The sequence below is a fragment of the Streptomyces maremycinicus genome (assembly GCF_001184025.1).
In the GTDB taxonomy this organism is placed as follows: domain Bacteria; phylum Actinomycetota; class Actinomycetes; order Streptomycetales; family Streptomycetaceae; genus Streptomyces; species Streptomyces maremycinicus.
In genome coordinates, this window is record NZ_BBYG01000010.1 from 170,507 (window position 1) to 224,525 (window position 54,019).

A 54,019-nucleotide genomic window follows, 5' to 3' on the forward strand; every position below is an offset into this window, starting at 1 on the left:
CGCGGCGCAAGGCGCTCGTGCTGGAGGACGTGGGGGACTACCCGCGCTTCGCGGGCAACCCCGTCGTCGACGAGTACGGCATCCGTTCCTACCTGGGCGCCCCGCTCATCGACACGAGCGGCATGGTGCTGGGCACCGTGTGCGTCGCCGACCTCACGCCCCGGCCCTGGGGGAAGGCCGGCCTGGAGACCATCAAGTCGACGGCCGCCGAGCTCGCCGGTCACCTTCAGCGACGGGAGACCGACGGGTTCCCGGCGCCGTGAGGCACGCCGGTCAGGGGGCCCGCCAGATGTTGTCGAAGGCCGCGTCCTCGATGGACCGCCGCTGCCGTACCGCCTCGAGTTCCGCCACCGCGTCGCCGACCGCGGCCAGGACCGTCACGACCGTGTCATCCGGGAGGTCCGGGAAGCCGTCGGCGGGCTCCTCGCGCAGACCCACGGCGGCGGCCAGCGCGGTGAGGACGGGCTCCTCCGCCGCCCAGCGCCCGGTGGCCCGGTCCCGGGCCGGCGAGTCGAGCGGCGCGGTCCCCGCGGACCGGAACGGGAGCCGCCCGCGGCGCGGCCGCCCCACCAGTCCCTCCGCCTCGAACCGGGCGGAATAGGCGGCGGCCAGCCCGCTGCCGCGACGCCACAGCCAGTCCTCGACCGACTCGTAGGGCGCCGCCCGTACGAGTGACGCCGCCGCCTCCGTCAGGAGATGGTCGTCCGACGCCGTCGCGGGGCCGGGCACGAGGAGATCGCCGTCGAGGGCGACCGCTCCCGTCCCGACGAGATCGATCACCTCGGCGCCCGCGAGGGCGAGCGACAGTTCGCCCTGCCCCACCGGGCGCACGGGCACCACGTCCATCGCGACGAGCATCAGGTCCCGTGCTGTGGTCATCGGACACTCCACGTCAGTCGGCCGGCCTTGCCAGGGTTGCGGTCCAGGGTGGCACGCCCCACCGTGGTGTGCGGGAAGCCGGTCCGGGCGAGCCGAGCCACCCGTGTGAAGCACAGCTGTGGCGGCGCTTAAGAAAAGCTCGATGGACCGGGCCGGGTGAAGTGCGGCAGATTGCTGGGCGAATCCACATGTCTTCCCGGATGCGGGGCCCTTCGGGCTGCTCGCGCCCGGGCCCTCACCACAGGAGCCGTAGCGTGAAGGCGCTGGTCAAGGAGAAGGCGGAGCCCGGGCTGTGGCTCGCGGACGTCCCCGAGCCGGCCGTGGGGCCCGGCGACGTGCTGATCAGGGTGCTGCGCACGGGTATCTGCGGCACCGACCTGCACATCCGGGCCTGGGACGGATGGGCCCAGCAGACGATCAGCACCCCGCTCGTCCTCGGGCACGAGTTCGTCGGCGAGGTCGTCGACACCGGGCGCGACGTCGCCGACATCCAGGCGGGGGACCTCGTCAGCGGCGAGGGGCACCTCGTCTGCGGCAAGTGCCGCAACTGTCTGGCCGGGCGCCGCCATCTGTGCCGGGCCACCGTCGGGCTCGGCGTCGGCCGCGACGGCGCGTTCGCGGAGTACGTCGCGCTGCCCGCGTCCAACGTGTGGGTGCACCGGGTGCCGGTGGACCTCGACATCGCCGCGATCTTCGACCCGTTCGGCAACGCCGTGCACACCGCGCTGTCCTTCCCGCTGGTCGGCGAGGACGTCCTGATCACCGGCGCCGGACCGATCGGGCTGATGGCCGCCGCCGTCGCCCGGCACGCGGGCGCCCGCAACGTCGTCGTCACCGATGTCAGCGAGGAGCGGCTCGAGCTGGCCCGCAAGATCGGGGCGAGTCTCGCGCTGAACGTGTCGCAGGCGTCCATCGCCGACGGACAGCGTGAGCTGGGGCTGCGCGAGGGCTTCGACATCGGTCTGGAGATGTCCGGCCGGCCCGCGGCGCTGCGCGACATGATCACCAACATGACCCACGGCGGCCGGATCGCGATGCTGGGACTGCCCGCCGAGGAGTTCCCCGTCGACTGGGCCCGGATCGTCACCTCGATGATCACCATCAAGGGCATCTACGGCCGTGAGATGTACGAGACCTGGTACGCGATGTCGGTGCTGCTGGAGGGCGGCCTCGACCTCGCCCCCGTGATCACCGGCCGGTACGGCCACCGCGACTTCGAGGCGGCCTTCGCCGACGCGGCGAGCGGCCGGGGCGGCAAGGTCATCCTCGACTGGACCGCGTAGGACACCCGCGATTCCCGCGTTCCTGCGGGGCCTGCGTCCTCGGTGTCCTCTCCTTCCGTGTTCTCCGCGTTTCCGCGTTTCCAAGGAGCTTCCTGATGTTCGACTCCGTGCGCGACGACCTGCGCACCACCCTCGACGAGATCCGCGCCGCCGGGCTGCACAAGCCCGAACGGGTCATCGGCAGCCCGCAGTCGGCCACGGTCGCCGTCACGGCGGGCGGGCGGCCCGGCGAGGTCCTCAACTTCTGCGCCAACAACTACCTCGGCCTGGCCGACCACCCCGAGGTCGTCGCCGCCGCCCACGAGGCCCTCGACCGCTGGGGCTACGGTATGGCGTCGGTGCGCTTCATCTGCGGCACGCAGGAGGTGCACAAGGAGCTGGAGGCCCGTCTCTCGGCCTTCCTCGGCCAGGAGGACACGATCCTGTACTCCTCCTGCTTCGACGCCAACGGCGGGGTCTTCGAGACGCTCCTCGGCCCCGAGGACGCGGTGATCTCCGACGCCCTCAACCACGCCTCGATCATCGACGGCATCCGGCTCTCCAAGGCCCGGCGCTTCCGCTACGCCAACCGTGATCTCGCGGACCTGGAGAAGCAGTTGAAGGACGCCTCCGACGCGCGGCGCCGGCTGGTCGTCACCGACGGCGTCTTCTCCATGGACGGCTATGTCGCCCCCCTCGCCGAGATCTGCGACCTCGCCGAGCGCTACGACGCCATGGTCATGGTCGACGACTCGCACGCGGTCGGCTTCGTCGGTCCCGGCGGCCGGGGCACGCCCGAGCTGCACGGCGTGATGGACCGCGTCGACATCATCACCGGCACCCTGGGCAAGGCGCTGGGCGGCGCGTCCGGCGGCTATGTGGCGGCCCGGGCGGAGATCGTCGCCCTGCTCCGCCAGCGCTCCCGTCCCTACCTCTTCTCCAACACCCTCGCACCGGTCATCGCCGCCGCCTCGCTGAAGGTCCTCGACCTGCTGGAGTCGGCCGACGACCTGCGTGTGCGGCTCGCCGAGAACACCGCGCTGTTCCGCCGCCGGATGACGGACGAGGGTTTCGACATCCTGCCCGGTGACCACGCCATCGCCCCCGTGATGATCGGCGACGCGGCGAAGGCGGGCCGGATGGCCGAGCTGCTCCTGGAACGCGGGGTGTACGTGATCGGCTTCTCGTACCCGGTGGTCCCGCAGGACCGGGCCCGCATCCGGGTCCAGCTGTCCGCCGCGCACTCCACGGCCGACGTCGACCGCGCGGTCGACGCGTTCGTCGCCGCGCGCGCGGAACTGGAGGCGGCTGCCTGAGCCGCGCGGGATCCGGGCGAGGCGGTCCCGTCCCGGGCCGGAGGTGTCCGGTCCCGGTCGGAGGTGCGCCGTCCGGCGCGGAAGTGATCCGGTCCGGGTCGGTAGTGATCCGGTCCTGGGTCGGAAGTGGTCCGGTCCCGGGCCGGAAGCCTTCGAGTCCCGGGACCGGAGGTTTTCCGGGGCGGCCCGGGGCGGTCCGGAGGACGCGGACATATTGCGATAATCGATCCATGATCGAAGCGCGGCGGCTCCACATCCTTCGTGCGGTGGCCGACCACCGCACGGTGACCGCGGCTGCCGCCGCGCTGTACCTCACCCCGTCCGCCGTCTCCCAGCAGCTGACGGCGTTGGAGCAGGAGACCGGCCACCGGCTGGTCGAGCGCGGCGCCAAGGGCGTACGGCTCACCCCGGCCGGCGAGATCCTGCTCGCCCACACCAACGCCGTCCTCGCCCAGCTGGAGCGTGCCGAGGCGGAACTGGCCGCCTACAGCTCCGGTGCGGCCGGCACGGTCACGGTCGCCGCCTTCGCGACGGGGATCGCCCTGGTCGTGGCGCCCGCGCTGGCCCGGCTCGCCGATACGGCCCCGGGGATCCGGATCCGCGTCCAGGACGCCGAGGGCGACGCCAGCCTGCCGATGGTGCTCGACCGGCAGGTCGACGTGGCGGTGGCCGTCGAGTACCGCGGGGCCCCGGCCGCCGACGATCCGAGGCTCGCCCACGTCTCGCTCTACGCCGAGCCCTTCGACGCGGTCGTCCCGGTCGGCCACCGGCTGGCCGACGCCCCCGAGGTGCCGCTCGCCGAACTGGCCAAGGACCCCTGGATCGGCCCCTACCCGGGCAACCCCTGCCATGACGTGGTCGTCCTGGCCTGCGAGAACGCCGGTTTCCAGCCTCGCCTGGAGCATTCCTCGGACGACTTCCGCGCGGTCGTCGCACTGGCCTCGGCCGACGCGGGCGTCGCGCTCGTCCCACGTTCGGCGCTGCGCGGGATGGACCTCACGGGGGTGGTCGTACGGCCCGTCGACGGGGTGGCCCCCACCCGCAGGGTCTTCGCGGCCGTCCGCCGGGGAGCGGAGGCGCATCCACTGATCCGGCCGGTGCTGGAGGCACTCGGCGAGGCCGCCCGGGTGTGAGCCTTCCGTAACCCCGTTGTCTCATTTCCGGGATAGCTTCCCGGATATGGGAAACGGAACACGTGGTGCGGGGACGGCGGCGCCGCCGGACCCCGTCGATGTGCGGATCGCCGGCCGGCTGGCCGCGCTGCGGGCCGAACGCGGTTGGTCGCTGGAGGAGTTGGCGGAACGCAGCGGGGTGAGCCGGTCCACCCTGTCGCGGGCCGAGCGGGCGGAGACCAGTGTGACCGCCGCACTGCTGAACCGTCTCTGCCATGTCTACGGGCGGACCATGTCCCGGCTGCTCGGCGAGGTGGAGGCGGAGCCCGCGCCGCTGGTGCGCGCCGACGAGCAGCTCGTCTGGGAGGACCGGGCCTCCGGATTCGTCCGGCGCTCCGTGTCGCCGCCGCACCCCGCGCTGCGCGGCGAACTGGTCGAGGGGCGGCTCGCGGTGGGCGCCGACATCGCCTACGACCGGCCGCCGGTGACCGGCCTGGAACAGCACATCTGGGTGCTGGAGGGCGCCCTGGAGGTGACGGCCGAGGACACCGGGCACCAGCTCCGTGCCGGGGACTGTCTGCGCCTGCGCGTGTGGGGCCCCACCCAGTTCCGGTGCGTGGGCGACGACGACGTGCGGTACGTGCTGGCGGTGGTGCTGCCATGACCGTCACCCGGCTCGACGCCCCCCGACTGCGCGCCCGCGCGGCGGAGTTGGCCGACCTGCTGATCGACACGGTGGACGACGGCGCCTCGGTCGGCTTTCTCGCCCCGCTCGACCGGGCGGCGGCCGAGGCCTGGTGGAGGGAGCGCGCGGAGGGCGTGGCCGCCGGGCGGCTCGCGGTCTGGACGGCGGCGGACGGGGACCGTGTCGTCGGCACCGTCGGTCTGGCCTTCGCCGACAAGCCCAACAGCCGCCACCGTGCCGAACTCGTCAAGCTGATGGTCCACCGGGACGCCCGCGGGAAGGGCCTCGGCCGCGCCCTCCTGGCCGCCGCCGAGGAGAGCGCCGCGGCGGCCGGTGTCACCCTGCTGCACCTGGACACCGAGACCGACAGCCCCGCCGAGCACCTGTACCGCACCGCCGGGTGGACCAGGGCCGGGGTGATCCCGGACTACGCGGCCGACCCGGCCGGGGTGCTGCGTCCCACCACCCTGTACTACAAGCACGTCGCCGTGGGGTGACTGTCAGTGGCAGCGGCTACGGTGCGGAGCATGCCGGACGCCGAAGACGTACGCCGTATCGCCCTGTCCCTGCCGGACACCACGGAGAAGATCTCCTGGAACATGCCCACCTTCCGGGTCGCGGGGAAGATGTTCGCCACGCTGCCCGAGGAGGAGACCTCCCTCGCCGTGCGCTGCCCCAAGGAGGAGCGCGACGAACTGGTGCTCGCCGAGCCCGGGAAGTTCTGGATCGCCGACCACGAGGCGCAGTTCGCCTGGGTGCGGGCCCGCCTCGCCGCCCTGGAGGACGAGGACGAGCTGCGCGACATCCTCGCCGACTCCTGGCGGCAGGCGGCGCCGCCGCGCCTGCTCGACGCGTACCCGGAACTCGGCGCGGGCCCGGGGGACTGACGGCGGCCGACGGCCCGGGCGCGGGAAACGGGTGCGCGACCATCGACCCGAGTGCGGTATGGTTTCCATGCGTGTTCGGCCAGGGGAAACCCCAGGTCAGACGGGCAACGGGACGTGGCGCAGCTTGGTAGCGCACTTGACTGGGGGTCAAGGGGTCGCAGGTTCAAATCCTGTCGTCCCGACCAGCTTCATCGCAGGTCGGAAGGTCGTTTCCACGAAATCGTGGAAGCGGCCTTCATCGTTTCCCGCCCGGCCACGACCGCTGTGAGCCGCCCGGCCACGACCGCTGTGAGTCGGCGGACCACCTGGCGATTCATCCACCGCGTCCGTCGCCCGCCGTCCTGACCGCCCCGCTCACCGAGGCGGGCGAGCCCCGGCCCGGCGCAGTCCCCGCAGCTCCTCGACCTTCGCCAGCCGGGCGAGACCGAGACAGACCAGGAGCAGCGTGAGGGAACCGGCCGCGAGCGCGGTCGCGGCCTCCGGGGTGCCGCCGCCCAGCGCGGCCGCGCACCAGGCGTCGACCGCCCAGCCCGCACCGGCGCCGAGCCCCGCCGCGCCCAGCAGCCTGCTGTACGTCCGCCGCAGCGCCCCGTCGTCCAGCCGCTCCTTGCCGCCCGCAGCCGTGTGAGTTCGAGGTTGTGGCCGGCGTGTTCGTCGGCGTCGTGACGGCGGCAGCCCCCGTACACCACGAGTGTGCGGGGGCTGCCGCCGCGGGCGGTGCCGGACGAGGGGCGACGGCCGGGTGGTACGGGTATCGGGCTCAGGAGGCGGAGAGGCCGACGTGTGCCAGGGCCTGTCGGAGCAGGAAGCCGTGTCCGCCCGGCATCTCGCTCTGCACCGCGAGCGAGGCGGCCTCCTGCGGGCTGAACCACACCAGGTCCAGCGCGTCCTGGCGGGGACGGCAGTCGCCGGTCACCGGCACGATGTAGGCCAGCGACACCGCGTGCTGACGCGGGTCGTGGTACGGGGTGACGCCCTGCGTGGGGAAGTACTCCGCCACCGTGAACGGCTGGAGCGAGGTCGGCACCCGGGGCAGTGCCACCGGGCCGAGGTCCTTCTCCAGGTGACGCAACAAGGCGTCCCGGACGCGCTCGTGGTGCAGGACCCGGCCGGAGACCAGGGTCCGGCTGACATTGCCGTCCGGCCCCATCCGCAGCAGCAGGCCGACGCTGGTGACTTCGCCGCTGTCGTCGACGCGCACGGGCACGGCCTCGACGTACAGGATCGGCATACGGGCGCGTGCCATCTCGAGCTCGTCGGAGCTCAGCCAACCCGGCGTGGTTTCGGTCAAGTCAGACATTGCTTGATCATACTTTCAGTGTCCGTCGGGAAGCCGGTAGACCCGGCGGGCGTTGTCGGCTCCGGCCCAGCGCGCCAGGCGCAGCGCGTCGGGCAGGCTCAGTTCGTCGGCGTCCACCCGGTCCTGGAGCAGTTCCCCCAGTCCCCTGCGGAACGCCAGCGCGCCGAGCCCGTAGAACTCCGCCACACCATAGGCGTCCGAGCTGTACAGCAGTTTGCGGAACGGTGTGATCTCCAGCGCCTCCTCCAGGACCGCCCGCGCTCGTGGCGGACCCACATGATGCAGGGTGAGCCCCACATCCAGGTAGACCTGCTCGAACACCGCGGCCAGATAGGCGGCCTGCCGCTGGTAGGGCCAGCAGTGCAGCAGCAGGACCGGGACGGTGCCCGCGGTCAGGTGCAGCCAGTCCGTGAGCAGGCTCGGATCCACCCGGTGCAGCCGGATGTCGTTGTCGCCGAAACCGGTGTGCAGCTGGAGCGGGAGCCCCAGGTCGACGGCCGTCCACAGCAGGTGCCGGACCAGTACCGGGTCCGCCAGCCGTCCGCCGGCCGTCAGCCAGCGCCGTGCGGCCCGGGTGACCTCGGCGTCCGGCGGCCGGGCCGGATCGAGGTCGAAACCCGTCCGGTAGGCGGCCACCGACTTGACCGCCACCACTCCCGGCCGCCGTACCGCGTCCAGGGCCGCCGCCCGGAACGCGTCGGAGTACCCGTCGGCCTCGACACCCCGCGTGACCACGGCCTCCGCGACGGCCTCCAGCCGGACGACCTCGTGGGCGACCGCCGGGCCCCCGGCCCCGGCCGCCGCGGCCAGCTCGGCGGGCGTGGTGATCCGGTGCGGGGCGAACCCGGTGTCGACGCAGAACACACCGGTCCGCGCGGCGCCGAGGAAGCGCCGGTTCACCTCCCGCGGGCCCAGTTCGGCGCGCCGGGCCAGATAGGCGTCGGCCGGGGCGTGCCGCTCCAGGTCGAGCAGCGGCGCGCAGTGGCGGCGCACGGCCACCCCGGCGGGCGTGTCGAAGGGCGAGACGCCGGGCCACCGGTCGCCCTCGGTGAGCAACGCCTCGAAGCCCGGCCGGTCCAGGGGGCCGGTGACGACGCCGTGGCAGTGATGGTCCACCAGTTCCAGCTCGGCGAGCGCCTCGTGGACCGGTCCGCCGGCCATGTCAGTACTTCCAGCGGTAGGCCGCGGCCACCCGCTCGTCGTCGAGCCCTTCGACGGCGTCGATCTCGCCCTGCCGTACGGCGCTCACGGCGTCGGCGAGGACCGGGCCGAGCGCGGCCCGCAGCACCTCGTCCCGGCGGAACGCGGCGAGGGCCTCGGCGAGCGAGGACGGCAGCCGGCGCACGCCCCGGGCGGCGGCCTCCCCGGCGCCGAGCCGTGCCGGGTCCCCGGTCGTCTCCTCGGGCAGGACGGCGCCCTCCGCGAGCCCGGCCAGCCCGGCGCCGATCACGCAGCCGAGCGCGAGGTACGGGTTGGCGGCCAGGTCGACCGGCTTGACCTCCAGGTTCGCCTGCTCCGCGCGCCGGCCCGCCGTCCCGCGCACCAGGCGCAGCGCACACTCGCGGGTCTCCAGACCCCAGGCGGTGAACACCCCGGCCCACTGGGACGGCTTGAGGCGCAGATGGCTCGCCGGGCTGGGCGCGGTCACCGCCGTGAGGGCCGGGAGGCGGGCCAGCACCCCGGCCGCGAACGCCTCCGCCTCGGGTGTCAGGCCGTGCCGCCGCGCGCCGCCCGCGTGCAGGTTCGTGCCGTCCCGCCAGGCGGAGAGATGGAGGTGCCCGCCGTTGCCGACCCCTTCCGCGACGACGGCGGGGGAGAAGGACACCCGCAGGCCGTGGCTCCGGGCCAGCGCGCGGATCGTCTGACGGACCAGGACGCTGCGGTCGGCCGCCGCGACCGGGTCGAGCGCGCCCACGGAGATCTCGAACTGCCCCGGCGCGTACTCCGGGTGGATCTGGTCGACGTCCACGCCCTGCGCCGCGCAGGCGGCCAGCAGCTCGGCGGTGTACGCGCTCAGCTCGACCTGCCGGGTCGCGCCGTACGCCGGTCCGGTGGCCGCCGGGACGAACTCGCCCGCGGGAGCCGAGTCCAGGCCGACCGTCCACTCGATCTCGACGGCCGCCTTGAAGGCGAGCCCGTGCTCGCGGGCCGCGTCCGCGACCACGCGGCGCAGAAAGGTGCGGGAGCAGCCGGGGTGCCGCTCCCCGTCCTGGGTGACGCGGTCGACCGGCGCCCAGGCCCACCCGGGCTGCCCGGCCAGCGCCACGAGCCGGTCGAGGTCCGGGTACAGCCTCAGGTCGCCGTCCGGGGAGCCCAGCACGTCGGTCGCGACGATGTGGTCGTTCGCCAGGAACGTGTCGAACACCGGTGACATGCCGACGCCCCAGGCCACCGCCGAGGCCAGCCCGGCCGTGGGGATCGTCTTGACCCGGCCGACGCCCGCCGTGTCGACGTAGGCCAGGACGATCCCGTGCACGCCTCTCGCCGCCAGCTCGCCGCCGAGCGCGCCGGCCCGCTCGACCTCTCCGGGACGCCCGCCGGGGACGGGATCGGCAAGGGTGGTCATACGTCCTCCACGGTCGGTACGTCCGGTGCGTGCCGTACGTCCGTCAGGGTTTCACGGCCACCGCTCCGTACTGCGGCACCACCGCGAGGGAGTCGGCCTCGCCGCGCCAGCGCGAGCAGGACACCAGGCCCGGCTCCAGCAGCTCCAGACCCTCGAAGAACGCGGCGATCTCCTTGCCGCCGCGGGCGGTGATCGGCGGGGTGGCGTTCTCGTTCCAGAACTTCATCGCCGGGATCTGGCCCTCGCCGCCCACCTCGCTGTCGTGGGTGGGGTGCGTGAGCACCAGGAAGCTGCCGGAGGGGACGTCGGCCATGACCTCGCGGACGATGTCCCGGGCCGCCTCGTAGTCCAGGACGAAGTTCAGGATGCCCAGCATCATCACCGCGACCGGGCGGTCGAAGTCCAGGGTGCCCGCCGCGCGTTCGAGGATCTGGGCCGGGTCGTGCACGTCGGCGTCGATGTAGTCGGTGACGCCCTCGGTGGTGCCGGTCAGCAGCGTACGGGCGTGTGCCAGCACGATGGGGTCGTTGTCGACGTACACGATCCGCGACGCGGGCGCGACGCGCTGCGCGATCTCGTGGGTGTTGTCGGCCGTCGGCAGTCCGGTGCCGATGTCGAGGAACTGCCGCACCCCGCGCTCCTCGGCGAGGAACCGCACCGCCTGTCCCAGGAACCAGCGGTCCGCGCGCGCGATCTCCCTGATGAGCGGGAACATCCCGGCGACGTGCTCGCCGACCCGCTGGTCGACCTCGTAGTTGTCCTTGCCGCCGATCCAGTAGTTCCACACCCGCGCGTTGTGCGCGACGCTGGTGTCCAGCCGTGCCGACCCGCTCACCCGAGAGCCCCTTCTCACGTCCTGCCCGTGTCACGGGCCTCCGTCCGCCATTGTGCCGCCGGATGATCACCGTTGTCCCCGGTAGGGTGAAAATCCGGTGATCCCGTACAGGAAGCAGGCCATGCCCTACTCGCACGCCCCCCGCCCGACCGCGTCCGCGTCCCCGGCGGGTCCCGTCGACATCCGGCTGGTCGTCACCGACATGGACGGCACGCTGCTCGACGACGACAAGAAGATCCCCGAGGGGCTGTGGGAGACCCTGGCGCGGCTGCGGGAGCGCGGGGTGCTGTTCACCCCGGCGAGCGGACGCCAGTACGCCACCCTGGCCGCGGAGTTCGCCGAGGTCGCCGACGGCATGGTGTTCATAGCGGAGAACGGCACGTACGTGGTCCGTGACGGGGAGGAGCTGAGCTCCGATCCGCTGGCGCCGGGTGTGGTCGCGCGGGTGATGGAGGCCGTGCGCGGGCTCACCGCCGACGGCGTCGACGTGGGCGCCGTCGTCTGCGGGAAGCGGTCCGCGTACGTCGAGCGGGCCGACGAGGCGTTCCTGGCCGAGGTGCGCCGCTACTACGTGCGGCACCGGGTCGTCGAGGACGTCACCGCCGTCGACGACGACATCATCAAGGTCGCCCTCTTCGACTTCGGGTCCGCCGAGCGGACCACCGCCCCGGCGCTCGCGCCCTTCGCGGGCACCCACCAGGTCGTAGTCTCCGGCGAGCACTGGGTCGACGTCATGAACCGCACCGCGAACAAGGGCGCCGCACTGCGCGCCCTCCAGCGGGAGCTGGGCATCACGCCCGCGCAGACGATGGTGTTCGGCGACTACCTCAACGACCTGGAGATGCTGGACGCCGCCGACTGGTCGTTCGCCATGGCCAACGCGCACCCGGAGGTCGTCCGCCGGGCCCGCCACCTCGCGCCCTCCAACAACGACAACGGGGTGCTGCGCACCGTCACACGCCTGCTGGACCTCTGAGGCCCGAGGCCTGCGGCCCGACGCCTTGAGCTTGGGGTCTGCGGCCTTGAGCCCTGGGTCCGCGGCCTGAGGCCTGAGGTCCGAGGCCGGAAGCGCCGAGGTCCGAGGTCCCGGGCGGGTCCGGCCTCCTCCGGACGGGAAGCCGCGGCCCGGTGGGAAGCCACGGCCACGATCGCGCCCGTCGGCTGCGGCCGGCCGGGCCGCTCTCCTAGGCTGCGCGGTATGACCGAACCGGCCGTCGTCGCCCGCCTCGCCCAGGACGTCACCTCGGGACTCGAACCCGGGCGGCTGGCGGATTTCTACCAGGACCTGCACCGCCACCCCGAGCTGTCCTTCCAGGAGCACCGCACCGCCGCGAAGCTGGCCCTGCGGCTGCGCGCGGCCGGGTTCGAGGTGACGGAGGGGGTGGCCCGCACCGGCGTCGTCGGGGTGCTCGTGAACGGCGACGGGCCGGTGGTGTGGCTGCGCGGCGACATGGACGCGCTGCCCGTGCGGGAGGCGACCGGGCTGCCGTACGCCTCGACCGTCGACGGGCTGATGCACGCCTGCGGCCACGATCTGCACGTCACCTGGCTCGGGGCGGCCGCCGAGTCGCTCGCCGCCGCCCGCGAGGCCTGGTCCGGGACGCTCGTCGTCGTCGGGCAGCCCGCGGAGGAGGCCGGCGGCGGAGCGGCGGCGATGGTCGCGGACGGCGTCCACACCCGATTCCCGCGCCCGGACGTGCTGTTCGGCCAGCACGCGGCACCGGGGCTCGCCGGTTTCTACCCGCACACGCCCGGCCTGACCCTGTCGGCCTCGGACGACGTCGACGTCGTCGTGCACGGGGTCGGCGGCCACGGTTCACGGCCCGAGTCGACGGTCGACCCGGTCGTCACGGCCGCGTACGTCGTGACCAGGCTCCAGACCGTGGTGGCGCGCGAGATCGCGGCCCGCGAGCCGGTGGTCCTGACGGTGGGGAGCTTCCACGCCGGGACGAGCTCCAACATCATCCCGGCCGAGGCGCGGCTCACGCTGAACGTGCGCACCCAGGACACCCGGGTGCGCGAGCGGGTTCTCGCCGCGATCGGACGGGTCGTCGAGGGGGAGTGCGCCGCCGCGGGCTGCCCCGTCCCGCCCGAGATCACGGTCCACCCCGGCTGCCCGAACACCGTCAACGACGCCGCCCTGGACGGGGAGATCGCCGCGGTGCACCGCGAACTCTTCGGTGAGCACACGGTGTTCGACTTCGGGCAGGCACTGGGCAGCGAGGACTTCTCGCTGCTCGCCCCGGCGGGCGTGCCGTACGACTTCTGGTATGTGACGTCGACCCCGGCGCCCCTGTGGGAGGCGGCGCCGGGGGAGGAGCTGCGGGAGAAGTTCGAGGGGGTGCCCGGGAACCACAGCCCGTTGTTCGCGCCGGACCTGTCCGTGCTGGTGCCGGGAGTGCGCACGCTGGTGTCGGCGGCGCTCTCCCGGCTCACCGGCTGAGTCCCGGGCGTCCCGCGCGGTACCTCAGGGCTTGAGCGGATCGTGGCCGATCGTCATCAGACGGTGGCGTCCGCGGGTGTCCCGGGCACTGGGCTCGTTCTCCGCGTCCGCCTGCTCCGCGACCGTGTCCACGACCCGGTACATCACGCGGACGTCGTCGTCGGTCAGGTCGGTCCGCCGTTTCTGGAGGATCGCCAGCACATGCTGCCCGGTGGGGGTCCCCGCCTCCTCGGGCAGCGGCTCGGCGTTCTCGTCGGCGTCGCGCACCCGCAGCCAGGCGGCCAGCTCCTGCGAGGTCATGTTCACCGCGCGATGGAAGTCCTCCCACAGCGCGTCGAGTTCGAGCGCGTCGGTCATGACGGTGCGTCGCTCCTTTCCTGGATCAGCTCTCGCGCGGCTTCTCGATCAGCTCTCGCGCGGCCAGTTCTCCGCCTCGAACATCCACCGCTGCTTCTCCAGCTCGGCGGTGATGCCGATCAGCAGGTCCTGGGTGACCGGATCCGCTTCCTCGGTCGCCGTGATCCGTTCCCGCAGCCGTGCGATCGCCGCGCCCAGCGTCTCCGCGATCAGCTGGACGACGTCCTCGTCGCGCAGCCAGCCGTCCTTCGGCGACGGCAGGGTGAACGCCGACGCGATCGTCTCCGGACGGCCGTCGGGCGGCAGGCCCAGCGCCGCGGCGCGCTCCGCCACCGTGTCCGAGAACGTACGGGCGGTCGAGACGACCTCGTCGAGCTGGAGGTGGATCGAGCGGAACCGGGGTCCGACGATGTTCCAGTGCGCCTGCTTCCCGATCAGGGACAGGCCCAGAAGGTCCACGAGGGTGGTCTGCAACGCGTCGAAGGTGACCTGGCGGGCCGGTTCGGGCAGGGGGCTCTTCACGACAGTCATGCGGTGCTCCTTGTCGTCGCGTCGTGTCTGGCGGTACGGAGCAGTTCCGCGCGTTCCTCCTCGCCGGTCCCGCCCCACACGCCCGAGGTCCGTCCGATCGCGAAGGCGTAGGACAGGCACTCGGAGCACACCGTGCAGCGGGCGCAGACGCGTTTCGCCGCCGCGACGTCGCGCAGGGCGGGTCCGCTCGTGCCCACGGGGAAGAACAACTCGGGGTCCTCGCCCACACAGGCGGCACTGCGCAACCACTCCATGCAGGCGCGGGTGCCCCGGTCACACCACCGCAAACAGCCGCAACCCGTTCCGCCCCGGCGGCCGTCTCAGGTGGCGGGCACACCGTCCAGGAAGCGGATCACGTCCGCGAACACCTCGGCGCGGTTCGTCTCGTGGAAGACCTCGTGCCGGGCTCCCGGGTAGATCCGCTCGGTCGGCGTACCGCCGCTCAGCCGCTCGACGCCGGTCCGGCTGCCGGGCAGCGGGACCAGCCGGTCGTCCTCCCCGTGCAGCCACAGCAGGGGCAGCGGGCCGATGTCGCCGCCCGCGGACACGGTCTCCAGGGTCCGCGCGAACGCCTCCAGCGTCGGCCGCTTCATCGGCCCGTGCCAGACCAGCTCGTCCGCCGCGTAGGCCGCGCCCACCGCGGGATCGCGGGAGAGGGCGGCGGGCGAGACGGGGAGGTCGGGGATCTCCGTGTGCGCCAGCAGCCGTCCGGGCAGCTCCCAGCCGCCGATCACCGGGCCGGACAGCACGAGCGCGGCGAGGGTGTCGCCGTACCGCTGGGCGTAGCGTGCCGCGATCAGGCCGCCCATGGAGTGCCCGATCACGATCGACGGGAGGCCCGGGTACGCCTCCCCGGCGAGCCCTGCCACGGCGCGCACATCGGTGACCACGTCCTCGAAGTCCTCGATCACCACGCGCTCGCCCGCCGATCTGCCGTGCCCCATGTGGTCGGGGGCGAAGACGGCCGCGCCGTGCCCGGTCAGGACGCCGGCGAGTTCCCCGTAGCGGCCGGCGTGCTCGCCGTAGCCGTGCACCAGCAGCACGACGCGGCGGGGGCGCGGCGGGGACCACTCGTGCACGGCGATCGTGCCGCGGGTCCCGGTCAGGACGTGCTCGGTCATCGCTCCTCCAGCTGCGCCGGCTCTGTCGGTGAAGGCTTCGGGGAATCTTCCCAGCGGTCGGGCCGGGGTCTATAGTCGAAAACTAGCAGTGCTAATCAAGGAGTCCTGACGTGCGTCCCGTCCACTTCGCGGCCGCCCGCCGCACCCCCGTCGGCCGACTGCGCGGAGCCCTGTCCTCCGTACGGCCCGACGACCTCGCCGCGACCGTCATCCGCGGTCTGATCGCCGAGGTGCCCGCGCTCGACCCGGCCCGGATCGACGACGTCTACTGGGGCGCCGCCAACCAGGCGGGCGAGGACAACCGCAATGTCGCCCGGATGGCCGCCCTGCTCGCCGGCCTCCCCGAGACCGTGCCGGGTGCCACCGTGAACCGGCTGTGCGCCTCCGGGCTCGAGGCCGTCACGACCGCGGCCCGTACGATCGCCGCGGGCGAGGCCGACATCGTGCTGGCCGGCGGCTCCGAGTCGATGAGCCGCGCCCCCTTCGTCCTGGCCCGCCCCGACGAGGCCCTCCCGCACCGCGTCGAGACCGTCGACACCCGGCTCGGCTGGCGCCTGGTCAACCCCGCCATGAAGGACCTGCACGGCGTGCTCGCCATGGGAGAGACCGCCGAGGAGGTCGCGGCCCGCTACGGCATCAGCCGCGAACGCCAGGACGAGTTCGCCCTGCGCAGCCACCGGCTGGCGGCGCTGGCCCGCAAGGACGGCCACTTCGACGACGAACTGCTGCCCGTGCGGCGCCCGGACGGCGTGGTCGTCGACGCCGACGAGGGCATCCGCGAGGACAGCTCACCGGAGAAGCTCGCCAAGCTGAAGCCCGTGTTCCGCGAGGGCGGCACGGTCACCGCCGGCAACGCCTCACCCATGAACGACGGCGCCGCCGGACTCCTCCTGGTCAGCGAGGAGGCGCTCGACGAACTGGGCCTGGAGTCCCTGGGCCGCTATGTCGCCGGCGCCTCCGCCGGTGTCCACCCCGACGTGATGGGCATCGGACCGGTCCCCGCCACCCGCAAGGCGCTGGCGCGCGTCGGCTGGAGCGTCGACGACGTCCAGGAGGCCGAGTTCAACGAGGCGTTCGCCGCCCAGGTGCTGGCCTGCGTCGACCAGCTCGGAATCGACCCGGACCTGGTCAACCCCAGCGGCGGCGCGATCGCCCTCGGCCACCCGCTGGGCGGCTCGGGCGCCCGGATCCTCACCACCCTCCTGCACCGTATGCGCCGCACCGGAGCCGAGCGCGGACTGGCCACGATGTGCGTCGGCGTCGGACAGGGCAGCGCGGTACTGGTCGAGCGCCGCTGACAGGCCGGAGGGCGGGAACAACCACCAGGCGAGACGGCCTTCTGGCCGTCCGGTAGGTGTGCGTAGCATCGGTCTCCGCATGAACACGATGAACTTGTGGCACATCACCGGCTGGGAGTTCGCGGCGCTGGCCCTCGCGGCCCTGCTGGTCGGCTTCTCCAAGACGGCCGTGAGCGGGGCCAACACGGTCAGCCTCGCGATCTTCGCGGCGATCCTGCCCGCACGTGCCTCCACCGGCGTCCTGCTGCCGATCCTGATCGCGGGCGACGTCCTCGCCGTCCTCACCTACCGGCGGCACGCCCACTGGCCCACGCTGTGGCGGCTGTTCCCGGCGGTCGCGGCCGGCGTGGTCTTCGGGACGGTGTTCCTGGTGTGGGCCGACGACGAGGTGATGCGCACCTCGATCGGGGCGATCCTGCTGCTGATGGCGGGCGTCACGGTGTGGCGCCGCCGCACGGCGGAGGCCGCCGACGAGCCCGACGCGGTGGTCACCCGGTCCGGCCGGTTCAAGGCCCGCTCCTACGGCGTCCTCGGCGGCTTCACCACCATGGTCGCCAACGCAGGCGGCCCGGTGATGTCGATGTACCTGCTCTCCGCCGGCTTCCGCAAACTCGGCTTCCTCGGCACCTCCGCGTTCTTCTTCCTGATCGTCAACGTCTCGAAGGTGCCGTTCAGCGCGGGCCTCGGACTCATCGACGGCAACTCGCTCCTGTTGGACGCGGCGCTCGTCGCGTTCGTCGTCCCCGGCGCGCTGCTCGGCAAGTGGGCCGTGCCCCGCATCGACCAGCGGCTCTTCGAACGACTGGTGATCGCGGCGACCGTGGTCGGCGGACTCCAACTCCTGCTGCGGTAGGGGCCGGCCGCACGCCCCCGGCCGGGCGGCCGCTCAGAGCGGCCGGTGCTCGTGGCAGAGGCTGCTCGGGGCAGACGCTGCTCAGGGCGCGACGACGCCCGCAGGTTCCGGTTCCCGCCGGTGGCGGGGCAGGCCCTCGTTGAGGTCCTCGACCAGGAGCCGCTTGGCGATCGTGTCCACCGCCGCCCGCAGGTCACCGCCCGCCGGGCGGCCGATGTCCTGGGCCACCCGCTCCTCCAGCCACTCGCCCCACGCGTGAGTGATCACCCCGGCCTCGCGCGTGCCCGCCTCCGTGTGGGACAGCAGGGAACCGTGGCGGGTCAGATAGCCCTCGTCGACCATGCGGTCGAACACCGGCAGCAGCACCTCCGGCGGCAGATGCCGGCGGGCGGCCACGAGCCCGAGACTGGTGTGGCCGACCATGCGGGTGAACAGCTCGACCTGCATCACCGCCCAGGCACCGGCCACGTCGAGCCGGGTGTCGGAGCTCTCGACGATCCGGCGCGCGGTGTCCGCGTCGGTACCGCCGATGATCTTCGCGACGGAGGCCTCCAGCACCCGCCGGGAGTCCGCCCCGGACGGCTGCCCGAACCCCTCGCCCATGTCGGTGGAGCTCATCCGCGCGCTGTCGCGCAGCTCGACCTGCTTCAGGAACAGGGCGACGACGAAACCGACGGCCGCGACCGGCACCGTCCACAGGAACACCGTCTGGATGGTGTCCGCGTAGGCGTGGACGATCGGGTCGGCGACGGCCGGGGGCAGCCGGTGCAGACCCTCCGGGCTGGTCGCCGCCGTGGTGATGGCCGCCGGGTCGACGCTGCCCGCCGCCGCCGTCGTGGCGGCCCCGATGCCCTCCTTCAGGTTCGGGGTGAGGGAGTTGGTGTACAGGGTGCCGAACACGGCCGTGCCGAAGGAACTGCCGAGCGTGCGGAAGAACGTGACCCCGGAGGTGGCGGTCCCCAGGTCGGCGTACTCGACGGTGTTCTGCACGGCGATCGTCAGCACCTGCATGGACAGGCCGATCCCGGTGCCGAGCACGAACATGTACAGCGATTCCAGCCACGCGCCCGTGCCGGGACCCATGAGGGACATCAGGTACAGCCCGACGCCCATCACCAGCGAGCCGACGATCGGGAAGAGGCGGTACCGCCCGGTCTTGCTCACCACGTTGCCGCTGAACACCGACGCGATGAGCAGACCGAGCACCATGGGCAGCGTGCGCACACCCGAGACCGTGGCCGAGTCGCCGTCGACGTACTGGAGATAGGTCGGCAGATAGGTCAGCGCGCCGAGCATCGCGAAGCCGACGATGAAGCTGAGGATCGAGCAGACGGAGAAGACCGGGTTGCCGAACAGCCGCATGGGAAGCATGGGTTGCCGCGCCCGCGTCTCGACCCGGCAGAAGAGGGCGAGGGCGACGGCGCCGCCCACGAACAGGCCGATGATGACGCCGGAATCCCACGCGTACTCGTTGCCGCCCCAACTCGTCGCCAGGATCAGCGCGCTCGCGCCGACCGCGACCAGCGCGATGCCCAGGTAGTCGATGACCGGCCGGACCGCCGACTTCACCACCGGGATGGTGCGGGCGGCCGCGAAGACGACGACGATCGCGATCGGCACGTTGACGTAGAACGCCCACCGCCAGGACAGATGGTCGGTGAACAGCCCGCCCAGCAGCGGTCCGATGACGGTGGCCACGCCGAACACGGCCCCGATCGCGCCCTGGTACTTGCCCCTCTCCCGCAGCGGGATGACGTCGGCGATCAGCGCCATCGCCGTCACCATCAGACCGCCCGCGCCGATGCCCTGCATGGCCCGCCAGGCGATCAGCAGCGACATGTTGGTCGCCAGGCCGCACAGGAACGACCCCGTGATGAACACGATCGCCGAGACCTGGAAGACCACCTTGCGGCCGAACAGGTCACCGAACTTGCCGACCAGCACGGTCGCGACGGTCTCCGCGAGGAGGTACGAGGTGACCACCCACGACATGTGCGCGGCCCCGCCGAGGTCCGACACGATCGTCGGCAGCGCGGTGCCCACGATCGTCTGGTCCAGCGCCGCCAGCAGCATCCCCAGCACGATCGTCCCGAAGACGATGTTGCGTCGGCGCGGGTCCAGGACGGGCGGCTGGGCGGCGGCCGGAGCGATTTCCTCGGAGACGGTCACGAGGTCACGATCACACCGGCACCCCCGCCGCGCACCCGGGGACGGGCCGCCCGGGGGGCGGCTACTCCCGCCCCGGGTTGCGGCGCAGCAGGTAGGTGTCCATGATCCAGCCCTTGCGCTCGCGCGCCTCGGCGCGCAGTCGCTCGATACGGGGACCGGCCTCGGCGATCGGACCCGAGACGAGGATCTCGTCCGGGGTGCCTATGTAGGCGCCCCAGTAGATGTCGACGTCCTCCCCGGCGTACTGCCGGAAGGTCTGGTGGGCGTCCAGCATCACCACCACGTCGTCCACCCCCTGCGGGAAGCCCTCGGCGAGCCGCCGGCCCGTCGTGATCTGCACCGGACGCGCCACCCGGTTCAGGCCCGTGCGGTGCCGGGCGACGAGCGCCGAGACACTGCTGATCCCGGGGACGACGTCGTACTCGAAGGCCACCGCGCCCCGGGCGAGCACCTCCTGGAGGATGCCCAGCGTGCTGTCGTACAGCGCCGGGTCGCCCCAGACCAGGAACGCGCCGCTCTCGTCCTCGCCGAGCTCCTCGGCGATCAGCCGCTCGTAGATCCCGGCGCGGGCGCTGCGCCAGTCCCCGACGGCGGGGGAGTAGGCCGCGCCGCCGGCCCCGCGGTCCCGCTCCGGATCCCGGGCCTCGACCACCCGGTAGCTCCCCGCCGGCAGGTGCGCGTCGAGCATGTCGTGGCGCAACCGCGTCAGGTCGCTCTTGACCTCGCCCTTGTCCAGGACGAAGAACACGTCCGTGCTCCGCAGCGCCCGGACCGCCTGGAGGGTCAGCTGGTCGGGGTCGCCCGCGCCGATACCGATGACATGAATCTTTCGCACGCCCCGAGTCTGCCGTACGCCACTGACAGTGACGGGGCCGGGTCAGCGCAGCCGGGGCGCCCGGGCCCGCGCGTCCACGGCGGCCCCGGTCCGCTCCACGGTGTCCGCGAGCTCCCGCGCCCACCGCGCCAGAGCGGCGAGGTCCATTCCGTGGGGCCGGTCCTGCCCGGCGTCGGCCGCCCACTCCCGCACCGCGCCGGCGCCGCGCCGCAGCAGCCGCGCCCCACCCGTGAGGTTCCCCCGGGCGGCGTGCGTCAGACCCACCGCGAGCTGCGCGAGCCCGCGCCACAGGGCGCGCTCCGACGCGGGGCCCGACTTCCAGGCGTCCTCGAAGACCTCGTGCGCGTGGAACGGCTTCCCGGCGTCCAGCAGGGTCTGCGCCTCGGCGACGGTCGCCTCCGGGGTGCGGACGACCCCCTCGGGCTGCCGCTCCACACCGGGCGTGCCGTACGGCAGGGGCCGGCCGAGCCCGTCCCGCGGCCGGGCGTTGCGCGCCCGCCCCTCGCCGTCCCGGTCCCGGGGGCCGGCGGGCCGGCCGCCGCTCGTACCTCCTGCGCTGTCCAAACGGTCCATGAGCCGATTGTCCCGCGTCCGGGCCCTCTTCGGCGCACCGCCCGGTGTGGGGTAAAGTGCTGTTCGCGCGATCACACGGCGAACACCGTGCGAGGCGCACCGGGACGTGGCGCAGCTTGGTAGCGCACTTGACTGGGGGTCAAGGGGTCGCAGGTTCAAATCCTGTCGTCCCGACCAGCTTCACGGCAGGTCGGAAGCCGCTTTCTCGTCATCGAGAGGGCGGCTTCGGTGCGTTCGGGGCACCTCCGCGGTGCCGCGGACCGCCCTCGCGGCCCACGAAGGCCCCGCCGACCGGGTCGCCCCGCGCGGGGCGACCCGGGAGTAACCGGGGAGGCTACGCTGGGATCATGCCGTCCAACCGCCGAACCGCCAGGCAGGCCGACCTGCTGGAACGCCTCGTCGCGCTGCTGACGGCGGAGGGCTTCTCCGACCTCACCCTGGACGATCTCGCCGAGCGGCTGCGCTGTTCCAAGACGACCCTGTACCAGCTCGCCCGCAGCAAGCAGGGGCTGGTCGTGGAGGCGGTCAAGCACTACTTCCGCGGGGCCACCGAGGCGGTCGAGAAGCGGGTGGCGCAGACCGTCGACCCCTCGGACCGCGTCCGCGCGTACCTGACCGCCGTGGCCGAACAACTGCGCCCGCTCTCGCGCCGGTTCCTCGACGACGTGGCGGACTTCCCGCCCGCCCGCGAGGTGTACGAGGCCAACACGCGGATGGCCGCGGAGCGGGTGCGCCGACTGATCGCCGAGGGCGTCTCGGACGGCGCCTTCCGCGAGGTGCACACCGCGTTCGTCGGTGAGGTCGCCGCGGCCACCATGCGCCAGATCCAGCAGGGCGAGCTCAAGACGCGTACGGGGCTGACCGACGCGGAGGCGTACGAACAGCTCGCGTCGCTCATCGTGCACGCCGTCTCCTCCTGACGCGGACCCTTTCCGACCGTGGCCGGATGCCGGGGGCCGCCCCACGGGCGTACTGTGAATGATACGTTAGTACGCACTCCAGTATCACTTCCAGTACTCACCGGTACTCCTACGTGGAGGTCACCATGCCTGCCACTCGTGCCCTGCCGACCGAGGAAGCCGTCGAGCTCATCCAGCTCACGCGCGTCCTCGCCGCCAAGGAGCTCGCCCCCCGGGTCGCCGACGCGGAGGCGGACGGGGCGTTCCCCCGGGACGTCTTCCGCACCCTCGGGCGCAGCGGCCTGCTCGGCCTGCCCTTCGCGGAGGAGGACGGCGGCGCGGCCCAGCCGTACGAGGTCTACCTCCAGGTCCTGGAGGAGGTCGCCGCGGTCTGGTCGAGCGTCGCGGTGGGCATCTCCGTGCACGCCCTGTCCTGCTTCCCGCTGGCCCGCTTCGGCACCGAGGAGCAGCGGCGCAAGTGGCTGCCGGAGATGCTGGCCGGTGAGCTGCTCGGCGCCTACTGCCTGTCCGAGCCGCACGCCGGCTCCGACCCGGCGGCCATGCTCACCCGGGCGGTCCGCGACGGCGACCACTATGTGCTCGACGGCACCAAGGCCTGGACCACGCACGGCGGTTACGCCGACTTCTACACGGTCATGGCCCGCACCTCCGACGACCGCGCGCGCGGTGTCTCCTGCTTCCTGATCCCGGCCGGCACCCCGGGGCTCAGCGCCGATCCGCCGGAGCGGAAGATGGGCCTGACGGGCTCGGCGACCGCGACCATGCGGCTGGAGAACGTCCGGGTGCCCGTCGAACGCCGGATCGGGGAGGAGGGGCAGGGGCTGAAGATCGCGCTCGCCTCCCTCGACTGCGGCCGTCTCGGCATCTCGGCCGTCGCCACCGGCCTCGCCCAGGGCGCCCTCGACCACGCGGTGCGCTACGCGCGGGAACGGGAGACCTTCGGCAAGCCGATCATCGAGCACCAGGGACTGGCGTTCGTGCTCGCCGACATGGGCGCCGCGATCGAGTCGGCGCGGGCCACCGCGCTGTCCGCCGCCCGGTTGAAGGATCTCGGCCTGCCCTTCACACGGGAGGCGTCGATCGCCAAACTCGTGGCCACGGACAACGCCATGAAGGTGACCACGGACGCCGTGCAGGTCCTCGGGGGGTACGGATACACCCGCGACTTCCCCGTGGAGCGCTATATGCGCGAGGCCAAGGTCATGCAGATCTTCGAAGGAACCAACCAGATCCAGCGCATGATCATCTCCCGTGCGCTGGACCGTGACGAGGGCGGTGTGCTCACCGTCCTCGGCAAGGAGTGATGATGCAGCTCGAGAACACCGCCGCCCTTGTCACCGGCGGTGCGTCCGGCCTCGGCGCGGCCACCGCGAAGGCGCTCGCCGAGGGCGGCGCCCGGGTCTTCGCCCTCGACCTCAAGGAGGGCATCGACAAGGCACCCGAGGTGCCCGGCGTGACGTACGTGCCCGCCGACGTCACCGACCCCGAGCAGGTCGGCGCCGCCGTCGCCACCGCGGCGGGCTCCGGTGTCCCGCTGCGCACGGTCGTCAACTGCGCCGGGATCGGCCCGTCCGCGCGGATCCTCGGCAGGAAGGGCGTCCACGACCTCGCCCTCTACGCCAAGGTGATCCAGATCAACCTGGTCGGCACCTTCAACGTGCTCGCGCTCGCCTCGGAGGCCATCGCCGCGACCGAGGCCGACGAGAACGGCCAGCGGGGTGTCATCGTCAACACCGCCTCCATCGCCGCGTACGACGGGCAGGTCGGCCAGGCCGCCTACGCGTCCTCCAAGGGCGGGGTCGTCGGCCTGACCCTGCCCGCGGCCCGCGATCTCGCGCAGTACGGGATCCGGGTGTGCACCATCGCCCCGGGTATCGTGGAGACGCCGATGCTGGCGACGGTGTCGGAGGAGTTCCGCGCCTCGCTCGCCGAGGGGGTGCCCTTCCCGCGCCGTCTGGCCCGGCCCGAGGAGTACGCCCGGCTGGCCCTGGCGATCGTCGACCACGACTACCTCAACGGCGAGACCATCCGCATGGACGGCGCGCTGCGGATGGCCCCGAGGTAGCTCCCCGGCGGTGTGCGGCGGTCCTCAGGACCTGACCAGCAACTGGAAGTCGAACGCGTAACGGGACGCACGGTAGATGTGCGTCCCGTACTCGACCGGACGGCCGGTGTCGTCGTACGCCGTGCGCCGCATGGTCAGCAGGGCCGCCCCCTCCTTCTCGGCGAGCAGACCGGCCTCCTGGGCGGTGGCGGAGCGGGCGCCGATGCTCTGGCGGGCGCTGTGCAGGGTGATGCCCGCCGTACGCAGCATCCGGTACAGGCCCGTCGACTCCAGACGTTCCGTGTCGAGGTCCAGGAGCGCCGGGGGCAGGTAGTTGCACAGGAACGCCACCGGCTGTCCGTGCGTGGCGCGCAGCCGTTCCAGGACGGTGACCTCGCTGCCCTCCGGGACGCCGAGCGCGGCGGCCACGTCGGCGGTCGCCGGCACGTGCTCGTTGCGCACGACCCGGGTGGTCGGTCCCTGTCCGGCCGCCTCCAGGTCGTCGTAGAGGCTGCTCAGTTCCAGCGGCCGCTTCACCTGGCTGTGCACGACCTGGGTGCCGACTCCCCGCCGCCGGACCAGGAGTCCCTTGTCGACCAGGGACTGGATGGCCTGGCGGACCGTCGGGCGGGACAGGCCGAGGCGGGTCGACAGGTCGATCTCGTTGCCCAGGAGGTTGCCGGGGGCGAGCGCTCCCTGTTCGATCGCCGCCTCCAACTGCTGGGCGAGCTGGTGGTAGAGCGGCACCGGACTGGTGCGGTCCAGGGCGAAGTGCAGCAGGTCGAGCGCGGAGCCGGGCGCGGCACGGGATCTGTCGCCGGTCTTCGCCATCGGGGCACCTCCTGGGGTCGGTGGGGCCGGTAGGGGTCGGCCGGGGCCGGAGGCCGGGGGTCGGCCGGACCGGACCGGACGGATCAGAGGGTCCCGGCCATGAGCGACAACTCCCGCCGGGCGGGGGCGAAACGGTCCGTTGCGGACGTGTCCGTCCGGGTGAGGGGTACGTCCGGTCGCAAGGGGTAGAGATCGATCCCGGTACGACCCATCGTGATCACGTCCAGTGGCGCGGCCGACTCGGCCATGTGCGACGCTCCTCACGGTGATCGGGGCCTGGCGTCTCCCAGGTGTAGGTCCCGGGGACGCGCATGTCAAGAGTTTGTACTTACATTCTGACCTGATTGTGAAATGATGTCTTAACAAAGTATTGACAGTGAGCCCGCCAAGGGATTGGATCCGGCATCAAGCAGCGCACGCCGGGCCCGGGACACCTGAACAGTCGCGGACCCGGCCCCATGGCCCCAATCTGAGGAGAAGCGGGCCCCGGATCCTCGCGATCGCCTTTCCCATCCCGTCGTTTTCTCCGTCGCACAGTGAGGTGCAGGAAAGATGGACAGCTCTTCCCCCTCCCGCTCGAGCAGAATCGCCCCGGTCGTGGCCCTGGCCGCGGCGGTGGCCCTGACCCTCGCAGGCTGCTCCAGCAGCTCCGGCGGCAAGAAGTCCGAGGAGAGCGCGGACGGCGCTTCCGCGGGCAAGGCGAGCACCCCGCAGATGACGGTCGCCCTGGTGACCCACCAGTCGCCCGGCGACACCTTCTGGGACATCGTCCGCAAGGGCGCCGAGGCGGCCGCCGCCAAGGACAACGTCAAGCTGGTCTACTCCGCCGACCCGAACGCCGGGAACCAGGCCAACCTGATCCAGAACGCGATCGACCAGAAGGTCGACGGCATCGCGGTCACCCTCGCCAAGCCCGACGCGCTGAAGGACGTCATAGCCAAGGCGAAGACCGCGAAGATACCCGTGGTCGGGCTCAACTCCGGTGTCAGCGAGTGGAAGAACCTCGGCCTGATGGAGTTCTTCGGCCAGGACGAGACCGTGGCCGGCGAGGCGCTCGGCAACCGGCTCAACTCCGAGGGCGCCAAGAAGGCCGTCTGCGTCATCCAGGAGCAGGGCAACATCGGCCTCACCCAGCGCTGCGCCGGTGTGAAGAATACGTTCTCGGGCACGACGGAGACCCTGTACGTCAACGGCACCGACATGCCGTCCGTGAAGTCGACGATCACCGCCAAGCTGAGCCAGGACAAGGCCATCGACTACGTCGTCACCCTGGGCGCCCCGTTCGCGCTGACGGCGGTGCAGTCGAAGGCCGACGCGAGCAGCAAGGCCAAGATCGCCACCTTCGACCTCAACAAGGACCTGACGAGCGCCATCGACCAGGGCACGATCGAGTTCGCCGTCGACCAGCAGCCGTACCTCCAGGGCTACCTGGCGATCGACTCGCTGTGGCTCTACAAGAACAACGGCAACTACATGGGCGGCGGCGAGCAGCCGGTGCTGACCGGTCCGGCCTTCGTGGACAAGACCAACGTCGACGCGGTCGCCTCGTTCGCCGCGAAGGGCACCCGGTGATGAGCATGACCCACCATGCCGAGCCGGCGGTGACCACACCGCCGGCCCCCGGCCGCAAGGAGAGTGACGGCCGGACCAAGCAACGCCCGCTGGCCCTCAGGCTGTTGGCGCGGCCCGAGGTGGGAGTGTTCCTCGGCGCGGTCGCGGTGTACGTGTTCTTCCTGATCGCGGCGCCGCCGGTGCGTGACGGCAGCTCGATGGCGAACATCCTGTACCAGTCGTCGACGATCGGGATCATGGCGCTGCCGGTGGCGCTGCTGATGATCGGCGGCGAGTTCGACCTCTCCGCCGGTGTCGCCGTCATCACCTCGGCGCTCACCGCGTCCATGCTCAGCTACCAACTCACCATGAACGTGTGGGTCGGTGTCGTCGTCGCCCTCCTGGTCTCCCTCGGGATCGGCTTCCTCAACGGCTGGATGGTGGTGAGGACCGGGCTGCCCAGCTTCCTGATCACACTGGGCACGTTCCTGATCCTCCAGGGCGTGAACCTCGCCGTCACCAAGCTGATCACCACCAACGTGGCCACCGACGACATCAGCGACATGGACGGCTTCGGGCAGGCCAAGAAGATCTTCGCCTCGTCCTTCGACGTGGGGGGCGTCCAGGTCAAGATCACCATCGTGTACTGGCTGGTCTTCGCGGCCCTCGCCACCTGGGTGCTGCTGCGCACGAAGTACGGCAACTGGGTGTTCGCGGTGGGCGGGAACAAGGAGAGCGCGCGGGCGGTGGGTGTGCCGGTGACGTTCACGAAGATCTCGCTGTTCATGCTGGTCGGCTTCGGTGCCTGGTTCGTGGGGATGCACCAGCTGTTCACGTTCAACACGGTGCAGTCCGGCGAGGGTGTGGGCCAGGAACTGATCTACATCTCGGCGGCCGTCATCGGCGGCTGTCTGCTGACCGGCGGCGCCGGTTCGGCGATCGGCCCGGTCTTCGGGGCGTTCATGTTCGGGATGGTGCAGCAGGGCATCGTCTACGCGGGCTGGAACCCCGACTGGTTCAAGGCCTTCCTCGGCGTCATGCTCCTGGGCGCCGTCCTGATCAATCTGTGGGTCCAGCGCACGGCCACCCGGAGGTGACCCGAATGACCACCGACGGAACCGGCACGCACGGCGCCATCCTCACGGACACCGTTCCCGAGGGCGGTGACAGTCCGCTCGTCGAACTGCGCAACGCGGGCAAGTCGTACGGCAACATCCGTGCCCTGCACGGGGTCGATCTCGTCGTCCGCCCGGGCCAGGTGACCTGTGTCCTGGGAGACAACGGCGCCGGCAAGTCGACACTCATCAAGATCGTCTCCGGTCTGCACCAGCACACCGAGGGCGAGTTCCTCGTCGACGGCCGCCCCGTGCGCTTCTCCACCCCGCGCGAGGCCCTCGACCAGGGCATCGCCACCGTCTACCAGGACCTCGCGACGGTCCCGCTGATGCCGGTGTGGCGCAACTTCTTCCTCGGCTCCGAACTCACCAAGGGACCCTGGCCCGTACGGCGGCTCGACATCGACACGATGAAGAGGACCGCCGACGACGAACTGCGCAACATGGGCATCGTCCTCGACGACCTCGAGCAGCCCATCGGCACCCTGTCCGGCGGCCAGCGCCAGTGCGTGGCCATCGCCCGCGCCGTCCACTTCGGCGCCCGCGTCCTCATTCTCGACGAGCCCACCGCCGCCCTGGGCGTCAAACAGTCAGGAGTCGTCCTCAAGTACATCGCCGCCGCCCGCGACCGCGGCCTCGGCGTCATCTTCATCACCCACAACCCCCACCACGCCTACATGGTCGGCGACCACTTCAGCGTCCTGCGCCTGGGAACCATGGAACTCTCCGCCTCCCGCGACCAGGTCAGCCTCGAGGAACTCACCAACCACATGGCCGGCGGCACCGAACTCGCCGCCCTCAAGCACGAACTGGCCCAGGTCCGCGGAGTCGACGTCGACGAACTCCCGGAGGAGAAGGACCTCACCGCGCCCGTGGCGAATCCCGCGCCCGGCCCCGCGACGGATCCCGTGGCGGGTCCAGGGGAGAAGACGCCCTGACGGGGTGAAGTTCCCGCGCTCCCGCGGGGCCTGGACCACGGGCCGGGTCACCAGGCGCGTCGCGCCGTCGCCGACAGGCGGCGGCGCGCCCGCGCTCGTATGGTGGGGGTGCTGGGCCGCATGCGGCCCGTGCCCTCTGGTGCGGCTGGGCCTGCGGCGGAAACCTCCTCATCCGGGAGCGAGCCCATGACACAGCCGAGCATCCGCATGCGCAGGGGGATCGTCGTAGCCGTAGCGGTGGGCGCGCTGGTGGTGCCGGCCGCCGCAGGGGCGGCGACGGCGCTCCCGTCCTCGGCCGCCACGGCCGCCGCCGGCACCGAGCCGCCCTCGCCGTCCTCGTCCGGGGACGGCGTCGTCGAACTCACCCCGGCCGTGCAGCAGCAGGTCGACCAGGCCGTCCAGCGCGTCATGAAGCAGGCGAACGTGCCCGGCGTGAGCGTCGGCATCTGGACACCGGGCAAAGGCCAGTACGTGAAGTCCTTCGGTGTCGCCGACAAGAGCACAGGCCGGAAGATGGATCCCGGCCTCTACATGCGCATCGGCAGCGAGACCAAGACCTTCACCGTCACCGCGGTCCTCCAGCTCGTCGACGAGGGGAAGATCGGCCTCGACGACACCATCGGCGAGTACATCGACGGAGTGCCGAACGGCGACAAGATCACCCTGCGTCAGCTGGCCGGCATGCGCAGCGGGCTGTTCAACTACTCGGCGGACGAGGACTTCTTCAAGGCGCTGACCTCCGACCCGCAGCGGCCGTTCACCCCGCAGCAGCTGCTCGACTACTCGTTCAAGCACCCCGTACTGTTCCCGCCGGGCGAGAAGTTCTACTACTGCAACACCAACCTCATCCTGCTCGGCCTGGTCGTCGAGCAGATGAGCGGTCAGCAGCTCAACGACTACATCCAGGACCACGTCCTGGACCCGGCGGGCCTGGACCACACCCTGTTCCCCACCGGGAACGAGTTCCCGACCCCGCACTCCCAGGGCTACACCGACCAGACCGCGACCGGGGCGGTCGCGGACACCGCCGACTGGAACCCGTCCTGGGGCTGGGCGGCCGGCGCGATGATCTCCCGGCTCGACGACCTGCGGGTCTGGGCGCGCACCGTGGCCACGGGTGTGCTGCCCGACGGTGAGCGGATGATCAGCCCCGCCACCCAGAAGCAGCGCCTGATCACCCCGCCCACCCCCATTCCGGGCGCCGGCTACGGGCTCGGCATCTTCAACGTGCAGGGCTGGATCGGCCACAACGGCTCGCTGCCCGGCTACGAGTCCCTCACCATCTACCTGCCGTCGGCGCGGGCGACCCTCGTCGTCGTGCTGAACACCGACATCAACTACCGGAACCAGGAGCCCAGCACCCTGTTCGGCGACGCGATCACCACGATCATCTCGCCGGACCACGTCTTCGACCTGCCGGCGGAACCAGCGGCGAGGTGAGGACGTTCAGACAGGTACGGAGTGTGTGCAGTCGTGGACGGGGAGGGTGAGATGCAGGAGGAAGAGCAGGCCGGCACCGAGGAGGCCCGGCGCCGGGCCCGGTTCGGCGCGCTGCCCGAGCGGACAAGGCCGCAGGACATGGTCGAGGAACGCCCGGCCACCCCGCGGGACCCGGCCCGGGACGCCTACGACCCGGACGAGTTCGCGATGCGCTACGGACTGTGAGCCGGTGAGGGCGGCCGGGGAGCATCTCCCCGGCCGCCCTCGTCCGGACGGTTCCGGTCCTTCGGCGGCCGGACGTTTCCGGTCCTACGGCTCAGGAGGCGCGGACCTCCGCGATCGTCACCGGCCGGTGCTCGTGCAGGGACAGCGTGCACGCCTCCGCGATCCAGCCCGCTTCCAGGGCGTCCTCGATCGTGCAGGGCGAGGTGCGGGTGCCGGCCACGACCTCGGTGAACGCGGTGAGTTCGGCGCGGTAGGCGGCGGCGAAGCGGTCCATGAAGAAGTCGTGCGGGGTACCGGCCGGGAAGGTCACGCCGGGCTCCACCGACCGCAGCGGCAGCTTGTCCTCCAGACCGACCGCGATCGAGTCCGTGAAGCCGTGGATCTCCATGCGGACGTCGTAGCCCCGGGCGTTGTGGCGGGAGTTGGAGACCACCGCGATCGTGCCGTCGTCGAGGGTGAGGATCGCGCCGGTGGTGTCGGCGTCGCCCGCCTCCTTGATGTAGTCGGCGCCCCGGTTCCCGCCCACCGCGTACACCTCCGTCACCTCGCGGCCGGTGACCCAGCGGATGATGTCGAAGTCGTGCACGGAGCAGTCCCGGAAGATGCCCCCGGAGGCGGCGACGTACGCGGCCGGCGGCGGGGCCGGGTCCAGCGTGGTCGAGCGGACCGTGTGCAGCGTGCCCAGCTCCCCGGCCGTCACCGCCGCCCGCGCGGCGACGAAACCCGCGTCGAAGCGGCGGTTGTAGCCGATCTGGATGGGGACGGCACTGCCCCGGACGGCCTCGAGCACCCGCACGCCCTCGCTCATGGTCTTCGCGACGGGCTTCTCGCAGAAGACCGGGATGCCCGCCTCGACGGCGGCCAGGATCAGGGCCGGGTGGGCGTCCGTCGCCGCCGCGACCACCACGCCGTCCACCCCGGCGGCCAGCACGGCCTCGGGGGAGTCCGCGACCTCGGCGCCGAACCGCTCGGCGGCGTTCTTGGCGGCCTCCGCGAAGGGATCGGCCACGACGAGCGACGAGACGGCGTCGAGTCCGGAGAGGGTCTCGGCGTGGAAGGCGCCGATGCGGCCGAGGCCTAGGATTCCGATGCGCATGCGCTCCGCTGCTTTCCTGGTCGTTTCGGTTGCTGTCTGCTGCTGTTGGTCGCTGTCCGACGCCGGGGCTGCGCCCCGGACCCCGATCGCCCTTCGGGCTCGTCCTCAAACGCCGGACGGGCTGGAACTGGTGAAAATGCTCGGCGGACGGGGGAGCATGCTCGCCGGACGGCTGAGACGAGGATGCTTGTCGAGGGGTTCAGTCGAGGCCGCCGAGTACGTTCTGGTCCCAGTCGATCACCGATCCGGTGACCACGCCCGAGCGCTCGGACAGCAGGAACACCACGAAGTCGGCGATCTCGTCCGGCTGGCCCAGTTTTCCCATCGGAAGTCGTGCGGCGGCCTGCTCGCGCCAGTCGTCACCGGCGCCGTGGAAGGCCTTCTGCGTCGTGTCCTCGCCCTCGGTGGCCGTCCAGCCGATGTTGAGACCGTTGATCCGGACCCGGTCGAAGCGGTGCGCGTGCGCCGCGTTGCGGGTCAGGCCGATCAGGCCGGCCTTTGCGGCGACGTACGGCGCGAGGAACGGCTGACCGCCGTGGGCCGAGGAGGTGATGATGTTGACGACCGTGCCGGGTGCCTCACGGGCCAGCATGTCCGCGACCGCCGCCTGCATCGAGAAGAACGGCGCCCTGAGGTTGATCGCGATGTGCTCGTCGAACAGCTCGGGCGTGGTGTCGAGCAGGGTGCCCCGGGAGGTCAGTCCCGCCGAGTTCACCAGGCAGTCGACGCGGCCGTACACGGCCACCGTCTCGGCCACCGCCCCCTTCGCCTGCCCGGCGTCGGAGAGGTCGGCCCGGACGAAGAGGGCCTTGCCGCCCGCGGCGGTCAGTTCCGCCACCAGCGCCTCGCCCGGCTCCGGCCGCCGCCCGGTGACGGCCACCAGGGCACCCTCGCGGACCGCGGCCCGCGCGACGGCCGCGCCGACGCCCTGGCTGCCGCCGTTGACGAGGACGACCTTGTCGTCGAGAAGTCCCATGGAGGGAGGTCCTTTCAGCTCGCGCGCCGTCGGGCGCCGGCCCGCAGCTCGTCCCGGAGGGCCTGCGGGGTCCACTCCTCGTGCAGAGCCCGCCGTACGACGTCCGCCTGCGCGGGCGGGGCGAGGCCGTCGACCGGCGGGTCGCTGTCGAGGTTGGTGGGGAAGGGGTAGCCCTCGGCGCTCGCGGCGACGACCCGCTCCAGCCAGTCCTCGCCCACCCCCTGCGCCCGGCGGTCCAGCAGCACGGGGTAGACCGCGTTCGCCACCGCCTCCCGGTCCACGGTCTCCATCGCGCGCCCGAAGGCGGAGGACACCTGGAGCAGATTGGCCATCCGGCGTACGCCGGTGGTGCGGTTGGTGCCGGCGGCGTGGAAGACGGCCGGGTTGAAGAACGCGGCGTCGCCCTTCGCCAGCGGCAGCTGGACGTGGTGCTCGGCGAAGTACTCCTGGAACTCGGGCCGCCGCCACGCCAGGTACCCCGGCTCGTACGTCTGCGAGTACGGCAGGTACAGCGTGGGCCCGGACTCCACGGGCATGTCGCACTGCGCGACGGCGCCCTGGAGCGTGAGCACGGGGGAGAGCCGGTGGACGTGCGCCGGGTAGGCGGCGGCCTTGTCGTCGGAGAGGAAGCCGAGGTGGTAGTCGCGGTGCACGCTCTGTGCCGCGCCGCCCGGGTTGACCACGTTGACCTGGGACGTCATCTGGTAGCCCGGGCCGAGCCAGGCCCGCGAGACCAGCGCGAGGATGTCGTTGGCGTAGTAGTCGGCGAACGCCTCCGGGTCATGGAGGGCGGCCTTCTCCAGGGCGTTCCAGACGCGGTCGTTGGCGCCGGGCCTGGCGAAGTGGTCACCGGCGGTCGCGCCCGAGGCGTGCTGCTCGGCGATGAGCGCGTCGAAGACGGCGGTGGCCCGGTCGACGACCGCGGGGTCGGGGAAGGCGTCCCGGAAGACGACGACTCCGGGCCCGTCGCTCAGGGCCCGCACCAGCTCGGCGCGGACCGCGCGGTCCGGGCCGGGGGCGCGCAGGCGGTCACTGTCGTAGACCAGGACGTTCCCCTGCACCGCGGAGGCGTGCGGGAAGTCGGCGAGGTCGGTGGTGCGCTCGACCAGGGGGCGGAAGGCGTCGAGGTCGCAGTCCTGCTCGGTCAGCCAGGCGGGGCCTCGCACGGAGGTGAAGGACATCGTCGTCCCTTCGATGACTGTGGCGGCTGGGTGACCTGGGCGGCTCGGTGACAAGCGCGGCTCAGTCCTGCCATTGTTGTCATGACAAACCCGTCGAACAACCAGCAGGCGGCCATCAAAAACCCCTCAAGCAGACCCCTGGGAGCTTTCCGTGGGCCACCCCTTCCCCATCCGAGAGATCGCACGTCAGGCGGGTCTGAGCGAGGCGACCGTCGACCGGGTGCTGAATGCCAGGGGAGGGGTGCGGGAGTCCACCGTGCAGGAGGTCCGGCGGGCCATCGCCGATCTGGACCGGCAGCGCACCCAGGTCAGGCTCGTGGGGCGCACCTTCATGGTCGACATCGTGATGCGGGCGCCGGAACGATTCACCACCGCCGTGCGGGCCGCCCTGGAGGCCGAGCTGCCCTCCCTGCACCCGGCCGTCCTGCGCTCCCGCTTCCACTTCCGGGAGACCGGACCGGTGCAGGAGCAGGTCGCCACCCTCGACCGGATAGCCCGGCGCGGCTCACAGGGGGTGGTCCTCAAGGCGCCGGACGTCCCGGAGATCAACGCGGCCGTCGGCCGGCTGGTCGCCGCCGGGATCCCGGTCGTCACCCTGGTCACGGATCTGCCGGCCAGCGCCCGCCTCGCCTATGTCGGCATCGACGACCGGGCCGCCGGCGCCACCGCCGCCTACCTCATGGGCCAGTGGCTCGGGGACCGCCCCGGCAATGTGCTCACCAGCCTGAGCAGCGGCTTCTTCCGCAACGAGGAGGAGCGCGAGATGGGCTTCCGCAGCGTGATGCGGGCCCGCGACCCCGAGCGCACGCTGGTCGAGATCGCCGAGGGGCAGGGGCTGGACGTCACGCAGTACGAGCTCGTCCGGGCCGCGCTGGAACGCGACGCGGACATCCGCGCCGTCTACTCCATCGGCGGCGGCAACGACGCCACCCTGCGCGCCTTCGCCGACCTGGGCCGTGAGTGCGCCGTGTTCGTCGCGCACGACCTCGACCACGACAACACCCGGCTGCTGCGCGGCCACCGGCTGTCCGCCGTTCTCCACCACGACCTGCGCCACGACGTGCGCGAGGCCTGTCACGCCGTGATGCGGGCGCACGGAGCGCTGCCGCCTGCCGGGCCCTTGCTGCCGTCCGCGATCCAGGTGGTCACCCCGTACAACATGCCGCCCCGGGCGGCTGCCGGCTGATGCGGCCGCCACCCGGGGCGCGGGTCCCGCGGGCGGGTCAGCGCAGTGCCGCCGGCGTGGCCGCCGCGGGGGCGACGCGTGCCGCGCCGCGGCAGGCGCAGACGCCCACGGCCAGCAGCCAGTAGCTGAGGACGGCCCCGAGCAGGGCGGTCGTGCCCCAGCCGTTCGCCGCGTAGAAGAACGAGGGGTCGTTGCCGAAGAACAGCGACGGGACGAAGGCCAGGTTGATCGCGGCCAGGACGTAGGCCGAACGGCCGGTCCAGCGCGGCAGCAGACGCGCGCCGGTGACGGCCCGGCCCAGCGCGGTCAGGAAGAGCGCCAGCATCAGCTTGGAGATCGACCCGTAGAGGATGTAGGTGCCACTGACGTCGATGGTCGGGTCGATCGGACGGTCGGCGGCGATGACGGCACCGGCCTCGAGTCCCATCGAGACCAGGGTGACCGTGGCGTAGACGAGCCCCGTGGCGAAGGCCAGCGAGCCGGCCCACGTGTGGGCGGGGCTCACCCGGCCGACCAGTTCGCGGAACGCCGTCACGAACACGACCAGACTGGCCAGCGCGACGATCCCGATGAGCAGCCGGGACAGGACGTTGCCGTCCGGCGGCGGGCCGTCGTAGACGAAGTAGAGCGGCACCTGGACGATGAGCGCGACCGCGGCGACCAGGGCGGCGAGGCCGGTCAGGCGGCGGGCGATGACTTCGGACATGAGGGTCCCCCGAGTTCCCGGTACGGCGGATTCGGTGCCGGCGTCCGCGGGTCGTCCGTGGTCGCGTTCGCCGACCCCTGAAGCCTGCCGCTCCCGGGGCTCCCCGTCCCTGGGCCTGGGAACCGGATCGGGGGTGGTCCTGACGCCACCCCTACGGGTGCACATCCGGCCGGGTGCCGCGGGCCCTACGGGTGCACATCCGGCCGGGTGCCGCGGGCCCTACGGCCGCACGTCCACCCAGGTGCCGCTCGCCGCGGAGCGTGTCATCGCCTCCAGCACGGTCGCGCTGTGCACCGCGTCCGTGAGCGTCGCCCCGTACGGGGTGCCCTCGGCGATCGAGCGCAGGAAGCGGTAGGCCTCCACGACCTTCAGGTCGTCGTAGCCCATGGCGTTCGCCGCGCCCGGCTGGAAGGCTCCGAACTCGCCGTCGCCCGGGCCGACGTACACCGTGCTGACGGGCTGGTCCTGGTAGGTGGTGCCGCGGCTGACGCCCAGTTCGTTCATCCGCCGGAAGTCCCAGAACACGGCGCCCCGGGTGCCGTGCACCTCGAAGCCGTAGTTGTTCTGCTCGCCGACGGAGACCCGGCAGGCCTCCAGCACGCCCCGGGCGCCGGAGGCGAACCGCAGCAGGCAGTTGACGTAGTCCTCGTTCTCGACCGGGCCGAGTTCGCCGCCCACGGCGAGGCTGTGCCCCGCCGTCGCTCCCGTCGGCCGGGCCCGCTCGGGGACGAAGACCGCCGTGTCGGCCGTCAGGGACGTGATGTCACCGAGCAGGAAACGGGCCAGGTCGGCGCCGTGCGAGGCCAGGTCGCCCAGCACTCCGCTGCCGCCCCGCCCGCGCTCGTACCGCCAGGTGAGGGCGCCGTCGGGATGGGCCGCGTAGTCGCTGAAGAGACGGACGCGGACATGCGTGACCGTGCCGAGTTCACCCGAGGCGATCAGGTCGCGGGCCCTCTCCACGGCGGGCGCGTTGCGGTAGTTGAACCCGACCGCGCCCTGCACGCCCGCCGCGGCCACCGCGTCCGCCACCGCCCGGGCGTCCGCCGGCGCGAGCCCCACCGGCTTCTCGATCCAGAGGTGTTTGCCCGCCTCGGCCATCGCGACACCGATCTCGCGGTGCAGGAAGTTGGGCGCGGTGACGCTGACGGCCCGCACCCGCGGGTCGGCGGCCACCTCGCGCCAGTCCCGCGTCGCGGTGGCGAAGCCGAACTGCTCGGCGGCCTCGTCGGCCCGGCCGGGCACCTCCTCGGCGACCGTCACCAGCTCCGGACGCAGGGCCAGCCGCGGGTAGTGGTGCCGTACGCGCGCGTACGCCTGGGTGTGCACCCGGCCCATCCAGCCGAACCCGACGACGGCCACTCCCAGCCCGTCCACCATGGCAGTCACCACGACCCTTCCTTGGACCGCTCCATCAGCTGACCAGGCCACCCTGTGGGCCGTTTCCCCAGGGTGTCAAGGGACTCGAAGCCCTTTGACATCGGTTGCCGCACATGGAACGGTCCAATCATGAGACCACCCACCATCCGTGACGTCGCCGAGCGGGCCGGAGTGTCCAAGTCACTGGTCTCCCTGGTGCTGCGCGGCTCCGACCAGGTGCGGGCCGAGAAACGGGAGGCCGTCCTGCGGGCCGTGCGCGAGCTGGGCTACCGGCCCGACGCGGCCGCGCGCAGCCTCGGCGAGCGGCGAACCGCCACCGCCACCGGCTCCCCACCCGGCCCGGGCGGCGGGACCCCGCTGGTCGGCGTTCTGCTGCACGACCTGCGCAATCCCTGGTACGTGGACCTGCTGGACGGCCTCAACTCGCTGCTGCACGCGAGCGGCCTGCACATGCTGCTGGGCGACGCCCGGCTGCACCGGCGCGTCGGCCAGGACCCGGCCGGGCCCTTCCTCGACCTGAGGGCGGAGGGGCTGGTCGTGGTCGGCACGCTGCCCGACCCGGCCGCGCTGGAGACGGTCGCCGCCCGGATGCCGGTCGTCGTCGCGGCGGCCCGGGAGCCGGTGCCGGCCGGGGTGGACCTGGTGGCCGACGACGACGAGCACGGTGCCCGGCTGGCCACCGAGCACCTCGTCGGACTCGGTCACCGCCGCATCGCCCACCTGGCGGGCTACGGTGCCGTCGCCGACCTGCGCCGGCGAGGCTTCGAGGCCACCATGCGGGCGGCGGGACCCGATCGGGTGGCGCTGGTCGAGGCGGGGGACATGACCGAGGAGGGCGGCTACCGGGCCACGGTACGGCTGCTCGCCCGCCCCGACCGGCCCACGGCCGTCTTCGCCGTCAACGACATGACGGCGGTGGGGGTGCTGTCGGCGGCCGGGGAACTGGGCCTGCGCGTGCCGCACGACCTGTCCGTGGTCGGCTACGACAACACCGGCATCTCCCGGTTGCGTCATGTGTGGCTCACGACCGTGGACGGCGCCGGTCACGAGGTCGGCCGTCGCGCCGCGCGCTGTCTGCTCGACCGGCTGGAGGGGCCGGTCGGAGCGGGGCGGCTGCACCTGGCGCCGCCGGTCCTGGAGGTCCGGGGGACGACGGCGCGCCCGCCTTCGGTCACAGGGTGATCGCGTAGGCCTTCCGCAGGGTCTCGTGGACCGTCCAGGTCGTGCGGTCGCCCGCGCGCAGCACCGCCATGTCGCCGGGGCCGACCGTCAGCGTGGGACCGCCCTCGACCTCGATCGTCGCCGACCCGCTGATCACCACGAAAAGCTCGTCCGCCTCGGTGTCCGTGACGACGCCCGGGGTGATCTGCCAGATACCCCTGATCTGCCGGCCGTCCGCCGACTCCCACACCACCCTGCCCGTCACCTCGGGGGTGCCGGAGACGATCTGCCCCGGGTCGAGCGGCTCGGGTTCGAGGCCTGCGTCGGGGATGCGGACGACGAAGCTGTGGGACGGGGGGCCGTCGAGGCCGCTCTCGGTGCTCATGGGGCGACCCTAGCGAGGCCGTACCTCCGCCGGGCGTGGACACAGTGTGGGCTGTCCGCCCAGGTGGGAGGACACTTCGTCACGACTGGCGGCCCGTGCGGGGCGGGGTGATCGTGGAGCCCATGGCGGACGACACCGCGGCGGCGCCCGAGCCGCACCGGCACGACGCGAGGGAGGCGCTCCTCTTCGGCGGTGTCTACGGCGCGGTACTGGCGAGCTCGATGGTCGCCGCGCTCAGCCAGTACGGCCACACCTCGCGCGGCAGCCGCCGCTACGACGCCCTCTGGCTGCTGGTGACCGCCTTCGCCTCGGCGCTCGCGCACGGCTACGCCCACTACATCGCCGAGCGGGGCCCGCACCGCAGGGGTGACGCGCTGCGCTCGCTGGCCGAGGAGTGGCCCCTCGTGGCGGCCGTGCTGCCCACCGTGCTGATCCTGGCCGGCGCCGGCTGGGGCTGGTGGCCGACGGGCGGGGTGGAGCACGCCGCGTTCGCCCTGAACATCGCCCTGCTGTTCCTCCTCGGTCTGGTCACCGCCCGCTGGTCGCGCCGCCCGTGGGCCGTCGCGGTGCTGATCGGGGCGGTCGACGCGCTGCTCGGCGTGATCGTGGTCGTGGCGAACGCGTTGATCAAGTAACCCGCACGGTCCGCACCGGCCCGCACCGCCCGGCACGGTCCCGCTCCGCCCCGCATCGGCCCGCACCGCCCCACATCGGCCGGGATCGTCCCGCACCGCGGCCCGCGCCCTCCCCGTCCGGTGGGACCATGGCGCGGCGGACGTACGCGCGCAATACGGCGGACAAAATTGTTGACAATCTTGTTTCGCTAGATTTAGGTTCGACAGGCACTCACTCAGGGAGGGCAACCATGCCGAAAGAAGCCCGTCCGAGCACCGGGGAGCAGGCCAAACAGCATGCGCTCGCGCAGCTGCGGCAGGCGATCCTGCACGGCGAGATGGCACCGGCCCAGCGGCTGGTGGAGAACGAGCTCGCCGAGCAGTTCGGTGTGACGCGGGCCAGCATCCGCGCGGCGCTCATCGATCTGGAGTCCCAGGGACTCGTCGAACGGATCCGCAACCGCGGCTCGCGGGTGCGGGTGGTGACCGTGGACGAAGCGGTCGCCATCACCGAGTGCCGCATGGTCCTCGAAGGACTGTGCGCGGCGAAGGCGGCCGTCGCGGCCAGCGACGACCAGCTGATCGAGCTGACCGACCTCGGCGCGGCGATGTCCAAGGCGGTCGCCGACGGCGAGCCGGTCACCTACTCCGACCTCAACCACGAACTGCACGTCCGCATCCGGGAGTTCTCCGGCCAGCAGACCGCGCAGGAGCTGCTGGAGCGGCTCAACGCCCAACTGGTGCGCCACCGTTTCCAGTTGGCACTGAGGCCGGGCAGGCCGCAGCAATCCCTGAACGAGCACCTGACCATGATCGAAGCGATCCGGGCCAGGGACCCCCAGGCGGCCGAGACGGCCGTCCGCGCCCACCTCACCAGCGTGATCGAGGCGCTGCGCGACTGATCACGGCTGCGCGGGGCGGGCGCCCACCTGTCACCAAGGAGATCTGAGAATGACCCAGGCCAACGCGCCCGCCAGCCCACCACGATCCACCCTCGTCGTCACCGCGCACGCCGGCGACTTCGTGTGGCGGGCGGGCGGTGCCATCGCCCTGGCCGCCTCCCGCGGGGAGAAGGTCACCATCGCGTGCCTGACCTTCGGCGAGCGCGGTGAGTCCGCCAAGGCATGGCGCGAGGGCAGGAAGCTCGACGAGATCAAGGCGATACGCCGGGACGAGGCCGAGCGCGCCGCCGCCACCCTGGGCGCCGAGGTCCGCTTCTTCGACGCGGGCGACTACCCGCTCGTGGCCACCGCCGAGCTGACCGATCTGCTCGTCGCCGTCTACCGCGACACCCAGCCGGACGTGGTGCTCACCCACCCCACCGAGGACCCCTACAACGGCGACCACCCGGCCGCCAACCGTATGGCGCTGGAGGCCAGGGTCCTCGCCCAGGCCATCGGCTACCCGGGCGAGGGCGAGATCATCGGCGCTCCGCCGGTCTTCTACTTCGAGCCGCACCAGCCGGAGATGAGCGGTTTCAAGCCCGAGGTGCTGCTCGACATCACCGAGGTGTGGGAGACCAAGCGCAGGGCCATGGAGTGCCTCGGCGCCCAGCAGCACCTGTGGGACTACTACACGGACCTCGCCGTGCGCCGGGGTGTCCAGCTCAAGCGCAACGCCGGCCCGAACCTGGGCCTGGCGCACAAGACCATGGCCGAGGCGTACATGCGTCCCTACCCGCAGATCGCGAGGGAGCTGGCGTGAGCGGCGTGATCGTGACGAACCCGCCGAAGGCGGAGCTGAAGGACGTCGACGCGCTGGCCGGTTTCGGCGTGGCCACGGTCGGCGAGGCGATGGGCCGGACCGGGCTGCTGAGCCCGGAGATCCGCCCGATCCAGCAGGGCGTACGGGTCGCCGGCACCGCCGTGACCGTGCTCAGCTGGCCCGGCGACAACCTGATGATCCACGCGGCCGTCGAGCAGTGCGGCGAGGGCGACATCCTGGTCGTCACCACCACCTCCCCGTCCACCGACGGCATGTTCGGCGAGCTCTTCGCGACCGCGCTCCAGCGCCGCGGGGTGCGGGGCGTGATCACCAACGCGGGCATCCGCGACACCCAGGAGCTGCGGGACATGGGCTTCGCGGCCTGGTCGCGGGCGGTCTCCTCGCAGGGCACCGTGAAGGCCACCGGCGGCTCGGTCAACGTACCGATCGCCATCGACGGCCAGGTGATCCGGCCGGGCGACGTGATCCTCGCCGACGACGACGGTGTCGTGGTCGTCCCGCGGGAGCGGGCCCGCGCCACCGCGGCGGCGTCCGAGGCCCGCGAGGCCAAGGAGGCGCGCTCCCGTGCCGCCTTCCTCGACGGTGAACTCGGCCTGGACCGCTACGGGTTGAGGGAGACCCTGAAGCGGCTCGGTGTCGAGTACAAGACGTACGACGCGTACGCGGGGGAGTCGTCGTGACCTCCGTGCCCGAGGAACTGCCCTGTCTGCTGATGCGGGGCGGCACCTCCAAGGGCGCGTACTTCCTCGCCGACGACCTCCCCGCCGAACCGGCCCTGCGCGACGAGCTGTTGCTGCGGGTCATGGGCAGTCCGGACGCCCGTCAGATCGACGGCCTGGGCGGCGCGCACCCGCTCACCAGCAAGGTCGCCGTGGTGTCGGCGTCGGCCGACCCGCGCGCCGACGTCGACTACCTCTTCCTCCAGGTCGCCGTGGACCGGCCGGAGGTGAGCGACCGTCAGAACTGCGGCAACATCCTCGCCGGCGTCGGCCCGTTCGCCGTGGAGCGCGGACTCGTCGCCGCGGGGGAGGAGGAGACCACCGTCCGCATCCGCATGGTCAACTCCGACGACCACGCGACGGCGACCTTCCCGACGCCGGGCGGCCGCGTGGACTACACCGGCGCCGCCGAGATCTCCGGGGTGCCGGGGACGGCCGCGCCCGTGGTGATCGAGTTCCCGCCCCGCGCCGGCGCGCTGCTGCCCACCGGCAACGTCCGCGACGAGATCGACGGGGTGGCGGTGACCTGCGTGGACAACGGGATGCCGACGGTGCTGATCGCGGCCACCTCGCTCAAGGTCACCGGCTACGAACTGCCCCGGGACCTGGAGGAGGACGTCGCGCTCGCCGACCGCCTCCGGAAGATCCGACTGGCGGCGGGCCGGCTGATGGGCCTCGGTGACGTCTCGGAGACCACCGTGCCCAAGCTCACGCTGCTCGCCGCGCCCCGGGACGGCGGCACGGTCGCCACCCGCACCTTCATTCCGGTGCGCTGCCATCCCTCGATCGGGGTGCTCGGCGCGGCCGGTGTCGCCGCCGGCCTGCGGATCGAAGGCGGTGTGGGGGCGGACCTGGCAAGGATCGACGCCGGAAGTGACCGAATTCGCATAGAACATCCCACGGGATTCCTGGATATCGAAAGTAGCCTCGGGGCAACCCCCGACGGTCTGCCCCGCGCCCGACGCACCGCCGTGGTGCGCACGGCCCGAAAGATCTTCGACGGCACCGTCTTCCCCAGGTCCGCCGAGACGGCCCCCCTGCCCGCACGCTCCCCTGGAGGTCAACGATGACTCCGCCGCTCGGCGACATCGCCCACATCGGCCACGCCCAGCTCTTCACCCCGGACCTGGACGCCAGTGTCGGCTTCTTCACCGACTACCTGGGGCTCACGGTCAACGGGCAGGACGGCGACACGGTCCATCTGCGGACCTTCGACGACTACGAACACCACAGCCTGACGCTCACCGCCCGCGCGGAACCCGGCCTGGGCCGGCTGGCCCTGCGCACCTCCGGCGAGGAGGCCCTGCGGCGCCGGGTCGAGGCGATCGAGGCGGCGGGCGGCACCGGCCACTGGGTCGAGGACGAGCCCGGCCTCGGCAAGCTGTACGTCACCACCGACCCGGACGGCCACGAGCACGCCCTGTACTGGGAGAGCGAGTACTACCGGGCGCCCGACGAGCTGAAGCCGGCGCTGAAGAACCAGCCCCAGGCCAAACCCAACCGGGGCGTGGGCGTACGGCGCCTGGACCACATCAACTTCCTCGCCGCCGACGTGCTCGCCAACTCCGAGTTCCAGCAGAACCTGCTGGGTGCCCGCCCCACCGAACAGATCCGCCTCGACACGGGGACGGTCGCGGCGCGCTGGCTGACGTACACGAACAAGTCCTACGACGTCGTCTACACCTCGGACTGGACCGGCAGTTCCGGGCGGCTGCACCACATCGCGTTCGCGACGGACACCCGCGAGGACATCCTGCGCGCCGCCGATCTCGCGATCGACTCGGGCGTGTTCATCGAGACGGGCCCGCACAAGCACGCCATCCAGCAGACGTTCTTCCTGTACGTCTACGAGCCCGGCGGCAACCGCATCGAGCTGTGCAACCCGCTCACGCGCCTGGTGCTGGCCCCCGACTGGCCGCTGGTCACCTGGACCGAGGAGGAGCGCAAGAAGGGGCAGGCCTGGGGTCTGCGGACGATCGAGTCGTTCCACACGCACGGCACACCGCCCGTCGGCTGAGCCCGTTCCCCGGGTGTGCGCAGGGTGCCGGACCAGCGGTTCAGTGGATTGTCGATGAGATTGTTGACAAAAGTGTTGACTCTATCGGGGTCGATCCTTAGCGTCTTGCGCACACCGGGTCAGCCGCACGAGCCGCGCCGGCCCTCTTCACTCGTCCCCTCCAGGGCACGTCTCCTGGACGAGAGGAAAACAACGATGTCCTCCTCCCCCGCTCTGTCCGCCCGCGGCAGCAGACTGGCCCTCCTGGTCGTCGGTCTGTGCTGGCTGGCCGTGCTCTTCGACGGCCTCGACATGTTCATCTACGGCTCGGTGCTGCCGCACCTGCTGGAGACGAAGACCTTCGGCCTCACCCCGGACACGGCCGGCGACCTCGGCAGCTACGCCACCTTCGGCATGCTGGTCGGCGCCCTCACGGCGGGCACCGTCGCCGACCGGATCGGGCGCAAGAACCTGATGGTCGGCTGCGTGATCCTCTTCTCGCTGGCATCCGGCGTGTGCGCGATGGCGGGCAGCGTCGAGGTCTTCGGCCTCGGCCGGACCCTGGCGGGCGTCGGCCTCGGCGGCCTGCTGCCCACCGCGATCAGCATGGTCTCGGACTACGCCCCGCGCGGGCGCGGCGCCATCATCATCGGCCTGCTGATGACCGCCCACCACGCCGGCGGCATCCTCTCCGCCTACGTCGCGAAGTGGCTCGTCGACCCGGTCGGCTGGCGTGCCGCGTTCTGGGTGTGCGTGCTGCCGCTGCTCTTCGCCCCGGTGCTCGCCAGGCTGCTGCCCGAGTCGCTGAGCTTCCTCGTCGCCAAGGGCCGCACCGACGAGGCCCGCGAGCTGGCCACCCGCTACGACGTCGAACTGCCCGCCGAGAAGTCCGGCAAGCAGGGCGCGGCCGACCGCTGGAACGCGCTGAAGAACCTCTTCCGCGGTGGTGAGTGGACCCAGACCCTGCTGTACTGGCTGGCCTCCTTCGGCGGTCTGCTCCTCGTCTACGGCGTCGCCACCTGGCTGCCCACCCTGATGCGGGCCGAGGGTTACGAGCTGGGCTCGGCCCTGTCCTTCGTGGTCGTCTTCAACCTCGGCGGCATCGTGGGCATGCTCGTCGCCGGGCGCGCCGCCGACCGGTTCGGCGCCCCGCGCATCTCCGCGGTGTGGTTCGCGCTGACCGCCGCCGGCGTGTTCCTGCTCAGCGTCCACATGCCGATGACCCTGACGATGATCGTCGTCTTCTTCACCGGCGTCTTCCTCAACAGCGCCCAGACGATGATCTACGCCACGGTCTCCATCCGCTCGGACGCGGGCAACCGGGCCACCGCCGTCGGCTGGACCTCCGGCATGGGCCGTTTCGGCGCCGTCTTCGGCCCGTGGCTGGGCGGTCAGCTGCTCGCCTCGAACAACGGCGACTGGGGCTTCACCTCGTTCGCGATCGCCGGCCTGTCGTCGATGGTCTTCATCGGCATCGCGGCGCTGCGTACCTCCCGGCAGACTCCGCGCGAAGACGCCGACCAGCAACTGGTCGGCGCCCACTGACCGCGTCGTGACCACCGGGGGCAAGGACGGAGGCCGGCCGCCGCACCAGGGTGCGGCGGCCGGCCTCCGGCGCTCACGGCGATCCGCCCGGGGTGCGCCCGGGCGCGCGGGGCGTCACCCTCGACGTATGACCGAGGGCTGGGAGGTGCGACGGGCGGGCCCGGCCGACGCCACGCACCGGGTGCTGATGATTCCGGGTGCGCTGTGCACGACCGCGTTCTACGCGGATCTGATGGCCGAGCCGGCGATGGCGGGCCTCGGGACGATCGCGGCGACCCTGCCGGGGTTCGGCCGTACCGAGGAGCCCGAGGACGTGTCCGTCGAGCACTACGCCCGGCTGATGTCGGACTTCGCGGCCGAGGCCGGCTGCGACACGGTCGTGGGCCACAGCCTGGGCGCGAACGTGGCGATCGAGATGGCCGCGGCGGGCCTGTTCACGGGACCCGTGGTGCTGCTCTCGCCGACCTTCTCGCGAGGGGACGAGTCGAGGTCCCTGTCCGTGATCAACACGGTGGCGCGGGTGCCCGGGCTCGGCACGGCCGCCTGGGCGGCCATGCTGAAACTGCTGCCCCGGGCGATGGAGGACGAACTGCCGCCGCCGCGCGCGCAGGCGCTGGCGGCGGCGATGGCCGACAACGACCCGGCGGCCTGCCGCCGGATCCTGTGGCACCACTACGCCTATCTGGACCGGTACGCGTCGCTGGTCCCCAGGCTGTGCGAGGCCGGGGTCCCGGCCTGGGTGGTACGCGGGGACCACGACGAGGTCGGCCTGACCGACGCGGAGCGGCGGGGGCTGGAGGCCTGCCGGAACGTCCGGACGGTCACGGTGCCCGACGCGGGACACTTCGCGCTGGTGGAACAGCCCGCGCGGGTCGCCGCCGTCGTCCTGGAGGCGGTGACCGCGGCGGTGCGCTGAACGCGGTGCCCGGTCCCGTCGTCCTCAGTCGTCGGAGCCCATCTGGTCCTCCGCCGACAGGTGTTCCACCGTCCGGCCGGTCTCGGTGAACGTGCGCGTCACATGGCCCGAGGAGTACACCCACAGGATCCGCAGCGGGCGGTCGCCGATGTTGCGGAACAGGTGCGGGACGGGGGACGGCACGTACGTGGTGTCGTACTGCTCCAGCTTCGTCACCTCGCCGTCCACCCACACCTCCGCCTCACCCTCGAGGATCGTCACGTGCTCGTCGCAGTTGTGCGAGTGCAGCGGGGCCCCGGAGCCGACCGGATAGACACTCATCCCGCTGGTGATCCGGTTCTCCCCGTTCGCCGACGTCGTGGTGACGAGCGGGGTCGTGACGACCGCGCCGCCGCGGTCGAGGAGCGGGACGGACGCGGCCTTGATGATGGTGGTCATGTCGGACGACGTTAGGTCGCCGCCCGGTGAATGGGGGGCCTCCGGCATGCAGTTTTACGTTGCGCTCCGAGGTGGGTGAGCTTCTCGGACACGGCTGTACCTTCACCTGGCACCGCACGGATTCCCGACCCGTGCTCGTAATGCGCCGGAAAGAAAAGGCAGGTAAAGGCCGTGAGGCTCCCCGTTCTCGACGAAGAGGAAATGGATGCGCGGCAGCAGGAGCTGGCCGCGCGGATCGCCGGCCGCCGTGGCGCGGTGCGCGGTCCCTTCCGGGTCTGGCTGCACAGCCCGGAGATGTGCGAACGGGCCGAGTCGCTCGGCGCGTTCGCCCGGTTCGACTGCTCGCTGCCCAGGCACCTGCGCGAGCTGACCCTGCTGATGGCCGCCCGCAACTGGGACGCGCAGTACTCCTGGAACGCGCACGTGCACCAGGCCGTCGAGGCCGGCATCCCGGAGGCCGCCGTGCGGGCGATCGCCGAGAAGCGCGAGGCGGTCTTCGACAACGAGGCGGACCAGGCCTTCTACCGGTTCTGCCGGGAGATACTCGACGAGCACTTCGTCACCGACGCCACCTTCGCGGCGGCGCTGGAGCACTTCGGCTCCAAGGGTCTGGTGGACACCATCGGCGCGCTCGGCAACTTCACCATGCTCGGGATGTGCCTGAACACCTTCCAGGTGGACCTCCAGGCCGACAAGGAACCCCCCTTCCCCGACATCCGCGGCTACGGACGTGTGGCCCCCGAGGGCGACCGGCCATGACCGCCGTACTGCGCGCCCGGGGCGTCACCAAGAGCTTCGGCGGGGCGGCCGCCCTGAAAGGCGTCGACCTCGATCTGTACCCCGGCGAGGTGCACGCCCTGATGGGCATGAACGGCGCCGGCAAGTCGACCCTCGTGCAGGTGCTGTCCGGCGTCCACCAGGCCGACGCCGGCACGCTCGAGATCGACGGACAGGAGCAGCACGGGCTGAGCGTGCGCCGGGCACGCAGGCTCGGCATCTCCTCGGTGCCACAGCGCCGCGAACTGGCGATGGGCCTGAGTGTCGCCGAGAACATCCTGCTCGGCGACCTGCCCACCCGGGGGCGCGCCGTGCGGTGGAAGGCCGTCAGGGAAGAGGCCCGCACGGCCCTCGCCGCCCTCGGGATCGCCATCGACGTGGAGCGCGCCGCCGGTTCGCTCACCGTCGCCGAGCAGACCATGGTCGAGGTGGCCCGCGAGGTCCGGCGCGGCGGCCGGGTGCTGATCCTGGACGAACCGACCGCGTGTCTGAGCGCCAAGGACGCCGACCGGATCCGTGCCCTGGTGCGCACCCTGCGCGACGAGGGGGTCGCCGTCGTCTACATCTCGCACTACATCGACGAGGTCATGGCCGTCGCCGACCGCCTCACCGTCCTGCGGGACGGCGCCGTCGTGACGAGCGCGCCCGCCGCCGAGCTGGACGACGCCGCACTGGTGCGCGCCATGGTCGGCCGGGACGTCGTCTCCACCCGCCCCGAACGCCCCGCGCCGAAGGACGAAGTCGGCCTTTCCGTCAGGGGGTTGAGCCAGGGCCGGGCCATCAGGGACTTCACCGTCGAGGTGCGCAGGGGTGAGATCGTCGCCGTCCTCGGACCCGCCGGGGACGCCCAGTCCCGGCTGTTCGACCTGCTGTCCGGGCGGCAGCGCCCGGAGCGCGGCGAACTGCGCGTCGACGGCAGGGCCGTGCCCTTCGGCCGGGTCCCGGCCTCGCTCGCCAGCGGGCTGCGCTGTGTCACCGGCGACCGCCGTGCCCTGGGCCTGGTCCCCGGCATGTCGCTGGACGAGAACCTGATGCTCGCCGAGGACCGGTTCGCCCGCCGCCGCCTGCACCGGCGGGGTGGACTCGCCCGCCGGGCCGCTCCGCTGCGCCACAGCTACGGGGTGCGGGCGCTGGCCGGGAACCCGCCGGTGAGCGCGCTGTCGGGCGGCAACCAGCAGAAGGTGCTGCTCGGCAAGTGGCTGGAGACCTCACCGGCCGCGTGCTTCCTGGAGGACCCCACCAACGGCGTGGACATCGCGGCCATGGCCGACATCCACACCCTCCTCGACGACCTCGCCTCCCGGGGCGTACCCGTACTGCTCGCCTCCTCCTCCGCCGAGGAGGTCATGCGGCTCGCCGACCGGGTCGTCGTCGTGAGCGCCGGCCGCACCGTCGCCGAACACGACATCACCGCCATCACCCGCGACGAACTCGTCGCCACGGCCCTCGGAGGTCAACCGCAGTGAGCGTCAAGACACTTACCGATGCCCCCGGCGTCTCCGACCCGCCCGAGGAGCCCAGGTCCCGCTTCACCCCGGGCAGGGTGCGCGATCTCCCGCACGCCGGGCTGGTCGCCGTGCTCGTCCTCGTCGTGGTGTTCACCGCCGTGCAGAGCGAGACGTTCGCCACCGACCGCAACATCGTCAACATCCTCAGCCAGGTCAGCGTCAACGCGGTGCTGGCCGCCGGACTCACCCTGCTGATGACCGCGGGCGGCATGGACTTCTCGATGGGCAGCAACGTCGCCGTCACGGCCGCCGTGTCGGCGAAACTGCTCGCCGACGGCCGGCCCACCGGTTACGCCGTCGTCGTCGCGCTGCTGCTCGGCACCGCCATCGGACTCGTCAACGGGCTGGTGGTGACCTTCACCAAGGTGGCGCCGTTCGTCGTGACGCTGGCCTCTGCCACCCTGCTCGACGGCGTCGCACTGCTGGTCCACGACGGCTCCACCATCTCCATCGGCACCCGGATGTTCGCCCTCGGCAACGACAAGGTGCTCGGCGTGCCGTATCTGCTGATCGTGGCCGTGCTGGTGCTGATCGCGACGGCGCTCGTCATGCGGTTCACGGTGTTCGGCCGGGACGCCTTCGCCATCGGAGGCAACGAACACGTGGCCCGCCTCAGCGGCATCGACGTCACCGCCCGCAAGCTCACCCTGTACGGCCTGACCGGCACCCTGTCCGGACTCGCCGGCCTGATGCTGCTGTCCCGCCTCGGCTCCTCCAGCCCCGGCGGCACCGCCGGCCTCTCGCTCCAACTGGCCGTGGTCGCCGCGGTGGTGATCGGCGGCACCTCGCTGGCCGGCGGACACGGCACCGTCATCGGCACCGCCCTCGGCCTGGTGCTGCTCGGTGTGGTGGCCAACGCGCTGAACCTCCTGGACTTCTCCAGCAACTACCAGCCGGTCTCGGTCGGCGCGGTGCTGCTCGTCGCGGCCGTCGCCAACGAGATGCACAAGGCCCGCCAGGGCTCGGCCCGCCACTGACCTCCCTCCCGTCCATGCCTCCCGAAAGGCGTTTCACCATGAGACTCTCCGCCCGTTCGCGCAGGGCGCTGTTCGCCACCGTCACCGGCTCCACCCTGGTGCTGACCGGTTGCGGCAACGGCGACAGTGGCAGCGGCAGTTCCGACAGCGTCTCCCTCGGTTTCGTCAACGGTGGCGACACCAACTTCCACAGCTGTCTCCAGAAAGCCGTCGAGGGCCAGGCCAAGACCGCGGGAGCGAAGGTCTACACGGCCAACTCCCACCAGAACGCCGGGACCGAGCTGTCCAACATCGAGGACATGATCTCCCGCGACGTCAGCGCGCTGATCGTGCAGACGGTCAACGTCGACGCGCTCAAGGGCGACATCGCCAAGGCGAAGGCGTCCGGCATACCGATCTATCTGACCTCCGTGTCCACCAGCGACGCCGCGGACATCCTCGGCGCGGCGGTCGTCGACCTCAAGAAGGTCGGCAGCCTCGACGCGGGCTGGATCGCCCAGGACGCGGGCACCAAGAACGTGCAGGTCGGCATCGTGGCCGGGGCTCCCGGCGCGGCCTCGGACCTGCTGGTGGGCGGCTTCAAAGGCGCTCTGCCGGCCACGGCGAAGGTCGTCGCCAACCAGCCGGGCATGTTCAACCCGGCGAAGGCCCAGGACGTGGCGGAGAACATGATCCAGGCCAATCCCGACCTGGACTACGCGTTCGTCGCCAACGAGGAGATGGCCTTCGCCGTGCGCAAGGCGTTCGACGCGGCCGGCGCGAAGGACGTCAGGATCGTCACCGTGAACGGGACCGACGAGGGCCTGGCCGCGGTCAAGAGCGGCGCGTTCTCCGCCACCGTCTCGAACTCGGCGAAGACGATCGGCGAGACGGCCGTCAAGAACGCCGTCGGGCTCCTCGGAAAAGAAAAGGTTGACAAGATTGCCGACATTCCTCTTCTGTTGGTGACCAAGGACAACCTGAGCGAGGCACCCCAGTACTGCCCGAAGTGAGGGCCCCACCGGGAAGCGGTGCCTGCCGGCGCCCCGGTTGTTCCGAGCCGCAGGAATGCTCCCGTTCTCGACGCCGCGGGCGGGAGCCGCAATCGGAGGAAACATGGACCGCTTGCTGCTGATGCACAGTTTCGTCACTGTCGCTCAGGCCGGAAGCTTCAACGGAGCCGCGAAGAAACTGGGGTCCTCCGGGTCACTGGTGTCACGGCACGTGGCCGAACTGGAACGTCAGGTGGGGGTCCGCCTGGTCAACCGCACCGCCCGCTCGGTGAGCCTCACGGAGCCGGGCCTGAGGTACGCGGAATTCGCCGCCCGCATCCTCGAGGAGATCGACGCGCAGGACGCGGCACTCGCCGACTCGCACGACCGGGCCGAGGGCACCCTCAGCATCATCTGCCCGAAATGGATAGGCAGTCTGGACCTGGGTGACGCGATCGCCGCCTTTTCCGCGGCCCACCCGAAGATTCAGGTCCGATTCGAACTCGGCGGAATGTCCGACCGTACCTACGATTTCCTGGACAGCGGATTCGACGTCGCATTCCACACCCGCGACCTCCGCGATTCCAGCGTCCGCCTGAAGAAGATCTCCTCCCTGCCGTTCGTGCTGTGCGGCTCGGCGGACTACATCGAACGGCGGGGCGGCCTCGCGCATCCCAACGACATCGCGGGCCACGACTGCCTGGTGCACGTCAACGACCCGGTCTGGCGCATCGGCCACGGCCACGCGAGCACCCTGCACAAGATCCGCAACATCGCCTTCTCGTCCAACTCCTACCTCGCGCTCCAGAAGGCCGCCGTGCACGGCCGGGGCATCGCCCTGCTCCCGCAGCGCCCGGCCTACGACGACCTGGTCTCCGGCGCCCTGAAGGTGCTGCTGCCCGAACTCGCCGTACCGGACCGCCCGCTGTACGCCATCTACGGCCCGGGACAGGACACCCCGCGCAAGATCAGCGTGTTCCTGGACTTTCTCTCCGCGTGGTTCTCGCAGAACCCGATTCCCGCGATCCGGTAATCCCGACGGCACGCGCAAACAAGAGTTGCGCATCGGGTGGAGCCGGGGCCATTGAGGCCCCGGCCACCCCCTACCTACGCTCACCAGGCGACCCGGAAACGAGGAATGCATGGGAATCCAGAGAATCGAATCGGTCACCTACGGCATCGACGACCTCGACGCATGCGTCCGGTTCTTCGACGACTTCGGTCTGTTCCTGGTGGAGCGGAGCGAGGAACACGCCGTCTTCGAGACCCTCGCCGGGCAGACGCTCCACCTCGACACCGCCCCGAACCCGCTCCTGCCGCCGCCGGTGGAGGAGGGGCCCACCCTGCGCGAGGTCGTCTGGGGCGTCGACACCCCGGAGGAGCTGGCCCGGCTCGCCGAGGCGGCCGGCCGCCGGCGCGCGGTGCGCGAGAGCGCCGACGGTGTCCTGCACACCGTCGACCTCAGCGGCTTCGGCGTGGGCCTCACCCTCGCCCGGCCGAAGCCGGTCACCGTCACCCCCCGTCCCGCCAACGCGACGGGCGCCGTCCACCGCTGGAACACGGCACTGGAGCCGCTCACGCGCGCGTACCCGCTGCGCATGTGCCATGTGGCGCTGAACATCGCCAAGGCGGGCAAGGACGAGGCCGTCGCCTTCTACACCGACGTCCTCGGCTTCCGGCCGACCGACGTCGTCGAGCCGATGGGCGTCTTCATGCAGGCCCCGGGCGACGACGACCAGCACACCATGCTGCTCTGCCACCGCCCGGACCGGGTCGGCGTCAACCACATCGCCTACGAGGTGCCCGGTTTCGACGATGTCATCGAGGGCGGCAACCACATGATCGAGAAGGGCTGGCGGGAAGCCCGCCGGCTCGGCCGTCACACCGTCGGCTCGAACGTCTTCCGCTTCCTGCACGCCCCGTGCGGGGGCCGCGTCGAGTACGCCGCCGACATGGACCGCGTCGACGACACCTACGAGACCCGCGTCCACGAGACCACCCCGCCGCACCACATCTGGGCGCTGCGCACGAACCGCGACCAGGAGGCCGGCACCGCCTCCTGAGCCGTTCCGCCCCGCCGCGCGGCCCCGTCGATCCGCCCGCCTCATCGATCCCGCCTCATCGACTCTCCAGCCTGAGAGGGCACCCACCCATGACCACCGACCACGGCTACCCCGCCGTCCGCCTCCACATCGCGGGCGAGTGGTGCCAGGGCGGCACCGGACGTACCGCCCCGATCGTGAACCCGGCCACCGAAGAGGTGATCGGACACGTACCCCTGGCCGCCCCCGCCGACCTGGACCGCGCCCTCGAAGCCGCCGCGGCTGGCTTCAAGGTGTGGCGCGCGACGCCGGTCGCCGAACGCACCGCAGTCCTGCACGCCGCCGCCGACCTGCTGACCGGGCGCGCCGCCGAGATCGGCCGGATCATGACCCTGGAGCAGGGCAAACCGCTCGCCGAGGCGACCGGTGAGGCCCGCCGGGTGGCCGGCACCCTGCGCTGGCACGCCGACGACGCCCGCCGCGCCTACGGCCGGATCATCCCCGCCGAGCCCGGCACGCTCCTCACCGTCCGCCGTGAGCCGATCGGCCCGGTCGCCGCCTTCGTGCCGTGGAACTTCCCGGCGGGCGGCCCGATGCGCAAGATCTCCGCCGCGCTCGCCGCCGGCTGCTCGATCGTCGTCAAGGCCTCCGAGGAGACCCCGGCGACCGCCATGGAACTGGTGCGCTGCTTCACCGACGCGGGGCTCCCGGCCGGGGTGCTGAACCTCGTCTTCGGCGAGCCCGCCGAGGTCTCCGCCCACCTGATCGCCTCCCCGGTGGTCCGGCTGGTCGCCTTCACCGGCTCGGTGCCGGTCGGAAAGCTGCTGGCCGCGCAGGCCGGCCAGGTCATGAAGCCGTCGCTGATGGAACTCGGCGGCCATGCCCCGGTGATCGTCTGCGCGGACGCCGACCCGGTATCGGCCGCCCGCAAGGCCGCCCGGGCGAAGTTCGCCAACGCCGGCCAGGTCTGCACCTCGCCGAGCCGCTTCCTCGTCCACGAGAGCCTCGTGGACGAGTTCACCGCCGAGTTCGTGAAGGCCGCCGAGGCGGTGGTCGTCGGTGACGGACTCGAGCCGGGCACCACCATGGGTCCCCTGGCCAACGCACGCCGACTGGAGTCCCTGGAGCGGCTCACCGCCGACGCCGTCGCGCGCGGCGCCAAGGTCCTCACCGGCGGCGAGCGTGCAGACCGGCCGGGCTACTTCTTCGCGCCGACCGTCCTGACCGACGTCCCCGAGGACGCCGAGCTGCTGCACGAGGAACCGTTCGGACCGATCGCGCCGATCGTGCCGTTCGCCGACCTCGACGAGGCCCTCGCCGTCGCCAACGCGCTGCCGTACGGCCTCGCCGCCTACGGCTTCACCGACTCCGCCGCGACCGCCGAGAAGCTCTCCGCCGAACTGGAGGCCGGGATCCTCTCCCTGAACCACTGCGGCGGCTCCGTCCACGAGGCGCCCTCCGGCGGCGTCAAGGACAGCGGCTACGGCCGGGAGGGCGGGCCGGAGGCGCTGGACGCCTACCTGGTCACCAAGCGCGTCTCCCACCAGCTGGCGCCATGAGGTACGCACGGCTCGCGGTCGACGGACGGACGCGATGGGGCCGGGTGGGGGAGGCCGACGTGGAGCTGCTGTCCGGCT

General features: G+C 72.0%; 58 protein-coding genes, 2 tRNA genes and 1 pseudogene (2 of these 61 cut by a window edge). 40 read left to right on the top strand and 21 right to left on the bottom strand.

The features are described 5' to 3' along the window. Nucleotides 1–263, top strand: partial view of a GAF domain-containing protein gene (locus AOQ37_RS08335; RefSeq protein ID WP_062642791.1) — the 3' portion only. 310 nt of this gene lie to the left of the window's left edge; the window shows 263 of its 573 coding nt (coding positions 311–573); its start codon lies off the left edge, out of view; the stop codon is at nt 261–263. Nucleotides 264–273: 10 nt separating this feature from the next. Here AOQ37_RS08335 and AOQ37_RS08340 read toward each other — a convergent pair whose 3' ends face one another. Beyond that, on the bottom strand, nt 274–879 hold the full coding sequence (locus tag AOQ37_RS08340; protein ID WP_062642792.1) for a GOLPH3/VPS74 family protein: 606 nt from the start codon (nt 877–879) through the stop codon (nt 274–276). 254 nt (nt 880–1,133) lie between these two features. Here AOQ37_RS08340 and tdh point away from each other — a divergent pair, with 254 nt between their 5' ends. From tdh to AOQ37_RS40375, 8 genes are all read left to right on the top strand, one after another. After that, entirely contained in the window at nt 1,134–2,162 is a 1,029-nt protein-coding gene (gene tdh / locus AOQ37_RS08345; RefSeq protein WP_062642794.1) for an L-threonine 3-dehydrogenase, read from the top strand. A gap of 95 nt (nt 2,163–2,257) precedes the next feature. Further along, on the top strand, nt 2,258–3,457 hold the full coding sequence (locus AOQ37_RS08350) for a glycine C-acetyltransferase (RefSeq protein WP_062642796.1): 1,200 nt from the start codon (nt 2,258–2,260) through the stop codon (nt 3,455–3,457). A gap of 230 nt (nt 3,458–3,687) precedes the next feature. Beyond that, a complete protein-coding gene (locus tag AOQ37_RS08355) occupies nt 3,688–4,590 on the top strand; it encodes a LysR family transcriptional regulator (RefSeq protein ID WP_062642798.1) in 903 nt (300 codons plus the stop codon). Between the two features lie 46 nt (nt 4,591–4,636). Continuing rightward, the gene (locus tag AOQ37_RS08360; RefSeq protein ID WP_062642800.1) at nt 4,637–5,233 is read left to right on the top strand and encodes a helix-turn-helix domain-containing protein; all 597 of its coding nucleotides are present in this window, start codon (nt 4,637–4,639) and stop codon (nt 5,231–5,233) included. Further along, complete coding sequence (locus AOQ37_RS08365; RefSeq protein ID WP_062642802.1) at nt 5,230–5,751, top strand: GNAT family N-acetyltransferase; 522 nt, start codon at nt 5,230–5,232, stop codon at nt 5,749–5,751. The genes AOQ37_RS08360 and AOQ37_RS08365 overlap by 4 nt, the downstream gene beginning before the upstream one ends. Nucleotides 5,752–5,781: 30 nt before the next feature. Continuing rightward, a complete protein-coding gene (locus tag AOQ37_RS08370; RefSeq protein WP_062642804.1) occupies nt 5,782–6,141 on the top strand; it encodes an MmcQ/YjbR family DNA-binding protein in 360 nt (119 codons plus the stop codon). A gap of 108 nt (nt 6,142–6,249) precedes the next feature. Then, nucleotides 6,250–6,326, top strand: a tRNA-Pro gene (locus AOQ37_RS08375). A gap of 260 nt (nt 6,327–6,586) precedes the next feature. Continuing rightward, nucleotides 6,587–6,769, top strand: a complete 183-nt coding sequence (locus AOQ37_RS40375) for a hypothetical protein (RefSeq protein WP_159401323.1) — start codon at nt 6,587–6,589, stop codon at nt 6,767–6,769. Nucleotides 6,770–6,901: 132 nt separating this feature from the next. Here the strand turns inward: AOQ37_RS40375 and AOQ37_RS08380 are convergent, their stop codons facing one another. From AOQ37_RS08380 to AOQ37_RS08395, 4 genes are read right to left on the bottom strand one after another with little or no spacing between them, the layout of a single operon-like run. Further along, nucleotides 6,902–7,441 carry an NUDIX hydrolase family protein gene (locus AOQ37_RS08380; protein ID WP_107085148.1) on the bottom strand — a complete coding sequence of 180 codons (540 nt, stop codon included), beginning with the start codon at nt 7,439–7,441 and terminating at the stop codon, nt 6,902–6,904. 15 nt (nt 7,442–7,456) lie between these two features. Then, nucleotides 7,457–8,602 carry an amidohydrolase family protein gene (locus AOQ37_RS08385; RefSeq protein WP_062642807.1) on the bottom strand — a complete coding sequence of 382 codons (1,146 nt, stop codon included), beginning with the start codon at nt 8,600–8,602 and terminating at the stop codon, nt 7,457–7,459. Between the two features lies 1 nt (nt 8,603). Then, complete coding sequence (locus AOQ37_RS08390; protein ID WP_062642810.1) at nt 8,604–10,007, bottom strand: type I glutamate--ammonia ligase; 1,404 nt, start codon at nt 10,005–10,007, stop codon at nt 8,604–8,606. A 43-nt stretch (nt 10,008–10,050) separates the two neighbouring features. After that, nucleotides 10,051–10,842, bottom strand: coding sequence for an SAM-dependent methyltransferase (locus tag AOQ37_RS08395; RefSeq protein WP_199824960.1), 792 nt, complete (start codon nt 10,840–10,842; stop codon nt 10,051–10,053). A 121-nt stretch (nt 10,843–10,963) separates the two neighbouring features. Here AOQ37_RS08395 and AOQ37_RS08400 point away from each other — a divergent pair, with 121 nt between their 5' ends. Next, nucleotides 10,964–11,818, top strand: a complete 855-nt coding sequence (locus AOQ37_RS08400) for a Cof-type HAD-IIB family hydrolase (RefSeq protein WP_062642814.1) — start codon at nt 10,964–10,966, stop codon at nt 11,816–11,818. 222 nt (nt 11,819–12,040) lie between these two features. Next, nucleotides 12,041–13,285 (top strand): amidohydrolase, encoded by a 1,245-nt coding sequence (locus AOQ37_RS08405; RefSeq protein ID WP_062642816.1) that lies wholly within the window; start codon nt 12,041–12,043, stop codon nt 13,283–13,285. A gap of 24 nt (nt 13,286–13,309) precedes the next feature. On the opposite strand, the gene AOQ37_RS08410 is transcribed toward AOQ37_RS08405, so the two are convergent. The 4 genes from AOQ37_RS08410 to AOQ37_RS08425 all read right to left on the bottom strand — a co-directional run bounded on the left by AOQ37_RS08410 (nt 13,310) and on the right by AOQ37_RS08425 (nt 15,294). Further along, the gene (locus AOQ37_RS08410; RefSeq protein WP_062642818.1) at nt 13,310–13,642 is read right to left on the bottom strand and encodes a DUF3140 domain-containing protein; all 333 of its coding nucleotides are present in this window, start codon (nt 13,640–13,642) and stop codon (nt 13,310–13,312) included. Between the two features lie 48 nt (nt 13,643–13,690). Next, a complete protein-coding gene (locus tag AOQ37_RS08415) occupies nt 13,691–14,173 on the bottom strand; it encodes a Dps family protein (protein ID WP_062642819.1) in 483 nt (160 codons plus the stop codon). Then, nucleotides 14,170–14,427: a WhiB family transcriptional regulator gene (locus tag AOQ37_RS08420; protein WP_062642820.1), complete on the bottom strand. Its 258-nt coding sequence runs from the start codon at nt 14,425–14,427 to the stop codon at nt 14,170–14,172. Before AOQ37_RS08420 ends, AOQ37_RS08415 begins: the two co-directional genes overlap by 4 nt. Nucleotides 14,428–14,493: 66 nt before the next feature. Next, nucleotides 14,494–15,294, bottom strand: coding sequence for an alpha/beta hydrolase (locus tag AOQ37_RS08425; protein ID WP_062642821.1), 801 nt, complete (start codon nt 15,292–15,294; stop codon nt 14,494–14,496). A 110-nt stretch (nt 15,295–15,404) separates the two neighbouring features. On the opposite strand from AOQ37_RS08425, the gene AOQ37_RS08430 reads away from it, so the two are divergent. Then, on the top strand, nt 15,405–16,592 hold the full coding sequence (locus AOQ37_RS08430) for a thiolase family protein (protein ID WP_062642823.1): 1,188 nt from the start codon (nt 15,405–15,407) through the stop codon (nt 16,590–16,592). Between the two features lie 79 nt (nt 16,593–16,671). After that, on the top strand, nt 16,672–17,445 hold the full coding sequence (locus AOQ37_RS08435; RefSeq protein WP_062642825.1) for a sulfite exporter TauE/SafE family protein: 774 nt from the start codon (nt 16,672–16,674) through the stop codon (nt 17,443–17,445). 81 nt (nt 17,446–17,526) lie between these two features. Here the strand turns inward: AOQ37_RS08435 and AOQ37_RS08440 are convergent, their stop codons facing one another. The 3 genes from AOQ37_RS08440 to AOQ37_RS08450 form a co-directional block, all read right to left on the bottom strand. Continuing rightward, the gene (locus AOQ37_RS08440) at nt 17,527–19,614 is read right to left on the bottom strand and encodes an MDR family MFS transporter (protein ID WP_062642827.1); all 2,088 of its coding nucleotides are present in this window, start codon (nt 19,612–19,614) and stop codon (nt 17,527–17,529) included. A gap of 61 nt (nt 19,615–19,675) precedes the next feature. Further along, nucleotides 19,676–20,449 (bottom strand): precorrin-6A synthase (deacetylating), encoded by a 774-nt coding sequence (cobF, locus tag AOQ37_RS08445; protein WP_062642830.1) that lies wholly within the window; start codon nt 20,447–20,449, stop codon nt 19,676–19,678. A 42-nt stretch (nt 20,450–20,491) separates the two neighbouring features. Next, nucleotides 20,492–21,022, bottom strand: a complete 531-nt coding sequence (locus AOQ37_RS08450; RefSeq protein WP_062642832.1) for a DUF309 domain-containing protein — start codon at nt 21,020–21,022, stop codon at nt 20,492–20,494. Nucleotides 21,023–21,122: 100 nt separating this feature from the next. Here AOQ37_RS08450 and AOQ37_RS08455 point away from each other — a divergent pair. The 4 genes from AOQ37_RS08455 (at nt 21,123) to AOQ37_RS08470 (ending at nt 24,007) form a co-directional block, all read left to right on the top strand. Next, nucleotides 21,123–21,199, top strand: a tRNA-Pro gene (locus AOQ37_RS08455). Nucleotides 21,200–21,369: 170 nt separating this feature from the next. Then, a complete protein-coding gene (locus AOQ37_RS08460) occupies nt 21,370–21,942 on the top strand; it encodes a TetR/AcrR family transcriptional regulator (RefSeq protein ID WP_057604285.1) in 573 nt (190 codons plus the stop codon). Nucleotides 21,943–22,067: 125 nt separating this feature from the next. After that, on the top strand, nt 22,068–23,246 hold the full coding sequence (locus tag AOQ37_RS08465) for an acyl-CoA dehydrogenase family protein (protein ID WP_062642834.1): 1,179 nt from the start codon (nt 22,068–22,070) through the stop codon (nt 23,244–23,246). Nucleotides 23,247–23,248: 2 nt separating this feature from the next. Further along, nucleotides 23,249–24,007, top strand: coding sequence for an SDR family NAD(P)-dependent oxidoreductase (locus AOQ37_RS08470; protein WP_062642836.1), 759 nt, complete (start codon nt 23,249–23,251; stop codon nt 24,005–24,007). Between the two features lie 24 nt (nt 24,008–24,031). Here the strand turns inward: AOQ37_RS08470 and AOQ37_RS08475 are convergent, their stop codons facing one another. Both AOQ37_RS08475 and AOQ37_RS39705 read right to left on the bottom strand, forming a co-directional pair. Further along, nucleotides 24,032–24,817, bottom strand: coding sequence for a GntR family transcriptional regulator (locus AOQ37_RS08475; protein WP_062642838.1), 786 nt, complete (start codon nt 24,815–24,817; stop codon nt 24,032–24,034). 146 nt (nt 24,818–24,963) lie between these two features. Further along, nucleotides 24,964–25,065: pseudogene (locus tag AOQ37_RS39705) on the bottom strand (5-dehydro-2-deoxygluconokinase); the annotation flags it as partial. Between the two features lie 304 nt (nt 25,066–25,369). On the opposite strand from AOQ37_RS39705, the gene AOQ37_RS08480 reads away from it, so the two are divergent. From AOQ37_RS08480 to AOQ37_RS40810, 5 genes are all read left to right on the top strand, one after another. After that, nucleotides 25,370–26,389, top strand: a complete 1,020-nt coding sequence (locus AOQ37_RS08480; protein ID WP_062642840.1) for a sugar ABC transporter substrate-binding protein — start codon at nt 25,370–25,372, stop codon at nt 26,387–26,389. Next, entirely contained in the window at nt 26,389–27,465 is a 1,077-nt protein-coding gene (locus AOQ37_RS08485; RefSeq protein ID WP_062642842.1) for an ABC transporter permease, read from the top strand. The genes AOQ37_RS08480 and AOQ37_RS08485 overlap by 1 nt, the downstream gene beginning before the upstream one ends. A 5-nt stretch (nt 27,466–27,470) precedes the next feature. Further along, the gene (locus AOQ37_RS08490; protein WP_062642844.1) at nt 27,471–28,421 is read left to right on the top strand and encodes an ATP-binding cassette domain-containing protein; all 951 of its coding nucleotides are present in this window, start codon (nt 27,471–27,473) and stop codon (nt 28,419–28,421) included. A gap of 186 nt (nt 28,422–28,607) precedes the next feature. After that, on the top strand, nt 28,608–29,861 hold the full coding sequence (locus AOQ37_RS08495) for a serine hydrolase domain-containing protein (RefSeq protein ID WP_062642846.1): 1,254 nt from the start codon (nt 28,608–28,610) through the stop codon (nt 29,859–29,861). A gap of 51 nt (nt 29,862–29,912) precedes the next feature. Continuing rightward, entirely contained in the window at nt 29,913–30,086 is a 174-nt protein-coding gene (locus AOQ37_RS40810) for a hypothetical protein (RefSeq protein ID WP_199824961.1), read from the top strand. Between the two features lie 91 nt (nt 30,087–30,177). Here AOQ37_RS40810 and AOQ37_RS08505 read toward each other — a convergent pair whose 3' ends face one another. From AOQ37_RS08505 to AOQ37_RS08515, 3 genes are all read right to left on the bottom strand, one after another. After that, nucleotides 30,178–31,182, bottom strand: a complete 1,005-nt coding sequence (locus tag AOQ37_RS08505) for a Gfo/Idh/MocA family protein (RefSeq protein WP_062642849.1) — start codon at nt 31,180–31,182, stop codon at nt 30,178–30,180. A 199-nt stretch (nt 31,183–31,381) separates the two neighbouring features. After that, nucleotides 31,382–32,158 carry an SDR family oxidoreductase gene (locus AOQ37_RS08510; protein ID WP_062642851.1) on the bottom strand — a complete coding sequence of 259 codons (777 nt, stop codon included), beginning with the start codon at nt 32,156–32,158 and terminating at the stop codon, nt 31,382–31,384. Between the two features lie 14 nt (nt 32,159–32,172). After that, nucleotides 32,173–33,339 (bottom strand): phytanoyl-CoA dioxygenase family protein, encoded by a 1,167-nt coding sequence (locus tag AOQ37_RS08515; RefSeq protein ID WP_062642853.1) that lies wholly within the window; start codon nt 33,337–33,339, stop codon nt 32,173–32,175. Nucleotides 33,340–33,490: 151 nt separating this feature from the next. Between AOQ37_RS08515 and AOQ37_RS08520 the strand changes: the two genes are divergently transcribed. Beyond that, nucleotides 33,491–34,525 (top strand): LacI family DNA-binding transcriptional regulator, encoded by a 1,035-nt coding sequence (locus AOQ37_RS08520; RefSeq protein ID WP_062642855.1) that lies wholly within the window; start codon nt 33,491–33,493, stop codon nt 34,523–34,525. Nucleotides 34,526–34,562: 37 nt separating this feature from the next. Here AOQ37_RS08520 and AOQ37_RS08525 read toward each other — a convergent pair whose 3' ends face one another. After that, nucleotides 34,563–35,231, bottom strand: coding sequence for a hypothetical protein (locus tag AOQ37_RS08525; RefSeq protein WP_062642861.1), 669 nt, complete (start codon nt 35,229–35,231; stop codon nt 34,563–34,565). 219 nt (nt 35,232–35,450) lie between these two features. After that, nucleotides 35,451–36,608, bottom strand: coding sequence for a Gfo/Idh/MocA family protein (locus tag AOQ37_RS08530; protein WP_062642863.1), 1,158 nt, complete (start codon nt 36,606–36,608; stop codon nt 35,451–35,453). A gap of 129 nt (nt 36,609–36,737) precedes the next feature. On the opposite strand from AOQ37_RS08530, the gene AOQ37_RS08535 reads away from it, so the two are divergent. Beyond that, a complete protein-coding gene (locus AOQ37_RS08535; RefSeq protein ID WP_062642865.1) occupies nt 36,738–37,790 on the top strand; it encodes a LacI family DNA-binding transcriptional regulator in 1,053 nt (350 codons plus the stop codon). Here the strand turns inward: AOQ37_RS08535 and AOQ37_RS08540 are convergent. Beyond that, nucleotides 37,780–38,154: a cupin domain-containing protein gene (locus AOQ37_RS08540; protein ID WP_062642867.1), complete on the bottom strand. Its 375-nt coding sequence runs from the start codon at nt 38,152–38,154 to the stop codon at nt 37,780–37,782. The two genes, AOQ37_RS08535 and AOQ37_RS08540, sit on opposite strands and share 11 nt — an antisense overlap. A gap of 122 nt (nt 38,155–38,276) precedes the next feature. Here AOQ37_RS08540 and AOQ37_RS08545 point away from each other — a divergent pair, with 122 nt between their 5' ends. The 8 genes from AOQ37_RS08545 (at nt 38,277) to AOQ37_RS08580 (ending at nt 45,669) form a co-directional block, all read left to right on the top strand. Further along, the gene (locus AOQ37_RS08545) at nt 38,277–38,789 is read left to right on the top strand and encodes a hypothetical protein (RefSeq protein ID WP_062643559.1); all 513 of its coding nucleotides are present in this window, start codon (nt 38,277–38,279) and stop codon (nt 38,787–38,789) included. 230 nt (nt 38,790–39,019) lie between these two features. Continuing rightward, nucleotides 39,020–39,670: a GntR family transcriptional regulator gene (locus AOQ37_RS08550; protein ID WP_062642869.1), complete on the top strand. Its 651-nt coding sequence runs from the start codon at nt 39,020–39,022 to the stop codon at nt 39,668–39,670. Nucleotides 39,671–39,719: 49 nt separating this feature from the next. After that, the gene (locus tag AOQ37_RS08555; RefSeq protein ID WP_062642871.1) at nt 39,720–40,472 is read left to right on the top strand and encodes a PIG-L deacetylase family protein; all 753 of its coding nucleotides are present in this window, start codon (nt 39,720–39,722) and stop codon (nt 40,470–40,472) included. Beyond that, nucleotides 40,469–41,173, top strand: coding sequence for a 4-carboxy-4-hydroxy-2-oxoadipate aldolase/oxaloacetate decarboxylase (locus AOQ37_RS08560; protein ID WP_062642873.1), 705 nt, complete (start codon nt 40,469–40,471; stop codon nt 41,171–41,173). Before AOQ37_RS08555 ends, AOQ37_RS08560 begins: the two co-directional genes overlap by 4 nt. Beyond that, nucleotides 41,170–42,282, top strand: coding sequence for a 4-oxalomesaconate tautomerase (locus AOQ37_RS08565; RefSeq protein ID WP_078890087.1), 1,113 nt, complete (start codon nt 41,170–41,172; stop codon nt 42,280–42,282). The genes AOQ37_RS08560 and AOQ37_RS08565 overlap by 4 nt, the downstream gene beginning before the upstream one ends. Further along, nucleotides 42,279–43,229, top strand: a complete 951-nt coding sequence (locus AOQ37_RS08570; RefSeq protein WP_062642875.1) for a VOC family protein — start codon at nt 42,279–42,281, stop codon at nt 43,227–43,229. The genes AOQ37_RS08565 and AOQ37_RS08570 overlap by 4 nt, the downstream gene beginning before the upstream one ends. A 195-nt stretch (nt 43,230–43,424) precedes the next feature. Further along, nucleotides 43,425–44,753 carry an MFS transporter gene (locus AOQ37_RS08575; protein ID WP_062642877.1) on the top strand — a complete coding sequence of 443 codons (1,329 nt, stop codon included), beginning with the start codon at nt 43,425–43,427 and terminating at the stop codon, nt 44,751–44,753. A 127-nt stretch (nt 44,754–44,880) separates the two neighbouring features. Beyond that, the gene (locus AOQ37_RS08580; RefSeq protein WP_062642879.1) at nt 44,881–45,669 is read left to right on the top strand and encodes an alpha/beta fold hydrolase; all 789 of its coding nucleotides are present in this window, start codon (nt 44,881–44,883) and stop codon (nt 45,667–45,669) included. 24 nt (nt 45,670–45,693) lie between these two features. On the opposite strand, the gene AOQ37_RS08585 is transcribed toward AOQ37_RS08580, so the two are convergent. Beyond that, on the bottom strand, nt 45,694–46,107 hold the full coding sequence (locus AOQ37_RS08585; RefSeq protein ID WP_062642881.1) for a cupin domain-containing protein: 414 nt from the start codon (nt 46,105–46,107) through the stop codon (nt 45,694–45,696). A gap of 201 nt (nt 46,108–46,308) precedes the next feature. Between AOQ37_RS08585 and AOQ37_RS08590 the strand changes: the two genes are divergently transcribed. From AOQ37_RS08590 to AOQ37_RS08625, 8 genes are all read left to right on the top strand, one after another. Then, on the top strand, nt 46,309–46,866 hold the full coding sequence (locus AOQ37_RS08590; protein ID WP_062642883.1) for a carboxymuconolactone decarboxylase family protein: 558 nt from the start codon (nt 46,309–46,311) through the stop codon (nt 46,864–46,866). Then, on the top strand, nt 46,863–48,350 hold the full coding sequence (locus AOQ37_RS08595; protein WP_062642885.1) for a sugar ABC transporter ATP-binding protein: 1,488 nt from the start codon (nt 46,863–46,865) through the stop codon (nt 48,348–48,350). Before AOQ37_RS08590 ends, AOQ37_RS08595 begins: the two co-directional genes overlap by 4 nt. Further along, on the top strand, nt 48,347–49,369 hold the full coding sequence (locus AOQ37_RS08600; RefSeq protein WP_062642888.1) for an ABC transporter permease: 1,023 nt from the start codon (nt 48,347–48,349) through the stop codon (nt 49,367–49,369). Before AOQ37_RS08595 ends, AOQ37_RS08600 begins: the two co-directional genes overlap by 4 nt. A 38-nt stretch (nt 49,370–49,407) precedes the next feature. Continuing rightward, the gene (locus tag AOQ37_RS08605) at nt 49,408–50,361 is read left to right on the top strand and encodes a sugar ABC transporter substrate-binding protein (RefSeq protein WP_062642890.1); all 954 of its coding nucleotides are present in this window, start codon (nt 49,408–49,410) and stop codon (nt 50,359–50,361) included. A 103-nt stretch (nt 50,362–50,464) separates the two neighbouring features. After that, nucleotides 50,465–51,373: a LysR family transcriptional regulator gene (locus tag AOQ37_RS08610; protein WP_062642891.1), complete on the top strand. Its 909-nt coding sequence runs from the start codon at nt 50,465–50,467 to the stop codon at nt 51,371–51,373. A 109-nt stretch (nt 51,374–51,482) separates the two neighbouring features. Then, a complete protein-coding gene (locus AOQ37_RS08615) occupies nt 51,483–52,403 on the top strand; it encodes a VOC family protein (protein WP_062642893.1) in 921 nt (306 codons plus the stop codon). Between the two features lie 89 nt (nt 52,404–52,492). Continuing rightward, nucleotides 52,493–53,941 carry an NAD-dependent succinate-semialdehyde dehydrogenase gene (locus tag AOQ37_RS08620; protein ID WP_062642895.1) on the top strand — a complete coding sequence of 483 codons (1,449 nt, stop codon included), beginning with the start codon at nt 52,493–52,495 and terminating at the stop codon, nt 53,939–53,941. Then, nucleotides 53,938–54,019, top strand: the 5' end (the start) of a protein-coding gene (locus AOQ37_RS08625) for a fumarylacetoacetate hydrolase family protein (RefSeq protein ID WP_062642896.1). Its footprint extends 710 nt past the window's final position; the window shows 82 of its 792 coding nt (coding positions 1–82); the start codon lies at nt 53,938–53,940; its stop codon lies off the right edge, out of view. Before AOQ37_RS08620 ends, AOQ37_RS08625 begins: the two co-directional genes overlap by 4 nt.

Bases quoted from the DNA above. Each gene is read 5' to 3' on its own strand.
- AOQ37_RS08485 (WP_062642842.1), top strand. From the start codon at position 26,389: ATGAGCATGACCCACCATGCCGAGCCGGCGGTGACCACACCGCCGGCC.
- AOQ37_RS08425 (WP_062642821.1), bottom strand. From the start codon at position 15,294: ATGACCGAGCACGTCCTGACCGGGACCCGCGGCACGATCGCCGTGCAC.
- AOQ37_RS08620 (WP_062642895.1), top strand. From the start codon at position 52,493: ATGACCACCGACCACGGCTACCCCGCCGTCCGCCTCCACATCGCGGGC.
- AOQ37_RS08420 (WP_062642820.1), bottom strand. From the start codon at position 14,427: ATGGAGTGGTTGCGCAGTGCCGCCTGTGTGGGCGAGGACCCCGAGTTG.
- AOQ37_RS08470 (WP_062642836.1), top strand. From the start codon at position 23,249: ATGCAGCTCGAGAACACCGCCGCCCTTGTCACCGGCGGTGCGTCCGGC.
- AOQ37_RS08355 (WP_062642798.1), top strand. From the start codon at position 3,688: ATGATCGAAGCGCGGCGGCTCCACATCCTTCGTGCGGTGGCCGACCAC.
- AOQ37_RS08615 (WP_062642893.1), top strand. From the start codon at position 51,483: ATGGGAATCCAGAGAATCGAATCGGTCACCTACGGCATCGACGACCTC.
- AOQ37_RS40810 (WP_199824961.1), top strand. From the start codon at position 29,913: ATGCAGGAGGAAGAGCAGGCCGGCACCGAGGAGGCCCGGCGCCGGGCC.
- AOQ37_RS08385 (WP_062642807.1), bottom strand. From the start codon at position 8,602: ATGGCCGGCGGACCGGTCCACGAGGCGCTCGCCGAGCTGGAACTGGTG.
- AOQ37_RS08370 (WP_062642804.1), top strand. From the start codon at position 5,782: ATGCCGGACGCCGAAGACGTACGCCGTATCGCCCTGTCCCTGCCGGAC.
- AOQ37_RS08350 (WP_062642796.1), top strand. From the start codon at position 2,258: ATGTTCGACTCCGTGCGCGACGACCTGCGCACCACCCTCGACGAGATC.
- AOQ37_RS08535 (WP_062642865.1), top strand. From the start codon at position 36,738: ATGAGACCACCCACCATCCGTGACGTCGCCGAGCGGGCCGGAGTGTCC.
- AOQ37_RS08555 (WP_062642871.1), top strand. From the start codon at position 39,720: ATGACCCAGGCCAACGCGCCCGCCAGCCCACCACGATCCACCCTCGTC.
- AOQ37_RS08390 (WP_062642810.1), bottom strand. From the start codon at position 10,007: ATGACCACCCTTGCCGATCCCGTCCCCGGCGGGCGTCCCGGAGAGGTC.
- AOQ37_RS08400 (WP_062642814.1), top strand. From the start codon at position 10,964: ATGCCCTACTCGCACGCCCCCCGCCCGACCGCGTCCGCGTCCCCGGCG.
- AOQ37_RS08415 (WP_062642819.1), bottom strand. From the start codon at position 14,173: ATGACTGTCGTGAAGAGCCCCCTGCCCGAACCGGCCCGCCAGGTCACC.
- AOQ37_RS08365 (WP_062642802.1), top strand. From the start codon at position 5,230: ATGACCGTCACCCGGCTCGACGCCCCCCGACTGCGCGCCCGCGCGGCG.
- AOQ37_RS08570 (WP_062642875.1), top strand. From the start codon at position 42,279: ATGACTCCGCCGCTCGGCGACATCGCCCACATCGGCCACGCCCAGCTC.
- AOQ37_RS08405 (WP_062642816.1), top strand. From the start codon at position 12,041: ATGACCGAACCGGCCGTCGTCGCCCGCCTCGCCCAGGACGTCACCTCG.
- AOQ37_RS08490 (WP_062642844.1), top strand. From the start codon at position 27,471: ATGACCACCGACGGAACCGGCACGCACGGCGCCATCCTCACGGACACC.
- AOQ37_RS08380 (WP_107085148.1), bottom strand. From the start codon at position 7,441: ATGTCTGACTTGACCGAAACCACGCCGGGTTGGCTGAGCTCCGACGAG.
- AOQ37_RS08575 (WP_062642877.1), top strand. From the start codon at position 43,425: ATGTCCTCCTCCCCCGCTCTGTCCGCCCGCGGCAGCAGACTGGCCCTC.
- AOQ37_RS08360 (WP_062642800.1), top strand. From the start codon at position 4,637: ATGGGAAACGGAACACGTGGTGCGGGGACGGCGGCGCCGCCGGACCCC.
- AOQ37_RS08480 (WP_062642840.1), top strand. From the start codon at position 25,370: ATGGACAGCTCTTCCCCCTCCCGCTCGAGCAGAATCGCCCCGGTCGTG.
- AOQ37_RS08590 (WP_062642883.1), top strand. From the start codon at position 46,309: ATGGATGCGCGGCAGCAGGAGCTGGCCGCGCGGATCGCCGGCCGCCGT.
- AOQ37_RS08460 (WP_057604285.1), top strand. From the start codon at position 21,370: ATGCCGTCCAACCGCCGAACCGCCAGGCAGGCCGACCTGCTGGAACGC.
- AOQ37_RS08450 (WP_062642832.1), bottom strand. From the start codon at position 21,022: ATGGACCGTTTGGACAGCGCAGGAGGTACGAGCGGCGGCCGGCCCGCC.
- AOQ37_RS08340 (WP_062642792.1), bottom strand. From the start codon at position 879: ATGACCACAGCACGGGACCTGATGCTCGTCGCGATGGACGTGGTGCCC.
- AOQ37_RS08465 (WP_062642834.1), top strand. From the start codon at position 22,068: ATGCCTGCCACTCGTGCCCTGCCGACCGAGGAAGCCGTCGAGCTCATC.
- AOQ37_RS08510 (WP_062642851.1), bottom strand. From the start codon at position 32,158: ATGGGACTTCTCGACGACAAGGTCGTCCTCGTCAACGGCGGCAGCCAG.
- AOQ37_RS08515 (WP_062642853.1), bottom strand. From the start codon at position 33,339: ATGTCCTTCACCTCCGTGCGAGGCCCCGCCTGGCTGACCGAGCAGGAC.
- AOQ37_RS08435 (WP_062642825.1), top strand. From the start codon at position 16,672: ATGAACACGATGAACTTGTGGCACATCACCGGCTGGGAGTTCGCGGCG.
- AOQ37_RS08580 (WP_062642879.1), top strand. From the start codon at position 44,881: ATGACCGAGGGCTGGGAGGTGCGACGGGCGGGCCCGGCCGACGCCACG.
- AOQ37_RS08495 (WP_062642846.1), top strand. From the start codon at position 28,608: ATGACACAGCCGAGCATCCGCATGCGCAGGGGGATCGTCGTAGCCGTA.
- AOQ37_RS08550 (WP_062642869.1), top strand. From the start codon at position 39,020: ATGCCGAAAGAAGCCCGTCCGAGCACCGGGGAGCAGGCCAAACAGCAT.
- AOQ37_RS08410 (WP_062642818.1), bottom strand. From the start codon at position 13,642: ATGACCGACGCGCTCGAACTCGACGCGCTGTGGGAGGACTTCCATCGC.
- AOQ37_RS08475 (WP_062642838.1), bottom strand. From the start codon at position 24,817: ATGGCGAAGACCGGCGACAGATCCCGTGCCGCGCCCGGCTCCGCGCTC.
- AOQ37_RS08545 (WP_062643559.1), top strand. From the start codon at position 38,277: ATGGCGGACGACACCGCGGCGGCGCCCGAGCCGCACCGGCACGACGCG.
- AOQ37_RS08525 (WP_062642861.1), bottom strand. From the start codon at position 35,231: ATGTCCGAAGTCATCGCCCGCCGCCTGACCGGCCTCGCCGCCCTGGTC.
- AOQ37_RS08585 (WP_062642881.1), bottom strand. From the start codon at position 46,107: ATGACCACCATCATCAAGGCCGCGTCCGTCCCGCTCCTCGACCGCGGC.
- AOQ37_RS08540 (WP_062642867.1), bottom strand. From the start codon at position 38,154: ATGAGCACCGAGAGCGGCCTCGACGGCCCCCCGTCCCACAGCTTCGTC.
- AOQ37_RS08505 (WP_062642849.1), bottom strand. From the start codon at position 31,182: ATGCGCATCGGAATCCTAGGCCTCGGCCGCATCGGCGCCTTCCACGCC.
- AOQ37_RS08595 (WP_062642885.1), top strand. From the start codon at position 46,863: ATGACCGCCGTACTGCGCGCCCGGGGCGTCACCAAGAGCTTCGGCGGG.
- AOQ37_RS08610 (WP_062642891.1), top strand. From the start codon at position 50,465: ATGGACCGCTTGCTGCTGATGCACAGTTTCGTCACTGTCGCTCAGGCC.
- AOQ37_RS08530 (WP_062642863.1), bottom strand. From the start codon at position 36,608: ATGGTGGACGGGCTGGGAGTGGCCGTCGTCGGGTTCGGCTGGATGGGC.
- AOQ37_RS08605 (WP_062642890.1), top strand. From the start codon at position 49,408: ATGAGACTCTCCGCCCGTTCGCGCAGGGCGCTGTTCGCCACCGTCACC.